This is a genomic window from Komagataeibacter swingsii, from assembly GCF_003207895.1.
Taxonomy (GTDB): Bacteria; Pseudomonadota; Alphaproteobacteria; order Acetobacterales; family Acetobacteraceae; genus Komagataeibacter; species Komagataeibacter swingsii.
This window is the reverse complement of the sequence record NZ_NKUB01000004.1, coordinates 1-55761: the sequence shown is the minus strand read 5'-3', so window position 1 is coordinate 55761 and position 55761 is coordinate 1. Positions and strand designations below refer to the sequence as shown.

The 55761-nt window shown below is 63.7% G+C and carries 56 protein-coding genes, 3 tRNA genes, 1 pseudogene and 2 riboswitches (1 of these 62 only partly in view); of the genes and pseudogenes, 39 read left to right on the top strand and 21 right to left on the bottom strand.

The window, feature by feature from the left end:
- Positions 1 to 132, top strand: partial view of an MATE family efflux transporter gene (locus CFR76_RS04960; RefSeq protein ID WP_110556132.1) — the 3' portion only. It extends 1305 nt beyond the left edge of the window; 132 of the gene's 1437 nt are visible here — the last part of the coding sequence; the start codon falls outside the window, past its left edge; it ends in the stop codon at positions 130 to 132.
- A gap of 220 nt (positions 133 to 352) precedes the next feature.
- Here the strand turns inward: CFR76_RS04960 and CFR76_RS04955 are convergent.
- Together CFR76_RS04955 and CFR76_RS04950 are read right to left on the bottom strand one after the other, a co-directional pair.
- Positions 353 to 428 (bottom strand) — tRNA-Ala (locus CFR76_RS04955).
- A 98-nt stretch (positions 429 to 526) separates the two neighbouring features.
- Positions 527 to 1171: a Maf family protein gene (locus tag CFR76_RS04950; protein ID WP_110556131.1), complete on the bottom strand. Its 645-nt coding sequence runs from the start codon at positions 1169 to 1171 to the stop codon at positions 527 to 529.
- 406 nt (positions 1172 to 1577) lie between these two features.
- Here CFR76_RS04950 and hemE point away from each other — a divergent pair, with 406 nt between their 5' ends.
- From hemE to hemJ, 3 genes are read left to right on the top strand one after another with little or no spacing between them, the layout of a single operon-like run.
- Positions 1578 to 2639, top strand: coding sequence for a uroporphyrinogen decarboxylase (gene hemE, locus CFR76_RS04945; RefSeq protein ID WP_110556251.1), 1062 nt, complete (start codon positions 1578 to 1580; stop codon positions 2637 to 2639).
- A gap of 3 nt (positions 2640 to 2642) precedes the next feature.
- Positions 2643 to 3356, top strand: coding sequence for an HAD family hydrolase (locus CFR76_RS04940; protein ID WP_110556250.1), 714 nt, complete (start codon positions 2643 to 2645; stop codon positions 3354 to 3356).
- Positions 3349 to 3798 (top strand): protoporphyrinogen oxidase HemJ, encoded by a 450-nt coding sequence (gene hemJ / locus CFR76_RS04935; protein WP_110556130.1) that lies wholly within the window; start codon positions 3349 to 3351, stop codon positions 3796 to 3798. Before CFR76_RS04940 ends, hemJ begins: the two co-directional genes overlap by 8 nt.
- 25 nt (positions 3799 to 3823) lie before the next feature.
- On the opposite strand, the gene CFR76_RS04930 is transcribed toward hemJ, so the two are convergent.
- A complete protein-coding gene (locus CFR76_RS04930) occupies positions 3824 to 4270 on the bottom strand; it encodes a YjjA family protein (protein ID WP_110556129.1) in 447 nt (148 codons plus the stop codon).
- A 103-nt stretch (positions 4271 to 4373) separates the two neighbouring features.
- Positions 4374 to 4694: a YggT family protein gene (locus tag CFR76_RS04925; RefSeq protein ID WP_038508391.1), complete on the bottom strand. Its 321-nt coding sequence runs from the start codon at positions 4692 to 4694 to the stop codon at positions 4374 to 4376.
- A 144-nt stretch (positions 4695 to 4838) separates the two neighbouring features.
- Here CFR76_RS04925 and CFR76_RS04920 point away from each other — a divergent pair.
- Positions 4839 to 4914 (top strand) — tRNA-Ala (locus tag CFR76_RS04920).
- A gap of 67 nt (positions 4915 to 4981) precedes the next feature.
- Here CFR76_RS04920 and CFR76_RS04915 read toward each other — a convergent pair.
- Positions 4982 to 5404 (bottom strand): RidA family protein, encoded by a 423-nt coding sequence (locus CFR76_RS04915; protein WP_110556249.1) that lies wholly within the window; start codon positions 5402 to 5404, stop codon positions 4982 to 4984.
- 37 nt (positions 5405 to 5441) lie between these two features.
- Between CFR76_RS04915 and CFR76_RS04910 the strand changes: the two genes are divergently transcribed.
- From CFR76_RS04910 to CFR76_RS04835, 16 genes are all read left to right on the top strand, one after another.
- Positions 5442 to 5885, top strand: coding sequence for an HPr kinase/phosphorylase (locus CFR76_RS04910; RefSeq protein ID WP_110556128.1), 444 nt, complete (start codon positions 5442 to 5444; stop codon positions 5883 to 5885).
- A 135-nt stretch (positions 5886 to 6020) separates the two neighbouring features.
- Positions 6021 to 6992, top strand: coding sequence for an RNase adapter RapZ (gene rapZ / locus CFR76_RS04905; RefSeq protein ID WP_110556127.1), 972 nt, complete (start codon positions 6021 to 6023; stop codon positions 6990 to 6992).
- Positions 6989 to 7447, top strand: a complete 459-nt coding sequence (locus CFR76_RS04900) for a PTS sugar transporter subunit IIA (RefSeq protein WP_110556126.1) — start codon at positions 6989 to 6991, stop codon at positions 7445 to 7447. Before rapZ ends, CFR76_RS04900 begins: the two co-directional genes overlap by 4 nt.
- 28 nt (positions 7448 to 7475) lie before the next feature.
- On the top strand, positions 7476 to 7736 hold the full coding sequence (locus tag CFR76_RS04895) for an HPr family phosphocarrier protein (protein ID WP_408884353.1): 261 nt from the start codon (positions 7476 to 7478) through the stop codon (positions 7734 to 7736).
- A complete protein-coding gene (gene ptsP / locus CFR76_RS04890; RefSeq protein WP_110556124.1) occupies positions 7723 to 9561 on the top strand; it encodes a phosphoenolpyruvate--protein phosphotransferase in 1839 nt (612 codons plus the stop codon). The genes CFR76_RS04895 and ptsP overlap by 14 nt, the downstream gene beginning before the upstream one ends.
- Positions 9554 to 10918 (top strand): anthranilate synthase component I family protein, encoded by a 1365-nt coding sequence (locus CFR76_RS04885; protein WP_110556248.1) that lies wholly within the window; start codon positions 9554 to 9556, stop codon positions 10916 to 10918. Before ptsP ends, CFR76_RS04885 begins: the two co-directional genes overlap by 8 nt.
- 127 nt (positions 10919 to 11045) lie before the next feature.
- Positions 11046 to 11858, top strand: a complete 813-nt coding sequence (locus CFR76_RS04880; RefSeq protein WP_110556123.1) for an aminotransferase class IV — start codon at positions 11046 to 11048, stop codon at positions 11856 to 11858.
- A gap of 113 nt (positions 11859 to 11971) precedes the next feature.
- Positions 11972 to 13552 carry a bifunctional phosphoribosylaminoimidazolecarboxamide formyltransferase/IMP cyclohydrolase gene (gene purH, locus CFR76_RS04875; RefSeq protein ID WP_110556122.1) on the top strand — a complete coding sequence of 527 codons (1581 nt, stop codon included), beginning with the start codon at positions 11972 to 11974 and terminating at the stop codon, positions 13550 to 13552.
- Between the two features lie 98 nt (positions 13553 to 13650).
- Positions 13651 to 14436 (top strand): hypothetical protein, encoded by a 786-nt coding sequence (locus CFR76_RS04870; protein ID WP_110556121.1) that lies wholly within the window; start codon positions 13651 to 13653, stop codon positions 14434 to 14436.
- Between the two features lie 124 nt (positions 14437 to 14560).
- Positions 14561 to 14902: an AtpZ/AtpI family protein gene (locus tag CFR76_RS04865; protein WP_025439891.1), complete on the top strand. Its 342-nt coding sequence runs from the start codon at positions 14561 to 14563 to the stop codon at positions 14900 to 14902.
- A gap of 12 nt (positions 14903 to 14914) precedes the next feature.
- Positions 14915 to 15664 carry a F0F1 ATP synthase subunit A gene (locus CFR76_RS04860; protein ID WP_019090713.1) on the top strand — a complete coding sequence of 250 codons (750 nt, stop codon included), beginning with the start codon at positions 14915 to 14917 and terminating at the stop codon, positions 15662 to 15664.
- Between the two features lie 62 nt (positions 15665 to 15726).
- Positions 15727 to 15951, top strand: coding sequence for an ATP synthase subunit C family protein (locus tag CFR76_RS04855; protein WP_003616715.1), 225 nt, complete (start codon positions 15727 to 15729; stop codon positions 15949 to 15951).
- 16 nt (positions 15952 to 15967) lie between these two features.
- Positions 15968 to 16582, top strand: a complete 615-nt coding sequence (locus CFR76_RS04850; RefSeq protein ID WP_110556120.1) for a F0F1 ATP synthase subunit B family protein — start codon at positions 15968 to 15970, stop codon at positions 16580 to 16582.
- 30 nt (positions 16583 to 16612) lie between these two features.
- Complete coding sequence (locus CFR76_RS04845; RefSeq protein WP_025439893.1) at positions 16613 to 17107, top strand: F0F1 ATP synthase subunit B family protein; 495 nt, start codon at positions 16613 to 16615, stop codon at positions 17105 to 17107.
- 21 nt (positions 17108 to 17128) lie between these two features.
- Positions 17129 to 17878, top strand: coding sequence for a glycosyltransferase family 2 protein (locus tag CFR76_RS04840; RefSeq protein ID WP_110556119.1), 750 nt, complete (start codon positions 17129 to 17131; stop codon positions 17876 to 17878).
- 13 nt (positions 17879 to 17891) lie between these two features.
- Positions 17892 to 19559, top strand: a complete 1668-nt coding sequence (locus CFR76_RS04835; protein WP_110556118.1) for an ArnT family glycosyltransferase — start codon at positions 17892 to 17894, stop codon at positions 19557 to 19559.
- Between the two features lie 64 nt (positions 19560 to 19623).
- On the opposite strand, the gene CFR76_RS04830 is transcribed toward CFR76_RS04835, so the two are convergent.
- On the bottom strand, positions 19624 to 19851 hold the full coding sequence (locus tag CFR76_RS04830) for a hypothetical protein (RefSeq protein ID WP_110556117.1): 228 nt from the start codon (positions 19849 to 19851) through the stop codon (positions 19624 to 19626).
- 450 nt (positions 19852 to 20301) lie between these two features.
- Between CFR76_RS04830 and CFR76_RS04820 the strand changes: the two genes are divergently transcribed.
- Positions 20302 to 21102: a class I SAM-dependent methyltransferase gene (locus CFR76_RS04820; RefSeq protein WP_110556115.1), complete on the top strand. Its 801-nt coding sequence runs from the start codon at positions 20302 to 20304 to the stop codon at positions 21100 to 21102.
- Positions 21103 to 21279: 177 nt separating this feature from the next.
- Here CFR76_RS04820 and pyk read toward each other — a convergent pair whose 3' ends face one another.
- The 4 genes from pyk to CFR76_RS04800 are packed head-to-tail and all read right to left on the bottom strand — an operon-like array spanning position 21280 to position 24946.
- Positions 21280 to 22719: a pyruvate kinase gene (gene pyk, locus CFR76_RS04815; protein ID WP_110556114.1), complete on the bottom strand. Its 1440-nt coding sequence runs from the start codon at positions 22717 to 22719 to the stop codon at positions 21280 to 21282.
- 29 nt (positions 22720 to 22748) lie between these two features.
- Positions 22749 to 23723 carry an SH3 domain-containing protein gene (locus tag CFR76_RS04810; protein ID WP_110556113.1) on the bottom strand — a complete coding sequence of 325 codons (975 nt, stop codon included), beginning with the start codon at positions 23721 to 23723 and terminating at the stop codon, positions 22749 to 22751.
- Positions 23724 to 23738: 15 nt separating this feature from the next.
- The gene (locus tag CFR76_RS04805; RefSeq protein WP_110556112.1) at positions 23739 to 24125 is read right to left on the bottom strand and encodes a DsrE/DsrF/DrsH-like family protein; all 387 of its coding nucleotides are present in this window, start codon (positions 24123 to 24125) and stop codon (positions 23739 to 23741) included.
- Positions 24122 to 24946, bottom strand: coding sequence for a HesA/MoeB/ThiF family protein (locus CFR76_RS04800; RefSeq protein WP_110556247.1), 825 nt, complete (start codon positions 24944 to 24946; stop codon positions 24122 to 24124). Before CFR76_RS04800 ends, CFR76_RS04805 begins: the two co-directional genes overlap by 4 nt.
- 197 nt (positions 24947 to 25143) lie before the next feature.
- On the opposite strand from CFR76_RS04800, the gene CFR76_RS04795 reads away from it, so the two are divergent.
- Positions 25144 to 25767, top strand: coding sequence for a DUF2939 domain-containing protein (locus tag CFR76_RS04795; RefSeq protein WP_110556111.1), 624 nt, complete (start codon positions 25144 to 25146; stop codon positions 25765 to 25767).
- A gap of 54 nt (positions 25768 to 25821) precedes the next feature.
- Here CFR76_RS04795 and CFR76_RS04790 read toward each other — a convergent pair whose 3' ends face one another.
- Positions 25822 to 26049 (bottom strand): DUF3126 family protein, encoded by a 228-nt coding sequence (locus CFR76_RS04790; protein ID WP_025439919.1) that lies wholly within the window; start codon positions 26047 to 26049, stop codon positions 25822 to 25824.
- A 292-nt stretch (positions 26050 to 26341) separates the two neighbouring features.
- Between CFR76_RS04790 and CFR76_RS04785 the strand changes: the two genes are divergently transcribed.
- Complete coding sequence (locus CFR76_RS04785) at positions 26342 to 26875, top strand: hypothetical protein (RefSeq protein ID WP_110556110.1); 534 nt, start codon at positions 26342 to 26344, stop codon at positions 26873 to 26875.
- Here CFR76_RS04785 and CFR76_RS04780 read toward each other — a convergent pair.
- Positions 26847 to 28640: a hypothetical protein gene (locus CFR76_RS04780; protein ID WP_110556109.1), complete on the bottom strand. Its 1794-nt coding sequence runs from the start codon at positions 28638 to 28640 to the stop codon at positions 26847 to 26849. The genes CFR76_RS04785 and CFR76_RS04780 overlap by 29 nt on opposite strands.
- A gap of 344 nt (positions 28641 to 28984) precedes the next feature.
- On the opposite strand from CFR76_RS04780, the gene CFR76_RS04775 reads away from it, so the two are divergent.
- From CFR76_RS04775 to CFR76_RS04745, 7 genes are all read left to right on the top strand, one after another.
- Entirely contained in the window at positions 28985 to 29875 is an 891-nt protein-coding gene (locus tag CFR76_RS04775; protein WP_110556108.1) for an MIP/aquaporin family protein, read from the top strand.
- A 107-nt stretch (positions 29876 to 29982) separates the two neighbouring features.
- Positions 29983 to 30145: riboswitch (FMN riboswitch) on the top strand.
- 129 nt (positions 30146 to 30274) lie between these two features.
- Positions 30275 to 31279 (top strand): bifunctional diaminohydroxyphosphoribosylaminopyrimidine deaminase/5-amino-6-(5-phosphoribosylamino)uracil reductase RibD, encoded by a 1005-nt coding sequence (gene ribD, locus CFR76_RS04770; protein WP_110556107.1) that lies wholly within the window; start codon positions 30275 to 30277, stop codon positions 31277 to 31279.
- 2 nt (positions 31280 to 31281) lie between these two features.
- A complete protein-coding gene (locus CFR76_RS04765) occupies positions 31282 to 31899 on the top strand; it encodes a riboflavin synthase (RefSeq protein ID WP_110556106.1) in 618 nt (205 codons plus the stop codon).
- Positions 31899 to 33149 carry a 3,4-dihydroxy-2-butanone-4-phosphate synthase gene (gene ribB, locus CFR76_RS04760; RefSeq protein WP_110556105.1) on the top strand — a complete coding sequence of 417 codons (1251 nt, stop codon included), beginning with the start codon at positions 31899 to 31901 and terminating at the stop codon, positions 33147 to 33149. Before CFR76_RS04765 ends, ribB begins: the two co-directional genes overlap by 1 nt.
- 145 nt (positions 33150 to 33294) lie before the next feature.
- A complete protein-coding gene (ribH, locus tag CFR76_RS04755) occupies positions 33295 to 33780 on the top strand; it encodes a 6,7-dimethyl-8-ribityllumazine synthase (protein ID WP_110556104.1) in 486 nt (161 codons plus the stop codon).
- Positions 33781 to 33859: 79 nt separating this feature from the next.
- A complete protein-coding gene (locus CFR76_RS04750) occupies positions 33860 to 34870 on the top strand; it encodes a lysylphosphatidylglycerol synthase domain-containing protein (RefSeq protein WP_110556103.1) in 1011 nt (336 codons plus the stop codon).
- A gap of 142 nt (positions 34871 to 35012) precedes the next feature.
- Positions 35013 to 37607 carry an MMPL family transporter gene (locus tag CFR76_RS04745; RefSeq protein WP_110556102.1) on the top strand — a complete coding sequence of 865 codons (2595 nt, stop codon included), beginning with the start codon at positions 35013 to 35015 and terminating at the stop codon, positions 37605 to 37607.
- A gap of 225 nt (positions 37608 to 37832) precedes the next feature.
- On the opposite strand, the gene CFR76_RS04740 is transcribed toward CFR76_RS04745, so the two are convergent.
- The 7 genes from CFR76_RS04740 to gmk all read right to left on the bottom strand — a co-directional run bounded on the left by CFR76_RS04740 (position 37833) and on the right by gmk (position 44073).
- Positions 37833 to 38069, bottom strand: a complete 237-nt coding sequence (locus tag CFR76_RS04740; RefSeq protein ID WP_010513701.1) for a DUF3297 family protein — start codon at positions 38067 to 38069, stop codon at positions 37833 to 37835.
- A 59-nt stretch (positions 38070 to 38128) separates the two neighbouring features.
- Complete coding sequence (locus CFR76_RS04735) at positions 38129 to 38755, bottom strand: IMPACT family protein (protein ID WP_110556101.1); 627 nt, start codon at positions 38753 to 38755, stop codon at positions 38129 to 38131.
- Positions 38752 to 40158 carry a DNA repair protein RadA gene (gene radA, locus CFR76_RS04730; RefSeq protein WP_110556100.1) on the bottom strand — a complete coding sequence of 469 codons (1407 nt, stop codon included), beginning with the start codon at positions 40156 to 40158 and terminating at the stop codon, positions 38752 to 38754. Before radA ends, CFR76_RS04735 begins: the two co-directional genes overlap by 4 nt.
- 167 nt (positions 40159 to 40325) lie before the next feature.
- Complete coding sequence (locus CFR76_RS04725; RefSeq protein WP_110556099.1) at positions 40326 to 41120, bottom strand: ABC transporter ATP-binding protein; 795 nt, start codon at positions 41118 to 41120, stop codon at positions 40326 to 40328.
- Positions 41117 to 41902 (bottom strand): MlaE family ABC transporter permease, encoded by a 786-nt coding sequence (locus CFR76_RS04720; RefSeq protein WP_110556098.1) that lies wholly within the window; start codon positions 41900 to 41902, stop codon positions 41117 to 41119. Before CFR76_RS04720 ends, CFR76_RS04725 begins: the two co-directional genes overlap by 4 nt.
- Before the next feature lie 130 nt (positions 41903 to 42032).
- Positions 42033 to 43271, bottom strand: a complete 1239-nt coding sequence (locus tag CFR76_RS04715) for a multidrug effflux MFS transporter (protein ID WP_110556097.1) — start codon at positions 43269 to 43271, stop codon at positions 42033 to 42035.
- A gap of 139 nt (positions 43272 to 43410) precedes the next feature.
- On the bottom strand, positions 43411 to 44073 hold the full coding sequence (gene gmk / locus CFR76_RS04710; protein WP_110556096.1) for a guanylate kinase: 663 nt from the start codon (positions 44071 to 44073) through the stop codon (positions 43411 to 43413).
- An 87-nt stretch (positions 44074 to 44160) separates the two neighbouring features.
- Here gmk and CFR76_RS04705 point away from each other — a divergent pair, with 87 nt between their 5' ends.
- The 5 genes from CFR76_RS04705 (at position 44161) to CFR76_RS04685 (ending at position 51079) form a co-directional block, all read left to right on the top strand.
- On the top strand, positions 44161 to 45003 hold the full coding sequence (locus CFR76_RS04705) for an SDR family NAD(P)-dependent oxidoreductase (protein ID WP_208623936.1): 843 nt from the start codon (positions 44161 to 44163) through the stop codon (positions 45001 to 45003).
- Positions 45004 to 45030: 27 nt separating this feature from the next.
- Positions 45031 to 48324, top strand: a complete 3294-nt coding sequence (locus tag CFR76_RS04700) for an efflux RND transporter permease subunit (protein ID WP_110556094.1) — start codon at positions 45031 to 45033, stop codon at positions 48322 to 48324.
- A 70-nt stretch (positions 48325 to 48394) separates the two neighbouring features.
- A tRNA-Arg gene (locus CFR76_RS04695) sits at positions 48395 to 48471 on the top strand.
- A 205-nt stretch (positions 48472 to 48676) separates the two neighbouring features.
- The gene (locus tag CFR76_RS04690) at positions 48677 to 49891 is read left to right on the top strand and encodes a cytochrome b (RefSeq protein WP_110556093.1); all 1215 of its coding nucleotides are present in this window, start codon (positions 48677 to 48679) and stop codon (positions 49889 to 49891) included.
- A 62-nt stretch (positions 49892 to 49953) separates the two neighbouring features.
- Positions 49954 to 50050, top strand: a riboswitch (TPP riboswitch).
- Between the two features lie 63 nt (positions 50051 to 50113).
- On the top strand, positions 50114 to 51079 hold the full coding sequence (locus CFR76_RS04685; protein ID WP_110556092.1) for an ABC transporter substrate-binding protein: 966 nt from the start codon (positions 50114 to 50116) through the stop codon (positions 51077 to 51079).
- An 8-nt stretch (positions 51080 to 51087) separates the two neighbouring features.
- Here CFR76_RS04685 and CFR76_RS04680 read toward each other — a convergent pair whose 3' ends face one another.
- The gene (locus CFR76_RS04680; RefSeq protein WP_110556091.1) at positions 51088 to 51603 is read right to left on the bottom strand and encodes a DUF2721 domain-containing protein; all 516 of its coding nucleotides are present in this window, start codon (positions 51601 to 51603) and stop codon (positions 51088 to 51090) included.
- 92 nt (positions 51604 to 51695) lie between these two features.
- Between CFR76_RS04680 and CFR76_RS04675 the strand changes: the two genes are divergently transcribed.
- The 3 genes from CFR76_RS04675 (at position 51696) to CFR76_RS04665 (ending at position 55465) form a co-directional block, all read left to right on the top strand.
- Entirely contained in the window at positions 51696 to 51941 is a 246-nt protein-coding gene (locus CFR76_RS04675) for a hypothetical protein (protein WP_110556090.1), read from the top strand.
- A gap of 471 nt (positions 51942 to 52412) precedes the next feature.
- Positions 52413 to 54185 carry a porin family protein gene (locus tag CFR76_RS04670; protein ID WP_208623935.1) on the top strand — a complete coding sequence of 591 codons (1773 nt, stop codon included), beginning with the start codon at positions 52413 to 52415 and terminating at the stop codon, positions 54183 to 54185.
- Between the two features lie 194 nt (positions 54186 to 54379).
- Positions 54380 to 55465: an oxidoreductase gene (locus CFR76_RS04665; RefSeq protein WP_110556089.1), complete on the top strand. Its 1086-nt coding sequence runs from the start codon at positions 54380 to 54382 to the stop codon at positions 55463 to 55465.
- A gap of 77 nt (positions 55466 to 55542) precedes the next feature.
- Here the strand turns inward: CFR76_RS04665 and CFR76_RS04660 are convergent.
- Positions 55543 to 55761 (bottom strand): annotated as a pseudogene (locus CFR76_RS04660) (IS5/IS1182 family transposase); the annotation flags it as partial.

The window sequence follows — 55761 nt, the reverse complement described above, 5'->3', positions numbered from 1 at the left end:
ACCGCCTTTGGCGTGGTCCGCAGGCTACATCCGGGCGACAGGGCAACGGAACAGGCCATGCCGGTTATCCCGCCCGCCCAGACGGGCGAAGCCGGCATGATCGAACTTGACGAACTCGATCATTCCACCTGACATACCAACCGGCGTAGCGCGGGTGGATCGTGTTCCAATGCACGAAATACCTCGGCAGCACGGGTCCTGACAGGAAACAAACGTTCATGGCCGCCTTTTTTCAGAAAGGCGGCGGTTCCTGAAGCTTTTTGAAAGAAGCTTCACCAAAAACCTGTTCAGTTCCTGTCGGCGCGAGATATCGCGCTTGATATTTTTTGGGGGGTACCAGATTTGAAGGATCTGGTGGAGCCAAGGGGAGTCGAACCCCTGACCTCCTGAATGCCATTCAGGCGCTCTCCCAACTGAGCTATGGCCCCACTGTCCTGACTGGCTGGCCGTTTCATATGGCCCGCCGTGGTCCGGTTCGCGGGGTATAACCGTAAGCCCCGGGCAATGCAACCCCCCGCAAACCAAATTATTGCATGATGATATGCCGTGCCCGCAACGCCTGCAGCAGCGCGAGCAAAGGCAGGCCCACGATGGCGGCGTGTTCCCCTTTTATATGGGAAAACAGGTGGATGCCCGCGCCTTCCAGCCGGTAACACCCGACACAGGACAGAATCGCATCGCCTTCCAGCGTCAGGTAACGTTCCAGAAAGGAATCGCTGAAGGCGCGCATGTGCAGCACGGGGCAGGCGACGTGGCGCCAGACCTCGTCCCCGTCGCGCAGCATCACCACAGCCGTATGCAGCCTATGCGGCCTGCCGCGCAGCGCGCGCAACTGCCGGCGGGCGGCGTCCATGCTGTCCGGCTTGTCAAACCATGCCCCATTGCATGACAGCATCTGGTCCGCGCCGATCACGACCGCGCCCTTGTCCACGCTGATAGTGCGCGCCTTGGCCCGGGCCAGTTCAAGGGCTGTCTGGCCTGCTTCCATCCCGCGGGCGCGGGCACGGTCGCGCAGGGCATGTTCATCCACATCCGCCGCCCGGTACTCCGCCCGTATCCCTGCCGATTCCAGCAGACTCCGCCGCGCGGCCGAGCGGCTGGCCAGTACTATCGGCGGCGACTCCGCCTGTAATGGCGGCGGCTTTAGTACTAAATTCGAGTCGTCTGGCATCACCCTCTCCGTACTGCCGAAGTGAAACACGAAATTCGGCGCGTTCGAGTACTGGGGTACATGGGGACAGTACTCCAAACAATTCTGTGCCGTACCGAGTACCGTGGACAACGGGTACACCTCCGTTCGCGGTGGGTTGTACACAGGCTTATGTCGGTACATTCTGGATAACCGCCCACGGGCACGGGAATCCTTGGAGTCGGAAACTGTACACCCTGTGGGAAAAGTGGGGTACATTTTCGGAAACGTGGGTACCCCGTCATCCACAGCACTTAAAGCACATCAAAAAATTTCTTTCTCTTTTCTTTTATTGTTTTGAAAGGCGCGCGCACGTTCCACCTGCCCGCTATCCGTCACGGCGAAAGTACGAGATAGTCCGGCCACAATGAAACAGAACGACGGATCGATGACTGAAACACGCAAACCCCTGCTCGCCACCCTGTTGGGAGAGGCGACATGGCCCCCTCCGGTATGGCTGATGCGGCAGGCGGGCCGGTTCCTGCCAGAATTCCGGGCGTTGCGTGAAAAGGCGGATTTCATAACCCGTTGCATGACCCCGGACATGGCGGTGGATATCACGCTGCAGCCCATCCGTCGTTTTGGCATGGATGGCGCGATCCTGTTTTCCGATATCCTCATCCTGCCATGGGCGATGGGGCAGTCGCTGGAATTCGTGCCGGGTCGCGGCCCCGTTCTCGGGGCGGTCCGTTCGATGGCCGACCTGGAACGCCTGGACCCCACGCGGGTGAAACAGGCGACGCAGCCGATCATGGAAACACTGGGACGACTGCGCAAGGCTGTTGACGGGCCGGAGGCGATCGGCCCCGCGAAACCGGGACAGGTCACGCTGATCGGCTTTGCCGGCGCGCCGTTCACGGTGGCGTGCTACATGGTGGAGGGCCATGGATCGCGTGAGTTCGAGGAAACGCGCAGGCTGGCCTATACCGATCCCGCATTCTTCGACCGGCTGATCGACCTGCTGACCACCGCTACGGCGGACATGCTGTGCGACCAGATCACGGCCGGGGCGGAAGCGGTCATGCTGTTCGACAGTTGGTCGGGACTTCTGCCGCCATCGCAGTTCCGCAGGCATGTCATCGAACCCACCCGCCGGATTACCGAAATCATCAATGCCCGCCATCCCGGTGTGCCGGTGATCGGTTTCCCGCGCCTGGGCGGGCTTATGGCGATTGAATACGGGCACAGGACGGGCGTGAACGCGATGGCGCTCGATACCGGGGCCGACATGAAGGCCGTGGCGGAAAAGGTGCCGGACACGCTGGTGCTGCAGGGCAACCTTGACCCGGTCCGCGTGCTGGCGGGGGGCGAGGGCATGCGCACCGAAGCCCACGCCATCCGTGATGCGATGAAGGGCCGCCCCCATGTGTTCAACCTTGGCCACGGGGTCATTCCGACCACGCCCCCCGAACATGTGGGCGACCTGATCAAGACCATACGGGATGTATGAATGATGCTGCCTGCCGCCCTGCGTCCCGATGGCGCGCTCAAGCTGGTCATTTTTGATTGTGATGGCGTCCTGATCGACAGCGAGGGACCGTCATGCCGCATGATCGCCCGCAACCTGCGCGAATATGGTCTGGCCATAAGCGATGAGGACGCGGTGCACCGTTTTGCGGGCCATGCCCTGACGGCGCTGAAGCATGAGATCGAGCAGGCGGAGGGCATCACCCTGCCCGATGACTGGCCCGCGCAGATGCAGCATAACCTTGTCACCCTCATGCGCAGCGAGGCGGAGACCATAGACGGCGCTCCCGCCATGCTGCGTGGGGTGGCGGCCCTCGGGCTGCCCTACCGTATCGGTTCCAATTCCTCGGTCATGGAGATGGAGGCGAAATTCGGCCGTACCGGGCTTGATGCCCTGATCGCGCCCGCGCATATCCATTCCGCGCGCGACATGGGCCAGCCCAAGCCGGACCCGGCCGTCTACCTGGCGGCGGCGAAGGCGCAGGGTGTGCCGCCTGAAAACTGCATCGTGCTGGAGGATACCGATACTGGCGCGCGCGCGGCGCAGGCGGCGGGCATGGGATGCGTGCTGCTCAGGCCCGTGGGCCTGCCCGCGCCATCATGGCCGGGGCTGCTGCGGATCGCGCATCTTGATGAATTCGTGCCGCTGCTGCGGCGCATCCTGGACAGCCAGAAACACCACGGGGCCGCGCATGATTGATGCGCTGGCGTCCATCATGCTGTGGCTGAAGGCGTTCCACATCATGTCATTCATCGCATGGATGGCGGGACTGTTCTATCTGCCGCGCCTGTTTGTCTATCACTGCCAGGTGGCGGTGGGCACGGCTGAATCCGAACGCTTCAAGGTGATGGAATACAAGCTGCTGCGTTTCATCATGATGCCGGCCATGGTCAGCACGTTCCTGTTCGGTGGCCTGCTGTCGGCCATTCCGGGTCTGGTCGACTGGCATTCCGGCTGGTGGATCACCAAGCTTGCCTGTGTGCTGGCGATGGCGGGATTCAACGGCGCATGCGGGCGCTGGCGGCGGGATTTCGCCAATGACCGCAATACCCGGCCCGAACGGTTCTACCGCATGGCGAACGAGGTGCCGACCGTTCTCATGATGATCATCGTGATCATGGTGGTTGTCCGCCCGTTCTGAACCGGGCGGACATCCGTTTGCCGGATCAGAGCAGGGACTTGCCCTGCTTCAGCACGGCGTTGCAGACCTTGGTTGTGACCTTCTGCTTCAGGTTGCCGCTCAGCGACGACAGCGAGAACGTATTGCCATTGCCGGTATCAAGAATGCCGTTCTGGCCGTTGGAATACTGGCTGCCGGAGGTATCGAGGCCCGCCTTCTGCTTCAGCGACGACAGCAGGGTGGTGGGGCTGTTGCCCTGCAGGTAGTTGTTCTGCACGCAGTAGCTCAGCAGGCCCGTGACGTTGGAAGGGGCCAGCGACGAGACGGACGGCACGTTCAGGCCACTGCCCGAAAGCAGGCTGCCTGCCTTGCCCAGTCCACCCGACCCCCCGGTCAGGTCACCGAAGCCCTGTGCATGCGCGGGCGCGCCGGATAGGGCGGCAGCCAGTGGCAGGGCCGCGGCGAGAGCCAGGAAACGGTTCATTTTCTTCATGTGATGATAAACTCCTGAAATCCGGGCCGAAGGAAAGCCAAGGCCTGTATGTCCTGTTATATGCGCCTCCGTCGCGGGGGGGATAGCCCGCAACCAAGGAATTTTATGCAATCCCGACCATAAGCATGCCGTAGATCTTGCCCATGACCGGCATCACCACGTACTGCAGCAGCAGCAGCAGGACGAGCGGGCTGAGGTCGATATTGCCAATGTTGGGCAGGATGTTCCGGATCGGGCGCAGGACCGGTTCGGTCATGCGGAACAGGAAGTTCGAGATGTTCCAGACAATCTGGTTACGCGGGTCGAGGATGCCGAAGCCCAGCAGGAAGCTGAACAGACAGGCCAGCATCACCACATAGTAATAAAGCTGTACGAGTTCAGCCAGCAGGTTAAAGATAATGGTGATCAACGGGCCAACCTTCATGGATGATGGGAAACAGAATTTAGTGTCCGTCACGCCCGCATACAACTGCTATGAACACGATGGGCGGGGCAGAAAAGCGATTGCCGCCCCCAAAATGGGTCTTGACTTGTAGCCCCGGCGGGGTATGTATCGCGCGAGGATTGTGGGGCTGTAGCTCAGATGGGAGAGCGCCTCGTTCGCAATGAGGAGGTCAGGGGTTCGATTCCCCTCAGCTCCACCACTTTCCTTTCCCCCGCATGACCGTATCCGACTGATTGGCCCATGGGGCCGGCACTATGGGACTGTTTTCAGACAGTGTCCGGGAACGGCGTGTCATCAGCCTGTGCAGGCAGGGCCACCAGTTCGATTTCCGCCAGTTGCCCGTCCCGGTCGAACTGCTTGACCAGCCGCAGCGTCGTGGCGGGGCAGGTACGGCCGAACAGGTCGTTCAGAAGGGGAAAGCAGGCGCTAAATCCATCAGTTTCGCGCAGGGTGAAGGTGACGCGGGTCACGTTTTCCGCCGTCATGCCCTGTTGGCCCAGCCGGGCAATGCCCGTGGCCAGCGCCTGCCTGATCTGGGGAAACAGCTCGGTCGGGAACTGCCCGGTCGTGGTATCGACGCCGGTCAGGTGCCGGATATGTACTTCCGGCGAAGGGCGGAACGGCATGTTTTCTTCCATTGGGGCCAGAATCACAAAATGGTCATGTTTTGTCCATAAAAATTTTTCCATCCCCGAAATGACGCCTTTGGGATAAGCCCCATGTCCCATGAATGATCCGGTCCAGATCCATGCATCCTGTGCCGCGCGGGGGGCGCAGGGCATCATGCTGTGCGGCCCGTCGGGTTCGGGCAAGTCCGACCTGCTGCTGCGCCTGATTGACGCGGGCTATGACCTGGTGGCCGATGACCGGGTCTGCCTGCGCGCAGGCTGGGCCAGTGCGCCCGCGGCCCTTGCCGGGCTGCTGGAAGTGCGCGGCATCGGGATCATACGCATGGGCTACCGTGCGCGCGTGCGTGTTGCCGCCGTTGCAAGGCTGGTTTCCCCGCCGGACTATCCGCCACGGCTCCCCCCGCCGCCACACCGTGATAAGATCGCGGGGCAGCCGGTGTTCTTCCTTGATCCGGCGCAGCCTTCCGCCGTTGCCCGGATCGGGCTGGTGCTGGACTGCATCGCCGGTCGCAGGCAACTGCTTGATGAAAGGCAGATGTGATATCGTCGCCACTTTCCATTGTCGCCCATTCAGGGAACAATGGGGGTAAGAAAAGGTTTTCGATCCCGCCATGATACAGCGCTCTGTCATTGGGCATGTGGCTGACAGAAGTCAGGGTTTTGCGTGACTGACACCATGCATGAAGACACACCTCTTCCCCGTCGTATCCTGCTTGTCACCGGGCTGTCCGGGGCGGGCAAGTCCTCGATTCTGCGCATTCTGGAGGATCTGGGGCACGAGGTGATCGACAATCCGCCGCTGGGCATGCTGGATGAAATCGTGGCCCGGGCCGAACGCCCCGTGGCGATCGGGGTCGATTCCCGCACGCGCGGGTTCGATGCCTCCGCCGTGCTGGCGGCGCTGGCGCGGCTGCGGGTCAACCCGGGCCTGAATGCGGAACTGATATACGCAACGGCCGAGGAAAGCGTCCTGCTGCGTCGCTACACCGCCACCCGCAGGCGGCACCCGCAGGCCGTCCATGGCACTGTCAAGGAAGGGATCGAGGCCGAGATCCGCCTGACATCTCCCCTGCGCGAAGCGGCGGATGTGGTGATCGATACCTCCGACCTGCCGCCACCGGAACTGCGGCAACTGGTCGAGGCGCGTTTCGGGGAATGGACGGCGGGGGGACTCGATGGCCTGACGGTCGCCCTCATGTCATTCGCCTTTCCGGCGGGCCTTCCGCGTGAAGCGGACATGGTGTTCGATGCCCGTTTCCTGACCAATCCCTATTATGAACCTGCCCTGTCCGCCATGACCGGGCTGGATGCGGATGTGGCGGATTATGTCGCCTGTGACCCCGATTACCAGGAATTCCTTGACCGTATCGTGGGATTGCTGGAACTGGTACTGCCGCGTTTCGTGCGCGAGGGAAAGAAATACGCCACCATCGCCATAGGCTGTTCGGGCGGCCGGCACCGTTCCGTCACACTGGTCGAGGCCCTTGCGCTAAGGCTTGCACAATGTGCTGGCAATACCCATCCACATGATGCATGGCCGGTGGTTATCATGCATCGTGAACTGGCCCGTCAGGGCCGCAGCAGCTGGCGATGGGCCAACCGGCCACGTGGGCTGCCTGAAACAACGGAGCAGACAGGCCCGCAATGATCGGTCTCGTGTTCGTGATGCATGGTGTCCTTGGCGAGACCCTGAAGGGGGAACTCGAACATGTGGTCGGCCCGCAGGCGCAGACGGCGGTGTTCAACGTCACCGCCACCGCCCTGCCCGGTACATGCCGCGATGCGCTGCAACAGGCCATCGACTCGGTCGATAGCGGGCAGGGCGTCATCCTGCTGACCGACATGTTCGGCAGCACGCCATCGAATGTCGCGGTTTCCGTGCTGGAAACCGACCGGGTGGAAGTGCTGGCGGGGGTGAACATGCCCATGCTGGTCAAGCTGGCGCAGATGCGCGTCCATGCGGATATGCGCGAATGCCTCAACGGCGCGGAAGCGGCGGGCAGGCGTTACATATCCGTGGCGTCCCACCTGCCCGCGGCCTGCCTGTCGGGTGTGGGGGAATGCGTGGGCGAGGCGGACGGCGTGGCAGGCCACGGTGGCTGAAACGGCGACACGGCCCGTGCCGCACCGGATGGATGTGGGGATCGTGAACCAGCGCGGGCTGCATGCGCGCGCCGCCGCGAAATTCGTGACGGTTGCCGAAAAATTCGATGCGGGCGTCGATGTCACCCATGCGGGCATGACGGTTTCGGGCCATTCCATCATGGGTCTTATGATGCTGGGCGCGGGCAGGGGCGAGACGATCACCATCACCACCACCGGCCCCCAGGGGCCACAGGCGCTTGCGGCCCTGGCGCGGCTGGTCGGGGCCGGGTTTGATGAAGGCGACTGAACGCCGCCCGAAGCAGCGCCCCCGCGTGGGTGAAGTCCGGCTGGAAGGCCAGCCTGTCTCCCCCGGTGTCGCGATCGGTTACGCCGCTGTCGCGCATGAACCGGCCCCGCCGCCGGTGGACATGGCGCGTCGGGACTGCAATCCGGGCCATGAACGCACCCGCCTGCACGACGCCATAAGCCGTTCCGTGGCCCAGCTTGGCCGCCTGCATGACCGTCTGGCCCTGCTGCCGGAAGACGGGCAGGTGGAAATCGGTTCCCTGCTGGAAGTCTATCGCCGCATGCTGGGGCCTTCGCGCCTGCGGCGCGGGATCGAGGCGCGGCTGGAACACGGCATGCTGGCCGAAGCCGCCGTCATGCAGGAAACCGAGGCACTGGCCGCCCACATGCTGGCCCCGCCCGGTCGCCCCGCGCCGCAGGGCGAGGACGCGGTGGCGGCCCGCAGGCGGGCGGGCGAATTCCGTGAAATCGGGCGCAGGCTGGTCCGTAACCTCAGTGGTACGCCCTACCGTTCCTTTTCCGCCCTGCCGGACGGGGCCATTCTGGTCGCCGAGCAGTTGCGCCCCGCCGATGCCGCCCTGATCGATCCCTCCCGCATCGCCGCCGTGGTGACGGAAGAAGGTGGCAGCACGGGTCATACCGCCATCCTGCTGCGCGCGCTGGGCATTCCCGCCGTTCTGGCCGCCCACGGGCTGCTGGCGCAGGTGCGGCGGCGCACGCGCCTGGTGGTGGATGGGGCGACGGGGCAGGTCATCATCCGTCCCTCCAGCCGCACGGCGGCGGCGGCGCGGGTGGATGTCGCGGCCTATGCGCGTGAACGCCAGATGCTGGGCCGCCTGCGCCGCCTGCCTGCCCGCCTGTCCAGCGGGGAGGTGCTGACGCTTCAGGCCAACCTGGAAATCCCGGCCGAACTGCCCATGGTGGCGCAGTCGGGGGCGGCGGGCATCGGGCTGCTGCGCAGTGAATTCCTGTTCATGAATACCGATACCCTGCCGGATGAAGACCGGCAGGAAGCCATTTACCTGCCCCTGATCGAAGCCATGGCGGGCGACCCGGTCACGATCCGCGTGGTGGACTGGGGCAGTGAAAAGAACAGCGATGCCCTGTCGCGCGTGGGGATTGGCAACGGGGGCGATGTCAATCCGGCGCTGGGCGTGCGGGGCATCCGGCTGCTGCTGCAGCACCATGCCCTGCTGGAAACGCAGTTCGCCGCCATCCTGCGCGTGGCCCATGCGGGGCCGGTGCGGGTGTTGCTGCCCATGGTGTCCGGCGTGGGGGAAGTGCGGGCGGCGCGCGACATTTATGCCCGCATCGGGCGCAGGCTGCGGCGCAAGGGGGTGGAAATTCCCGACCCGCTGCCGCCGCTTGGCATCATGATTGAAACGCCTGCCGCCGCCCTCATGGCCGACGTGCTGGCGCAGGAGGCCGAATTCCTGGCCATCGGCACCAATGACCTGACCATGTACGCCCTTGCCGCCGACCGGGCGGCGGCGGATGTGACGGCCCTGTATGACCCGCTGCATCCGGCGGTGCTGCGTCTTGTGCGCATGACGGCGGATGCGGGGCTGCGCCAGCGCAGGCCGGTTTCCGTCTGCGGGGAACTGGCGTCCGACCCGCTGGCGGTGCCGCTGCTGGTAGGGCTGGGGGTACGGTCCTTCTCCATGCATGCGTCCGCCGTGCCACGGGTCAAGCGGGCGATCCGCGCGGCCGCCATGGATGACTGCCGCCGCATGGCCTGCCGTGCGCTGGAGGCGACGGATGGGGAGGAAGTCCGCGCCATGCTGGCGGCCTATGCCCATGACCTGCGGCACCCCGGGGATGGATAGGGACGGCATGAGCCTGCCCCTGCCATGGCGGGATGTGGACGCCGTCCTTGCGGCGTGGGGGCACCTGCCGTGGCTTGCCTGCCTGGATAGCGGGGGCGAGGTGGGCGACCGGGCGCGCTGGGCCATCATCTGCCGTGACCCGGTGCATGTGGTGACCCAGCATGCAGGCCAGTGCACGCTGGATGGCGTGGCGGTGGAACACGACCTTCTGACGGTGCTGCGGGACTGCCTGCCCGTGGGCGGCTGTCCCGTCGATGTGCCCTTTGCCGGGGGCGTGGTCGGGTTTGCCGGTTATGGCGCGGGGCTGCGCATGGCGGGCATCGTGACCCGGCACGGGGAGGACCCGGCCCAGCCGGAGGCGGCGTTCGGCATTTACGACCACGCCATTGTCCTTGACCGCCTGCATGGCCGGGCATGGCTGGCGGCCCACGACGCCATGGCCCTGCCTGCGGATCGTATCGCCCGCCTGGTGGCGCGGTGGGAGGCGGTTGGTCCGGCAGGGCCAATCCCCGCGTTGCCCGCCCTGCCTTTCGTGCCGGATCATGATGGCGTGGCCTATCGCGCCGGTGTGGCGCAGGCGGTGGAGCGGATCGCGGCGGGCGAGGTGTTTCAGGTCAACATGACCGGGCGCATGTATGCCGCCCGGCCTGCCGGTCTGGCGCCGGTGGACGCCTATCGGGCATTGCGCGCCGGATCGCCCGCGCCGTTCGGGGCCTTCCTGTCATGTGACGGGGCCTTCGCCCTGCTCAGCGCCTCGCCCGAGCGGTTCATCGCCCTTGCCCCCGATGGCACGGTGCGCACCCGGCCCATAAAGGGCACCGCCCCGCGTGGCCGGTCGGCGGCGGAAGACGCGCGACTGGCCCATCGCCTGAAGCATGATGCAAAGGAACGGGCCGAAAACCTGATGATCGTGGACCTCATGCGCAATGACATCGGCCGCGTGGCGACGATCGGCAGCATCAGCGTGCCCGAACTGTTCGGGGTGGAACGGTTCACCCATGTTCATCATCTGGTGTCCGAGGTCACGGGACGGCTGCGCGCGGGATGTGATGCCTTCGACCTGCTGGCCGCCACCCTGCCGCCGGGTTCGGTTACGGGTGCCCCCAAGCACCGCGCCATGCAGATCATTGACGGACTGGAAGCCTCCAGCCGGGGGGCCTATTGCGGCGCGGTGACATGGATCGGGTGCGACGGGGCCATGGACAGTTCCGTCATCATCCGCGCGCTGTCCATGACACCGGAGCGCATCATCGCGGCGGCGGGCGGGGGCATTACCTTCGATTCAGACCCGATGCGCGAATACCGTGAAATGCAGCTGAAAATCGCGGCCCTGCTGGATATTTTCCATTGGCCATAAAGAACGGAAATTGCCGGGCGCCGTCTTTTTCCAATAAAGGCGGCGTTTCCTGGAGCTTTCTGCAAAAAGCGTCACCAGAAACCTCTTTTGGGTTTCTGGTTCTGGCAAGGCCGCAAGGAAATCCCTCATGACCGCACCCGTTTCCCTGCCCATATGGCTCAATGGCCGGATACTGCCCGCGGGCGGCGCATATGTGGACACGGCGGACCGGGGTTTCCTGCTGGGGGACGGCGTGTTCGAGACCATGCGCGTGGCGGGCGGGCAGATCCGGTATCTCGACCGCCACATGAACCGCCTGGCGCAGGGGGCGGCGGCCATCATGCTGCCGCCGCCCGACCCGGCGGCCATTATGGCGGGCATTGCCGCCCTGCTGGACGCCTGCGGGATGGAAACCGGGTCGCTGCGCCTGACCTGCACCCGCGGGGTGGGGCCGCGCGGCCTGCTGCCGCCCGCGCAGGTCACGCCGACAGTGCTGCTGACGGCCGCATCCGGCCTGCCGCCCGCGACCCCGGTGCGGCTGGTCACCGCATCCCACAGGCGCGATGCGGGCAGCATCCTGTCGCGGATAAAAAGCCTGAATTACCTGCCCTCCATCCTGGCGCGGATGGAGGCGGCCGAACAGGGCGCGGATGACGCCGTGCTGCTCAACCACGCGGGTTTCGTGGCCGAGACCAGCGCCAGCACGCTGGTCGCCTGCCTTGGCGGGCAGCTTGTCACCCCGCCGGTCAGCGATGGCGCCTTGCCCGGAACGGCGCGCGGGGTGGTGATGGATGCAGGGATCGTGCGGGAAGGCCGTATTGCGCCCGCTCAGTTGCGCATGGCGACGGCGGCGTTCACCCTAAACAGCCTGTCCGTGCGTGAAGTCATGGCGTGGGACGGGATTGCATTGCCCCGTCGCCCCGACCTGCTGGCCACCTTGCGGGCGGCCTGTCAGGGCTGATTTCCGCCCCGGACGGGGCAGTTATGGCATTTCGCTTATTGCCCCGCATCACACGGTTGGACTAATCCACCCGGATTGGCCCATTTCCAGCTTGCGTGAAAGGTCACCTGCTGATGACCCCCCCGAAGACCGTGCCGGTTCGGCGTGCCCTGATTTCCGTTTCCGACAAGAAGGGCCTGCTTGACCTTGCCCGCGCCCTTGTCGCCCATGGCGCGGAGGTCCTCTCGACGGGTGGTTCCGCCCGCGCCCTGCGTGAAGCCGGCATCCCTGTGCGTGACGTGTCGGAACATACCGGTTTCCCGGAAATCCTTGATGGCCGCGTCAAGACACTGGTGCCGCAGGTGCATGGCGGCATCCTTGGCCGGCGCGACCTGCCCGCGCATGTCAGCCAGATGGAAGAACACAAGATCGCCCCGATCGACCTCGTGGCCGTCAACCTGTACCCGTTCGAGGCCACGGTGGCGTCCGGCGCGGGAGCGGAGGACTGCATCGAGAACATCGACATCGGCGGCCCGGCCCTGATCCGTGCTGCGGCCAAGAACCATGCCCATGTCGCGATCGTGACCGATCCGGCGCAGTATGGCGAAATCATCACCGCGCTGGAAAACGGTGGCACCACGCTGGCGCAGCGCAAGGTGCTGGCCGGTGCGGCCTATGCCCGCACCGCCGCCTATGACGCCGCGATTGCCGCATGGTTCGCAAAACAGGAAGGCGAGGTGCTGCCGCCGCGCATGATCGTGGCGGGCGAGAAGCGTGAAAGCCTGCGCTATGGCGAAAACCCGCACCAGAAGGCGGCTTTCTACACCGATGGCACCACCCGCCCCGGCGTGGCCACGGCAACGCAGGTGCAGGGCAAGTCCCTGTCCTACAACAACATCAACGACACCGATGCGGCGTTCGAGGCCGTGGCCGAATTCGACGCCCCGGCCGTGGTGATCGTCAAGCACGCCAACCCCTGTGGCGTGGCCGTGGCGGCGACGCAGGCCGAAGCGTGGGACAGGGCGCTGCGCTGTGACCCGGTTTCGGCCTTTGGCGGGATCGTGGCACTCAACCGCACGCTGGAAGCCGAGGCGGCATCACGCATCGCCACGATCTTTACGGAGGTGATCGTCGCCCCCGACGCGACCGCCGAAGCGCGTGAGATCCTGGCCCGCAAGAAGAACCTGCGCCTGCTGCTGACGGGCGCGCTGCCCGACCCCGCGGCCGGTGGCGTGGTGGTGCGTTCGGTGGCCGGCGGCTTCCTGGCGCAGACGCGCGATAACGGCCGTATTACGCCCGACGCGCTGAAGGTGGTGACGAAACGCGCGCCGACTCCGGCGGAAATGGCGGACCTGATCTTTGCCTTCCGCGTGGCCAAGCACGTGAAGTCGAACGCCATCGTCTATGTCAAGGACCTGAGTACCGTGGGGATTGGCGCGGGACAGATGAGCCGTGTTGATTCCGCGCGCATCGCCGCCACCAAAAGCGCCGATGCCGCGAAGGCAGCCGGTCTCGATCACCCGCTGACCCAGGGCAGCGTCGTGGCGTCGGATGCGTTCTTCCCCTTCGCGGACGGCCTGGAAGCCGCCATCGCCGCAGGGGCGACCGCCGTGATCCAGCCCGGTGGCTCCATCCGTGATGACGAGGTGATCGCCGCCGCCGATAAGGCCGGCATCGCGATGGTCTTCACAGGTATGCGCCATTTCCGGCACTGATCCCACAGCAAGCCCCCTTGCCTGCGCGCCGGGTATGGCATGAGATGACATGCCCGGTGGATGGCCGGGGTTGAGACAGACGAAAGACGGGTACCCGCATGGACATTCATCGACGTTCCTCCTGCCGCCTGCTTGCGGGCGTGCTTGTGGCTGGCAGTCTGGCGGCGGGCTGTGCCCATGCCGCCAGCAGGGGGGGCGCACAGCCCGCGCCAGCCGCCCCGGCCACGGCACAGGTCGCGCCGGTGTTCGACATGGCCCCGCTGCCTGTCACCACGGGGCCGCTTGCGCAGTATATCCTGACCCCGGCGGGGCAGGTGTCCGGCATGCTGCTGGGGGACGGGACGCAGGTTTTCTTTTCCCACGATCTGGGCGAGGAACTGCCCGCCATCGCCCGGCCGGGTGAACAGGTCAGCGTCAGTGGCCTGAAGGGCATCAGCCAGCCGATCGTGCGCGCGTACGCCGTCAGCGGCCCGCACGGGCGCCGTATCGCCGACGTGCACCCGCCCGCATCCGCCACGGCCCCGGTGGCTTCCCCCAGCATCGGTCCCGACGTGCCGGTGGACGGGACCATCCTTGCCCCCCTGTATGACATGCAGGGCAAGGTGCAGGGCGTGATCATGCGTGACCATAGCGTCGTGTACGTGGGCGAAAAGAACGCGACCCGCCTTGTCGCGTGGCTGAAGCCGGGGGCGACGCTGCATGCCATCGGCACCGGCGTGACAGGGGAGCATGGAACCGCCATCAACGCGCGTGAGATCGGGCCGGACGTCAACCAGGCCATCCATGTCGAACCCGCCGACGCCCCGCCGCCCGGCGCGTTTCCCGGCAGCGCCGGCTATGACGTCATTCCCGGCGGTTCTTCCGGTGGTTCTTCCGGCGAATAAGGGCAGGCCGGACCCCGCAACGGGGAAAAAAGATGCAGGGATGGCACGTTTGTTTGCCACCCCTTGCTTGACAGGTTATTGCAGCATCGTTAGCTAGCGCCTGCACCCTTGGGAGGTGCGAGAAGTGGATAAGGATAACGACCCGTCCGACGAGTCCTTCGACCGGCGACTGGAAGCAGCCCGCGAGCGCATGAACCCGCCCGCACCCGCTGCCCGCGACACCGGTGGGACGCTGTCCGATCTGGGCCTGGTCATCAGGTCGGGAACGGAACTGGTATCGGCGCTTGTGGTCGGGGTTGCGATTGGCTGGGGGCTTGACCACTGGCTGCATACGAAGCCCTGGTTCCTGATCGTCTTTTCGCTTCTGGGTGGTGTGGCAGGTGTGCTTAATGTCTGGCGTCTTGTCAGGCCCGATGCCATAAACACTGAGGCAGACGGGCCGGATGACGGCTCTGGACGGATATAGGGAAGAACGAAGTTGGCGGCCGGATCATCCATCGACGCGCTCGGTCAGTTCGAGCTCCATCCAGTTTTGGGTGCACTTGGCGAATCCCTGCGGTTCAGCCAGTCCCCCATGATGATGATTGTTGCCGCCATTGTGGTTCTGGCATTCCTGTACGTGGGCATGCGCCCCGCGGCGGTGGTGCCGGGCCGGCTGCAGTCGGCGGCCGAAATGTGCTACGACTTCATCCACAACATGGCGGTTGACACGATTGGCCCGGAAGGTCGGGCCTTCTTCCCGTTCGTGTTCACGCTGTTCTTCTTCATCCTGGCCGGCAACTACCTTGGCCTGCTGCCTTTTTCCTTCGCCTTCACCAGCCATATCGCCGTGACGCTGGCGCTGGCGCTGATGGTGTTCTGCCTCTCGATCATCGTGTCGCTCAAGGTGCAGGGGGCAAAGTTCTTCGCCCATTTCATGCCCGCCGGCGCCCCCAAGGCCCTGGCCCCGCTGCTGATCCCGATCGAGATCCTTTCCTTTCTTTCGCGTCCCGTGAGCCTGTCGATCCGTCTGTTTGCCAACATGGTCGCCGGTCACGTGATGTTCGACATGTTTGCCGCCTTCACGATCATGCTGGCCGGTCTGGGCTTCTTCGGTGACATCATCGCCGTTGGTCCCGTGGTCATCAACATCGCGCTGATGGCACTCGAATTGCTGGTCGGTGCCTTGCAGGCCTATGTGTTTGCGATCCTGACCTGCATCTATCTGAGGGAGGCGGTGGCCCACTAACAGGCCCCAACCCCGCTTCCATCTATTTCAATCCAGAACGTCTGAAACAAGGAAAACAAGACATGGATATCGCAGCAGCCCGTGAAATTGGTGCCGGTATCGCCGTTATCGCCCTCGCTGGCGTTGGCATTGGCCTGGGTAACATCTTCTCCACGCTGGTCAGCAGCATCGCGCGCAACCCGTCCGCACGTCCGCACGTGTTCGGTCTCGGCATGCTGGGCTTCGCCCTGACGGAAGCCGTTGCCCTGTATGCGCTTCTGATCGCGTTCCTGATCCTGTTCGTCTGATACGCTGGAGGCGAACATGGCGCGCGCCGTGATGTATGACAACATCCGAAGGGCGGGGACTTTTCTGGCCTCGTCCGCGCTGGCTCTGCCGCTGATGGCCATGGTTGCCCCTGGCGCGCGCGCCGAGGGCATGCCCCAGCTTGATTTCGGTAATCCCTATGTCATCGGACAGGTGGTGTGGGGCGCTGGCATTTTCCTGGTACTTTACCTTCTGCTGAGCCGTTCGGCCCTGCCGAAGGTGGAAAAGGTCCTGTCGCTGCGTCGCCAGACGATCGAGACGGATCTCGGGATTGCGCACAAGGCCAAGACCCGCGCTGATGAAGCAGTGGCCGACCTGCATGAAGCCCGCCGCAAGGCGCTGGCTGATGCACAGGCCAATGTGGACAAGGTGGTCGAGGAGGCGCGTCTTGCCGCCGCCCGGCAGACCGAGGAAATGAACGCGCGTCTGGCCACGGAAATCCAGGATGCCGAAACCCGCATTGCCCAGGCACGCGGACAGGCGCTGGCATCCGTGCGTGAGATTTCGACAACGACGGCGGAAACGCTGATCCATCAGTTATCCGGCATTGCCGCCCCGGCCGATTTCGTGACGGCAAAGGTCGGTTCTGCTGCGGCGGCCCGTGGTCTCTGACCCGCTGCCCAAGACAGACAGGTCATAATCATGTTTCATGATCCCCGTTTCTGGTCGGCTGTTGCCTTTGTCCTGTTTTTTGTCCTGTTCGGGCGTTCACTGTGGAAACCCCTGGTGAGCGCGCTGGATGGACGGGCGGAGCGTATCCGTGCAGAGCTTGATGAAGCAGCGCGCCTGCGCCGTGAAGCCGAGCAGATGCTTGAGGACGCGACACGTGACCGCGAAGCGGCACTGGCCGAAGCCAAGGAACTGGTCGAACATTCCCTGCGTGAAGCTGCCAATATCGCCCTGAAGGCCCGCAAGGACGCCGAGGAAATCGCCGCACGGCGTGAACAGATGGCGAAGGACCGCATTGCTTCGGCAGAACGTTCCGCCCTGCGCGAAGTGCGCGAGACGGCTGTTGATATCGCCATTCAGGCCACGCGTGAAACGCTGGCCGCAAGCCTGCCCGCGGATGCGGATGGCAAGATCATTGACAAGTCCATCGGCGATCTTCCGGCGGCCCTGTCCCAGCGCGCTGCCTGATCATCATTGGTGACAACCGGCATGTCAGGTAATGGGGCGGATGCTCGTCCCATTGTCTCCATCATTTCGGCAGTACTGAACGAGGGACCGAACATCCGGCCCCTGTGTCAGGAAATTTCCGCTGTCCTTGGCCGTTTGCCCAGGGCTGAAGTCATTTTTGTTGATGATGGCAGCACGGATGATACCGTGGCGGAGCTTGAAGCCGTTAGGCGCGATGGCATCCTGCCTGACCTGCGTATCCTTGGTCATGATACGGTTTACGGGAAATCCGCCGGCCTGCGTACCGGTGTTGAAGCCGCCCGGGGTGAGTGGGTGATCCTGCTGGATGGTGACGGGCAGGATAATCCCGTTGATTTCATTCCCATGCTGGAAATGTGCCGCACGGCGGAAGGACGTCCCCCCCTGGTCGTGGGGGTGCGCACCAAGCGCCGTGATACCCTGTCGCGCAAGCTGGCTTCGCGTTTTGCAAATGCCCTGCGCCGCCGCCTGCTTGATGACGGCTGTCCCGATACCGGTGCGTCGCTGAAGGCGTTCCGGCGCGAGGATTTCCTTGGCCTGCCCCAGTTCGAGGGGCTGCACCGCTTCCTGCCCGCCCTTATGGGCAGGCGGGGGGTGCCGCTGGCCTGTGTTTCGGTCCATCATCGCAACCGGCTGCATGGGTCTTCCAAATATACCAATCTCAACCGGGCCATTGTCGGCATCCGGGACATATTGGGTGTGATGTGGCTTAACAACCGCGCCAGGCTACCGAAACGCGTTACTGAACGCTGAAGGGACCGTGCCCATGACGCGTCTGACAGTGCGTCACTATATCCTTGTGGCGCTGTCCGTATTTGTCCTGTTCCTGCCGGGGCGTGCGTCGCTTCCACCGCTGGATCGTGATGAACCGCGTTATATGGAAGCGACGGCGCAGATGCTGCACAGCGGCAATTATGTCGATGTCCGGTTTCTCGATCAGCCCCGCTATCTCCAGCCTGCCGGCATATACTGGCTTGAAGCCGCTGCGGTCCGCCTGACCGGCATGCAGGACGCGCACGCGGCCTGGCCCTATCGTATTCCATCCCTTCTGGCAGTGACCGGTTCCGCAGTGCTGACCGCGTGGATTGGCGCGGCCCTGTTCGGTCCCATGTGCGGCCTGCTGGCGGCAGGGCTGCTGGCGGTATCGGTGCTGATGACGGCCGAAGGCCGGATGGCCACCATTGATACGACCCTGCTGCTGTTCGTGCTGCTGGCGCAATGCGGGCTGCTGCGCGCGTATCTGGACCGCGAGCGAGACCTCGCCACCCCGCTTGCCGCCGCCCTGCTGTACTGGACCGCGCTGGGCTGCGGGCTGATGCTCAAGGGGCCGGTCATCCTGATCCCGGGGTTTGGCACGCCCCTTGCGCTGGCACTGGTGGAACGGCGCATTGACTGGTGGAAACGGCTGCGACCGGCATGGGGCTGGCTGCTTATGCTGGCCATCGTGCTGCCGTGGTGCATCGCCATCGGGGTCATAAGCCACGGTGATTTCTTTTCACGGGCGGTCGGGCGCAATTTTCTGGGCAAGGTCGCCAGCGGGCAGGAAACGCATGGCCTGCCGCCGGGCTATCATCTGGCGGTATTCGCCATTGCCTTCTGGCCGGGGTCGGTTTTCGCGGCCATGAGCCTGCCTTTCGTATGGGAACGCCGGTTTCAGCCGCATGTCCGTTATCTGCTGTGCTGGATCGTGCCGCACTGGCTGGTGTTCGAGGCCATTGCAACAAAGCTGCCGCATTACGTGCTGCCAACCTATCCGGCCATTGCCATCCTGACGGCGGCGGCGATCGTGTCCTTTCCCACGGACTGGGAATGGCCACGGGCGATATGGGCGCGCAGCCTGCTTACAGCCTACGGGCTGGTCTGGTTCACGGTCGGGTCGGTGCTTGCGTTTGCGGGGCCGGTGCTGCTGTGGCGCATGGAAGGCATGGTTTCCCCTGCCGCCATGCTGGTGCCCGCAGGCGCGCTGCCGCTTCTGGGTCTGTCGGGCTGGCTGATCCTGAACCGTGATGCGCTGCATGCGGCGATGGCGGCGGTGGCTGCGGCCGTCATTATCCATGTCGGGCTGTTTACGACCGTCATACCCCGGTTGCAGACCATCTGGCTCAGTCCCCGCCTTGCGGCGATGGTGGAGGCACACCGTCCCTGCGCGCGGACCATCGTGGCTTCGACATCAGATTCGGAACCAAGCCTTGTCTTTCTGCTGGGACAGGATACGCGCCTGATCAACGCCACGGCCGCGGCGGACTTCCTGCAGCAGAATCCCAGATGCGGCATGGCCCTGGTGGGAACGCAGGATCTGGCGTCTTTTGGTGCCCGCATCATGGAAAACGGCCTGGATGTGCATGAACTGGGGCAGCAAGCGGGACTGAATTATTCAACGGGTAAACATCTGGAAATCGGACTGTATGCCGTCGTTCCCCCGGCCGCGCCGTAAGAAAGAAAAATGATGAAAGTTTTTGAGTATCGCTTTTTTCCAGGGCCTGTTGAGGACTAAACATCTAAATGGACGGATTGCCCGCCACGCTGACGCTGTTCGCGCCGACCGTGGCATTCGTCAGGGAGGAGCTGTCCGCCGTTCCGGCCGACGTGTCTGCCTTCTTGCCCAGCCATGAGGCCACGGTCGGAGAGGAGACAATATCGGACATCCAACCGGGTGCGCTCTGGGCGTATGCCTGTATAGAGATGAGGGACAGCGTGGCGGTCGTCGTGAGCATGAAGAGGCGCATCAGTCGATGTCTCCATCAAAATCATTGATCATGTTGATGTCGGTCTGGGCAAATTGAGCAATGATATGTGCTGGCTTGAGGGTTATTTCTGGGACTGCCAGGAATTTCGTGTTTGGGATATGGTTGTATGGCCTGATTACTGGGTGCGTGTTCGAAGCGTTCCCCGAAGAGAATGGCGATGCTAGAGCTAACAGATCACTGATGTAATGTTGCTGGCCCTTCATATGGCTATCTGCCGGCGAAATTATAAAGATGGTGTACGGATCTGGTATTACTTAATAAAGTAAAAAAATATATTCAGAAATATCATTTTTATGGCCATCATCCCCTTCCGAAAGGGGTAATTGCCCACAGTGTTTAACAATTCAAGGATCGCTTGGGCGACTTGCGCTTGGTAATTTTTTTGATTACAATAAAATTTATTTATGGGGATTTTAGGAAAATAATCGCATGTTCCATATTTTCACGGATATTATAGATTTTATACAATCTCGATATGTCTCTAAAAATCGCAAGTTTCGTAGTTTCGCGGATCTTGTAGCTTTTATGCAATCTCGATATGTCCCTGAAAAAGGAGGGTATCGACGTGATGATGGCAGCATTGACATATGTCATACCGAACTAGAGTTGCTCCAAATGTGGAACTTCTTTATAAAATGCGTTAAGCCAAAAACTATTGTTGAGACTGGAGTATACTACGGTTTATCAACCTGTTTTTTGGCTGATGCTCTCCAATATAATGGCATAGCTGATTCAAGAATTTATTGTGTAGATCCTTGGAAATTAGAACATTATTGGAATGGGTTGGATATTGAGAAATATATAAAATATATACCTAAAACGTCACAAGAAGCACAGGATGAAATCAAGAGTCTTGAGATAGACATTCTTTTCATTGATTCAATCCACACATATGATCAATCAAGTTGGGAATTGACAACATTTGAACCTTATCTTCGGGAAGGTGGATATGTTGTAATGCATGATAGCTTGTTCTTTGATGGTGTGGGAAGAACGGCCAAGCATCTGTACGATAGCCCCCGCTTTGAAGTCCTGACAATTGACACCCCACGTAAATATGAAACGGATAATATTCATTATCCTGTATCGCAGGGATGTACAATTGCTCGGAAGATACGAAATGGCTCGCCTATTCTGCGTGATGCAGAATGGATACCACTGCCTGAAGGTCACCCCAGAGGGCCAGATCCCCTGTTGCGTATGTGGGCGAAAGAGCGTTCTGACGCATAAATTATACTCTTTCCTCTTCTGACCGTGTGTTCCTCAGGGCGCTGGATGTACCCATTTCGCAACCAAAAATGTGAAAGCATCTTCCAGGCTCTTGAGGGCATAAGTATTTTTCTTTGTTTAATTTACATTTCATGAGAACAGAACTATTCTTAAAATTGGGATTCATTTAATCCCGACTCAGGTAATCGTGGCGATCCGCAGCGTGTTGGTGCTGCCCGCCACCCCGAACGGCAGGCCAGCGACGATCACTACCGCATCCCCAACCGCGCCATAGCCATCACCCTTCGTTACCGCCAGCGCCTGATCCACCACGCTTTCGATATTATGGACCGGCGTTTCCTGCCCCACGGACACCGCCTGCACCCCCCATGCCACCGCCAGCCTGCGGGCAATGTCATCGGTCGGGGTCAGGCCAAGGATGATGCAGGTGGGCCGTTCGCGCGCAATGCGCAGCGCGGTGCGGCCCGACAGGGTGAAGGCCACGACGGCCGCGGCATCAAGGGTGGCTGAAATCTGGCGCGCGGCGGCGGCAATGGCGCCGGGCACGTCATGTTCCGGTTCCGGGCTGGAGGTCTCCATCTGGCGGCGCCAGACCTCGTCTTCCTCCACCCGGCGCACGATCCGGTCCATGATGGCGACCGCTTCACGCGGGTATGACCCCACCGCCGTTTCAGCCGACAGCATGACGGCGTCCGCCCCGTCAAACACCGCCGTCGCCACGTCCGATGCCTCTGCCCGGGTTGGCGTCGGGGCATGGACCATGCTTTCCAGCATCTGGGTCGCCACCACCACCGGGCGGCCAAGCTGCCGGGCCACGCGGATGATGCGCTTCTGCGCCAGCGGCACGCGTTCGGGCGGCAGTTCCACCCCCAGGTCGCCACGCGCCACCATCACCGCATCCGACAGGGCGACGATTTCGTGCAGGTTGTCCATCGCCTGCGGCTTTTCCAGCTTGGTCATGATCCATGCCCGGCCAGCCGCCAGCGTCCGGGCCTCGCGCACGTCCTCGGGGCGCTGCACGAAGGACAGGCCGACATATTCAATGCCAAGATCCAGCGCGAAGGCCATGTCCGCCCGGTCCTTGTCCGTCAGCGCGGGAATGGGCAGGACCACATCGGGCACATTGACCCCCTTGTGATCCGATAGCGGGCCGCCAAGCACCACCTCGGTGACAAGGAAGTCATCGCCGCGTTCACATACCCGCAGGGCCAGCCTGCCATCATCAAGCAAAAGGGTGCTGCCCACGGCGGCGGCGGCAATGATTTCGGGATGCGGCAGGCTGACCCGTGTCTCGTTCCCCGGCGTGGGGTCAAGATCCAGCCGGAACCGCGCGCCCGCGCTCAGTTGCACCTTTCCATTGGAAAAATTGCCCACGCGCAGCTTTGGCCCCTGCACATCGGCCAGAACGCCAATGGGGCGCCCCAGCTCAGCCTCCACATTGCGGATCACGGCATGGCGGGCGGCATGGTCGGCATGGGTGCCATGGGAAAAATTGAGCCGGAACACATCCACCCCCGCCACCGCCAGCGCACGAATGGTCGCGTGGTCTGTCGTGGCCGGCCCCAGTGTCGAGACAATCTTGGTCCGGCGCATGGCCCGGTATGGTGTATCCGGCATCTTCTTCTCCAGCCTGTTTGTATCAGTCGTCAGGAGGGGGATATGACTTCCTGCGGCAACAGCCCCCACATGGCGCTGCGTTCCAGCCAGCCGCTGTACTGCTTGACCGATACCTTGCACCATGCCGTACCCGCCGGGCACTGCCGCAGCGTGCCCACCACGCCGGGACGCAGCACGGCCACGACGGGCGATGTCGTGCTGGCATCCGAACGTAGCATGACACCCCCCCTGATATCCGCCGCGTCAGCCGCATCGGCCACATGGCCGACAATACGGGTATCCGCCCGGCCGATCACGTCGGTTTCCCTGGCGGTCGGCTGCCCCGCCTGCTGGGCATCGCCCTGTGAGGGCAGCCCCGGAATGACAAACGTGCGCGTTCCCACCAGGGTTGCCTGATGGACCCAGCCCTTCTGGCCATCCGAATCCTCCACCAGGCGCCAGACATCGAATTCGCGCTCGATCTTCACCGGCAGGCCACGGCGGTGGTACACCCAGTCGATGGGATAACGCTGGCCCGGCCCGGTGCGCAGGTTGACCTCATCCGCGCGGAAGGCGGCAAAGCGCGGCAGCGGCAGGCCGGTCACGCTGCCCTTCGTATTGTCCACCGGGGCCAGTGTGGCGGGCGCATCCGGCGACGGCGCAGGCGCATGCGCGGCGGGCGGCGGGGCGCTACCGGCAACGGCGGCGGTCCCCCCGACCGCCGCGGCGGCACCGGCTGCCGCTGCGGCATGGTGGTGGTGATGCGCCCCTGCCGCGTGGGCTTTCTTCTCCTTGCCCGCATGGGCGGATTTGCCCTGGGACGCCGCACCCGCCGCCGCCTTGGCATGGTGGGCGTGATGGTGCGCCGTGGCCTGCGCGGCTGCGCGGCCCATATGCCCCCCACCCATGAACAGCACCGCCGTACAGGCTGCCAGATACCCCCACCGCACTGGGGTGCGGGACGGGGCGCGGGACGGCGCATGGGCCGGTCGCGCAAGGAATTCATGCCGCACGCACTGCGCCATCGTGTTCTCTTGTCCTTACAGGGTTATGATCTGCCGCCCCCGGGCGGCTTCAAGAAAAGTGGGCACGCCCGCCACCTGCACGCCGGGCAGCAGGCGATCCACCGGAAGATCGCACAGTTTCAGCGCGGCTTCACAGGCCATAAGTCTCGCATCCAGTTCCACCGCCGCATCGCGCAGCATATCCATGCCCGCAACCCCTTTCGCGCGCACCAATGCATCGTCACCCGCATCATGCAGCCCGCTCCAGTCACGCGCCAGCGCGTGCACACCACGCCCCGTCGCAAACAGGATGACGGGACGGCCTATGGCCAGCGCGCCCGCCGCCAGCACGAAGGCATAATGCGCGCGGGCATAGGCCCCGTCATATAACAGGATGGCCAGCGCGCCGTCGTCCCCCATCATGGCACTGCCCCTTCGGATACTCCGCAGGCCACAGGGACCGCGTCCCGGTGGGCGGACAGGTCGTGGATGGCGGGATGCGCGCCACATAGCGCGCAGGCGGGATCAGCCGGCAGGGTAATGGTATGGAAGCGCATGGCCAGCGCGTCCCATACCAGCAGCCGCCCGGCAAGGCTTTCGCCGATACCGAGGATTTCCTTCAGCGCCTCGGTCGCCTGCAACGTGCCCATGACCCCCGTCACCGCGCCAAACACGCCCGCTTCGGCGCAGGACGGCACCGTGCCTGCCGGTGGCGCTTCGGGGTACAGGCAGCGATAGCACGGGCCACCGGGGCGGAAGGTGGACAACTGCCCCTCGAATCGCAGCACGGCGGCGGAAATCAGGGTCCGTCCCTCCAGCGCGCAGGCATCGGCCACCAGGTAACGGGTGGCGAAATTGTCGCAGCCATCACAGACAAGGTCATAATCCCGCACCAGGGCGCGCGCGTTGCCGGCGGTCAGGCGGACGTTATGACAATCGACCCGCGTTCCTGGATTGATCGCATGCATGGCGCGGGCCGCCGATTCGACTTTGGGCTGACCGATCCGGTCGGTCACATGCGCGACCTGGCGCTGCAGGTTGGACAGTTCGACCACATCGTCATCAACCAGCCCGATCCGCCCGACCCCGGCAGCGGCAAGGTAGAGGGCGACGGGCGACCCCAGCCCGCCCGCGCCAATGATCAGGACACTGGCCTTTTTCAAGGCGTCCTGCCCCGTTCCGCCAACTTCGGGCAGCAGGATGTGGCGCGCGTAGCGCTGGATCTCGTCCTCGGAAAAATTCATCCCTGCCTCCTGCCCCGGCCTGCCGCACATCCATGGCGGATACACCGCGCCGGTTGCGTGATGCAGCCGGAAGCGATGGACATGCAATCACGATTACGTGATAATTTCTTCAGCCAATCATGAAACCAATGCATGCCGGATATGTTTCCAGTATAGTCTAGAAGAGCCGTGAAACCATCTGGGGGGAGTATAAATCAATGTCTTACCTTTCCCGCATGGAAATTCCCGACAGCATCCCCAGCCTGCGCCGCCAGCAGGCGCGGTGGGTGTGCGCGGGCACGCTGGCGGCGGCGACCTCGCTCTACGCCGCATCGCCGTTTTTCACGCTGTGGTCCATCACATCGGCCATCCGCACGCATGACATGGGCAGCCTGAATTCCTGCCTGAAATGGGAATCGGTGCGCGACGGGCTGAAGACGCAGGCCGTCGATGCCCTGCTTGGCCCCCCGCACGCGGATGACGAACTGCCGGAATTCGGCGCGTCCTTCGCGTCATCGGCCGTGTCGAACGCCATCGACGAGGAAGTGCGCCCCGACAAGCTGGGCGTGCTGGTGGACCACCTTATGCCGCCCGAACAGCCCGGCACGCCACAGACGCTGCTTGGCCTGATACGGCACGTGCATATGCATTTCACCCATCCGGGCGTGTTCGAGGCCAGCGTCATCATGCCGGGGCATGAAAATGAAACGCCGCTGCGCCTGCAGATGCGCATCCATGCTTTCCAGTGGAAGATCCATCACATAGACCTGCCTGCCCCCCGGCACGCACCACTGGTCGAGGCCTCGGCCGGCCCCGTGCCCCAGCCGCTTACCCAGCCCTGACGCGGCTGTAACGGGCGGATGTAACCGCCCGCCGCCATGTGGCCGGTCGATGGATTACTTCGGGGCGGGCAGGTCTTCTTCCAGCACGGTCATGTGGACGGCATAGGAGACTTCGCCTTCGTCCTCGTCACGGTGGATGGTACCCACCACTTCACCATTCACCGCCAGTTCAACGGACAGGCCGGCACGGGGCGGTGCATTGACCGTCAGCCCCGGTGAACCCAGCAGACGACGCAGGCAGACCTGAAGACGCGAAATTTCGGAAGAGGACATGGCAGCCATGAAACGTATGTTCTCCAAAATGGCAGGACCCGCCAGAAACAGGATCGGGGCCGGATATGGCCCGGTGGTCAACGCGCGTGGCGGGTCCGGTCAGGATCGCGCGGCTGCCCCGTGACATGTGCGGGCATCGCCGCAGGCTATAGGCACATGTGTCCGCCGCTGCAACCGCATGCCCATGATTTTCCCCGGCATCGCCGCGCCACCGCCACGATTCCCCTGTTCCCTGACCATAGCGCAACACCAGTAAGAAGGGAGAACAAAGACCATGCGCCTACGATCTTTTCCCCGGCTGATGCTGCTTGTGGCCCTGCTTGCTCCCCCCATCGGGCTGACAGCGCTTGCAGCCAGCCTGCCGCAGTCAGGCCCCTCTCCGATCGAAACCGGCATGGACCTGAACGCGCGCACCCTGTCCCGCCAGATCCATGAAGATGGCGCGGAAGCCACGGTCAGGACACTGGACACACACCGGGCATGGCCCCGCCTGCGCCGGGCCGTGGCGGCGGGGTGGGATGGATGGATTGAACTGGTGCCCGACCTGATCACCCATACGGATGACGCGACAGCGCGCCAGCTGCGCACGGCGCTGCGCCAGGCGCTGCCACGCAATCCGCATGCCGTCCTGTCGGTGCTGGACCCTGGCAACGGGCCGCTGCTGGGGGCGGGGGCGGTGTGCACGCCCCATGGCATGCCCGCACGCTGGGCACATGACAGCGTGCGCGCCATCAGCGCCGAACACGACATTCACCTGACCCATCAGGTCAATGACTGCCTTGCCGCGCTGTCAGCCAGTACGGTGGCTACTGGAAGGGCAAATAGCGGAACGTGACGTAAATGGTGTTGCCTCCGGTAGTGGGGGATGCACCGTCCCCCCCCTTGTAGGCCAGCTTGCGCAGGTAGGTGTACTGCACGCCGCTCATCACCGCGCCATAGCCGCCCTGCAGCACATGCCACCAGCCGCCCACCGTCAGGTCGGCCAGGGTATGGGTCTGCGCGTCACAGCTGCCGCCACTGATCTGCTCCACATTGCAACTGCTGAGCGCGAGGTCATTCACCCCGTAGCCATACTGGTAGCCATCCGCGTTATAGGTACGCCGCCCGGCGCTTTCCACGCCACCATACAGATAGACCAGCAGGTTGGGGGTCGGATGGCCGATCAGCCCCATGCTGCCGATGATTTCGGGAATCGGCGCGGGCGTGCCATTGGCCTTGAACGTGGCGTCGGGCAGCATGCCGGGACCGTAGCGGCCGATCCCCTCGCCTGCCAGCACGTTGCCGGTAAACTGCAGGTAGCGGGGGATGACATGCACCGTCACGTCGCCGCCGACGCCACCGGCAAAGGAAACCCGTTCGCGGATCGGGCCATTAGGGGCCTGCGCCATGGCCTTGAACCAGCGGGCAAGGCCATAGATTTCGTAATGGGCGGGCTTGGTGTCCAGCGCGCCCTTCAGCACGATGTCGGGCGCGACATCCATGCTGTATTTGGCGTTGGGGTTGAGCATGCCGGAGCCAGCGTTGCTGTACAGCAGGGTCGTATCGGATGATGCGATCGTATCATCGCTTGCCCCCGTCAGCATGGCGTGGCTGCCGCCGTTGGCGGCATAGGCCACCTGCGGCGCCTCCAGCGACAGCCCCAGCCACCATTTGCGCCCGAAATCCTTGATGAAGCGGATCTGTGGCACGCGGGTGAACACGATACCGGGGATCTGGTTGTTATCGACCACCGGCGGCAGCTGTTCATGGCGCGACAGCAGGCCCTGCGTATAGCCGGTCGTCAGGCTCCATGCCTGTCCCGCCAGGATATGAAACCCCCATTTCGTGTTGCTGTAGGTCATATACGCCTGCCGGATGCGCGGCGTGTAGCTGTTGGTCTGGTAGCTGTTGGCCGTGCCCGCGGCGCCGCCAAAATCGGTTTCGATATAGCCCGACAGGGTCTCGTCCTTGGTGGGGGACCCCTGCAGCAGCACGCTCAGGCGCGTCAGCTGCGCGGAGGGACGGTATTCCCCCGTATGCGCATTGGGACTGTTGGCATAGGGAAAGCTGCCCCAGCTTGTGGCGGGACCACTGGTCAGGTTCTTGCTGCGGTAGATATTCGAGAAATCAATGAAGCCCCCCAGCCGCACCGACACCCCGCCAATGCGGAAGATGGGCGGCAGGCTGTCCACGCCCGTCTGGGTAATGGCCAGCGGGCTGGAGGAATCAAGGTCAAGCCTGGGCTGCGAGGGAACGATGGATTCCGTCATGGTGTTTTCAGCCGCAGCCTGCGCCTGCGCGTCATCCGACAGGGTGGGGCCGCCAATGGTCAGGCGCGACAGGTCGGGCATGGCCGTGATCTGCCCCATCGTGCCGCCGCCCGATGCCCCGCCGCCCGACGGGTGGCCGCCAGAGCGCAGCGTGCGTCCGGCCAGCACATGCGGGCTGCCATGCGTCATGCCATGACGGGATTCCAGCTGTTCGACCTTGGCTTCCAGCCGCCGCATTTCGGCATGCAGGGCGCGGATTTCCGCCATGTCATCCGCGCGCGCGCCACTGGGGGCGACCATGCCGCCCAGCATGACCGCCAGCCCGCCCAGCAGCAGGCCAGGCCGCCGCATTCCGTCAGGATGACAGGAAAAACGGTCCACTTTCCAACAGTAATCCATCAGTCTGGCGCGTCTGCCCCTGAACATGCGGTTAATAAAAACCTCCTGCGCGCACCCGCTGCATGTACTGATGATGAATACAGTAACAAACGGACACGGCAGATAAAAACCGATCCCTTCCTTATCCGCCACCTGCCGGATGGAATAGAGGAACGGCTCGACACCCTATATAGAAAAAACGTTCAACTGCTATGCATTAACTATTCTCATGCACGGCATATATTCGCATGATTTCGTTTATTCCACACCATTTCTTCCCTTAACTCAAGGCCTTCACATGCCTGAATGAAGGAGTAATGGTCATGACCGCCACCCGGCTGCCCGGTTCCCACCCCATTGAGGACCGGCCACTCGCCGGGGCGCCGCACCCCGATCATCCCTTCCACTGGAAACTGTATGGCTGCGAACTGGTGGCGACAGTGGCGCTGATGATCTGCGGGATCGTGTCCGTCACGGTCCTGACCACACCCTATACCGCCATTGGCCGGGTGCTTGCCCCCCACCCGATCGTGCAGACGGCGCTGTGCGGGCTGTTTTTCGGGCTGTCGGGCACGGTGGCGGCGTTCACCCCGTTCGGGCGGGTCAGCGGGGCGCATGTCAGTCCCTCCGTCTCGCTGGCGTTCAGCCTTGCGGGGCGGCTGGGGGTGGTGGACCTGTGCGGGTACGTGGCGGCGCAGATGACGGGGGCATGGATCGCGGCCCTGCTCCTTGCGGCGCTGGGGCATGTGCTGCCCGTATGGGGGCGGATGGCGCAGGCATCCGCCTATGCCGCCACCGTGCCCTTCTCGGGGGTGGCCATCATATGGCCGCTGGTGACCGAAATGGTGCTGACGGCGCTGCTGGTGCTGATGCTGTGCTACCTTGCGGGCCATCCCGTGCTGAAATGGGTGACGCCGTGGGCGGGCGGGCTGTTCTTCCTTGTCTGCAACCCGGTTTCCGCATGGCTTTCGGGCAACAGTTCCAACCTTGCGCGCAGCTTTGGGCCGGCCATGGTCGCGGGGCAGTGGGAGTCGTTCTGGATCTACGCGCTGGGGCCGTTCATGGGGGCTGCGCTGGCGATATGGCTGATCCGCTCCCGCCTGCTGGGCCGGATCGAGGTGGAGGAGGCACGGCTGGTCAATTTCGGCCACCATGGCCGCATTCCCCCGCTGCTGCACCCCGGGCGCCGGGCCGGGGAGAAAGACTGAAATCACGATAAATTATAGTGGTTAACCAACGTGGCACTTGCAATTCGTTAAAATCATTCCCAAGATCATTCCACTGAATGGCGAATCGGGCAGCCAGCCCGGTTCGCAGGCGTTCTCAGGGCGGGGCGAAATTCCCCACCGGCGGTGTTTGTTCCCTGCAAGGGGCACATAAGTCCGCGAGCGCCCGCCCGCAGGACATGCGGGCGGGGTCAAGCAGATCCGGTGCAATTCCGGAACCGACGGTTACAGTCCGGATGAGAGAGAACGGAAACTATGGCCCTGCCTTCCATCCGTGAAGGCAGGCAGATGGTTTTACGCGCCCTGGGTCCGTCCGGATGGATGGAGTACTGTGTTTTGGACGCGTTGCCACAGGGTTTCACACCCCACCCAGCCCCAGACATGCCAGCCGCCATCGCGCACGCCTTCCGTGCGGCGGTGGATGAAGCCGCGCGCCATGTGGGCGCGACCGCCCCCAACCCGCCGGTGGGCTGCGCCCTGCTGGATGATGCGGGCACGATCCTGGCCGTTGGCGGCCATCATCGCGCGGGCACCCCCCATGCCGAAATACAGGCCATAAACCAGTGCCGCGAACGCGGACTGCTGGATCGCGCCCGTAAGGCGGTCGTGACACTGGAACCCTGCAACCATACCGGGCGAACCGGCCCGTGTTCCCAGGCGCTGCTGGCGACGCCGGTGCGTGATGTCTGGATCGGCGTGCGCGACCCCAACCCGCATGTCGAAGGCGGCGGGGCGGACCATTTGCGCCAGCATGGCTGCGGCGTGCATGTCCTCCGCCCTATTGGCCCGCAGGCTGAAATCCAGTCCATGTGCCGCAGCCTTCTGGCCCCGTTCGCCCATTTCATGCGCACGGGGCAGCCGTGGATCACGGTCAAGCAGGCGCTGGACGCCACGGGGTCCATGCTGCCGCCGGCAGGGCGCACCACCTTTACCGCCGCCGCGTCGCTTGACCTGGCCCACCGCCTGCGCCGTGCGACGGATGCGGTGATTACCGCAGGCGGCACCATCCGCGCCGACAGGCCGGGCCTGAACGTGCGCCGGGTGGCCGACCATCCCGGTCGCGCGCCGCGGGTCCTGGCCATCTGCACCCGGACGGGGGAAGTGGACGCGGCATATCTGCAGGCCGCGCGCGCGCGCGGCTTCGCGGTGCAGGTGTGCACCGATATCGCCGCCCTGCCCGACATGCTGGGCATGGCGGGCGTGACATGGGCGATGGTGGAAGCCGGCCCCCGGCTGCTGGCCGAAATCGAGGCCCGTGGCCTGTGGCACGACTGGCTGGCCATTACCGCCCGCCCCGATGGCGCGGACCAGTACAGCATACGCGTGCGGGAGGGGGACGTGACGCCGCTGCGCCTGTTCCCCGAACTGGCCGCCGTGAAGGAGTAAGCATGTTTTCCGGCATTATCGAACATCAGGGCCGCATCACCGCCGCACGCCGGCAGGAGCGGGACCTGGACATAACCGTGGCCACCGGCATTCCCGACCTGGCATTGGGCGAAAGCATTGCCGTCAATGGCGTGTGCCTGACGGTCACGTCGTTTGACGCGGCGGGCACGGCCACGTTCTTCATCAGTTCCGAAACGCTGGACCGCACGGCGCTGGGGCGGATCGCGGCGGGGCATACCGTCAACCTTGAACGCGCGGTCACCCCCACCACCCGCCTGTCGGGCCATATCGTGCAGGGGCATGTGGACGGGACGGGACGGCTTGCGGCGGTGAGACAGGCAGGCGAGGCCCGGCACATCACCTTTGCCGTGCCCGCCCGCCTGCGCCGTTACCTGGTGGAAAAGGGGTCGATCACGATCGACGGCATCAGCCTGACGCTGAACGAAGTCGGCGCGCCGGGGGAAGATGGCTGTAGCGCGGATGAATTCCGCATCGCCCTGATGATCATCCCGCACACCTGGGACCACACCACCCTTGGCACGCTGAAGGCCGGGGACCCCGTGAATATCGAAGTCGATGTCATCGCAAAATATGTGGAGAGCGTATGTCAGTATCGTTGATGCCCCCGGCACTGGCACAGGCCGTTGCCACCATCCGCCGGGGCGGGATGATCATCCTTGTGGATGACGAGGACCGCGAGAACGAAGGCGACCTGGTGATGGCCGCCGAACTCATGACGCCCGCCGCCATGAACTTCATGGTCACCCATGCGCGCGGGCTGGTGTGCATGCCCATGTCGCCCGAACGCATCGCGCAGCTCAACCTGCCGATGATGACACAGGTGAACACCTGCCCGCGCGGCACGGCGTTTACCGTGTCCATCGAAGCGCGTGAGGGCGTCACCACCGGCATTTCGGCCGCCGACCGCGCCGAAACCGTGCTGGTGGCGGCAGCCCCCGACGCGAAGCCCGGGGACCTAGTCTCCCCCGGCCATATCTTCCCGCTGCGCGCGGTGCCCGGCGGCACGGTCGCACGTCCCGGCCACACGGAGGCCTCGGTCGACCTGGCCCGCATGGCGGGGCTGATCCCGGCCGCCGTGATCTGCGAGATCATGAACGAGGACGGGACCATGGCCCGCATGGACGACCTGCGTCCGTACGCCAGACGCCACGGGCTGCAGATCCTGTCCATCGCCGAACTGGCGAAATGGCTGGAAGCCAACCCGATCGACGCCACGCCGGAGGCGAAACCCGCCATCGAGCAGGTCGCCCGCGCCCACCTGCCCAGCCGCTTTGGCGGGCCGGACATGATGATCCATGCCTTTCGTGCGCCCGATGGCACCGAACATGTCGCGATGGTCAAGGGCCAGCCCGACCGCGCGGGCGCCGTGCCACTGGTGCGCCTGCATTCGGAATGCGTGACGGGCGATGCGCTGGGGTCGCTGCGCTGCGACTGCGGCGCGCAGCTTCAGGGCGCGCTGGAACGGATCGGGCGCGCGGAATCCGGCGTGCTGGTCTATGTGCGCGGGCATGAAGGACGCGGCATTGGCCTGGCCAACAAGATCCGCGCCTATGCCCTGCAGGATGAAGGGCTGGATACGGTGGACGCCAACCACCGGCTGGGATTCCAGACCGATGCGCGTGACTGGCAGGCGGCATCCGCCATCCTGCGCGCGCTGGGGGTGAACCGGCTCGACCTGCTGACCAACAACCCCGACAAGGTACGCGCGCTGGAACGCCATGGCTTTGACGTACGTGAACGCATTCCCCTTGCGGTGGAACCCAATCCCTTCAACCGGGCCTATCTGGAAGCCAAGCGCACCCGGATGGGGCATGCCCTGTGCGAACCCGCGACAGCGGACGCCCACTGACAAAAGTTTTTGGCGAAGCTTTTTCCAAAAAGCCTCGAAGAATGCCGCCTTTCTGAAAAAAGGCGGCATTCAGAAACTTTTATTGTTTTTTATCAATACGTTATTTTTAGACACACTCTGCACCTAAAAACGGAAAACGCCGGATATGAGCACCAACATCCCCTCCACCCCCGCCACGCTTGAATTCGCCCACCCGCCGCGCGTCGCCATCGTGGTCAGCCGCTTCAATGAAAACGTGACCCATGGCCTGCGTGATGGCGCGCTGGCGTGGCTGGGGGAACATGGCATTTCCATACGCGCGGATGATGTCATGTATGCGCCGGGTGCGTACGAACTGCCGCTACTGGCGCAGGCGCTGGCGCGTACCGGCCGCTATGACGGCGTGGTCTGCCTTGGCTGCGTGATCAAGGGCGATACCGCGCATTTCGAATTCATAAGCCTTGGCGCCGCCGTGGGGCTACAGCAGGCGGCGCTGAACACCGAAGTGCCGATCGCATTTGGCGTACTGACCACCTACACCGACGAACAGGCGGTGGTCCGTTCGCGCGATGATGTGCACAACAAGGGCCGCGAGGCCGTAGCCGCCTGTGTTGAAAGTATCGCATTGCTTCAGAAAATCAGAGGCTGCTAGGATAGGGCCGCAGTCCATTAAATGGCTGAAAACAGACTTTTAATGGTCCTGTTTGAGGGAATGTGGACAGGGATGGCGAATGCGGCAGCTTACCTTCATTGCCGGGGCATTCGGTATCGGTCTGACGATATGGATGCTTGGGCGTTTTGGCCTGCATGACATCCTCCGGCTGATCGCGGCCGGGGGGTGGAGCATTCCTGCCATCATCGTTTTCCATGCAAGCCAGGTCTGTGTTTCGGCGCAGGCATGGCGCCTGCTGGCCCAGTGTGGCCTCCCCCGGCTGTCCTTTGCCGATTTTTTCGCCCTGCGCTGCGCGCGTGAAGGGATCAACAACCTGCTGCCCGTGGCCCAGGTCGGGGGCGAGGTCATTACCACGCGCCTCATGGCCCGGCGTGAAAACCTCGGCATCCGGCGCGCCGCCGCCGCCACGATCTGTGACCTGACCATTGAACTGCTCAGCCAGGTCATCTTCACGCTGGCCGGGCTTGCGGTGCTGTTCTGCCTGGTCAACCGTTCGCACGTGACGGACGAACTTATGGAAAGTGCCGGGGCCGCCGTGGCACTGGGCGCGGTGTTCCTTGGCAGCCAGTACCTGGGCGCCATTTCCCTTGTGGAAAAGCTGCTGGTGCGCATCGCCGCCCATCTGGGATGGGACGGGGTGGACGACATCCGTGGCCTGCACGGCGAAATCATCGCCCTGTACCGCACGCATGGAAATTCGCTGCGCGCGGGTGGGCTGCAACTGCTTGGCTGGTCGCTTGGCACGTTCGAGGTTTTCCTTGTCCTTGCCGCCATGGGGCATCCGCTTTCGCTTGCTGACAGTTTTGTGATCGAAAGCGTGGGGCAGGCGGCAAAGTCGGCGGGCTTTGCCGTGCCCGGCGCGCTGGGCGTGTCGGAGGGGGGATATATCATAATCGTCGGCCTGTTCGGGCTGTCGCCGCAGGTGGGCATCGCGCTGTCGCTCATCAAGCGCCTGCGGGAAATCGCGTGGGGCCTGCCCTCGCTCATGGCATGGCAGGTGATGGAAATACGCTGGATCCGCCATGCCCCGACCACTGCTCCGGAAATGCACCTGCCCGGCCAGTCATGATGTCCGGGGCTGCGCGGCAGTACATCGTGTGACAAAGAACCACCTTGCATCGGGACCGCATCATGGGCCAAACCGGGCCTCTTCACCGACTGCCGCGCTTCATGCGGCACGACGTAGGTTTCTGAAGGGCTGAATACTCGTCATGCTATCGGTACCGCTTGGGCGCCTTGTCGCTTTCTGTTCCCGTCGTGCCATTGCGGTGGTACTGGCCTTCGCCTGCCTGATCGCGGGGGCGACCTATGCCAGCTATGCGCTGCTGGGCGTGACCACGGATACGGGGACGATGTTCTCGGCCTCGCTGGACTGGAAGAAGCGTTCGGACGAGATGGGGCGGCTGTTCCCGCAGAAACAGGACCAGCTTGTCGCCGTGATCGACGCCGCCCTGCCGGAAGAGGCACAGCAGACCGCGCTGGCGCTGGCGGCCAGGCTGCGCGACGACCATACCCATTTCAATTACGTCACCACGCCGCAGACCGACCCCTACCTGGTGCGCAACGGCCTCATGTTCCTTGACCCCAAGGCGCTGGAGCGGGTGCTCAACACCACCATCACCGCGCAGCCGTTCCTGAGCGAACTGGCCGCCGACCCGTCGGGGCGCGGGCTGTTCAACGCGCTGAACCTGATCGCGCTGGGCATAAGCCAGGGGCAGGCCGACCTTGGCCCCTTCCATGCGGCGCTGGACGGGTTCGCCACGACATTGCAGCATTCGGTATCGGGCACGCCCGAACCCCTGTCATGGGAACGCCTGCTGGCGGGGGACCTGGCCGACCTTGGCGGCAAGTACCAGTTTGTCGTAACCCAGCCCAAGCTGGATTATGATTCCTTCCAGCCCGGCGGCGCCGCGTCGGACGCCATCCGTGCCGCGGCGGGCAGCCTGCCGTTTGTCCAGAGCGGCCGGGCGCATGTCCACATTACCGGCGACACCCAGATCGCGGATGAGGAATTCGCAACCGTGGCCGAAGGCATGGTGGCCGGCCTGCTGGGGTCGCTGGTGCTGGTCACGCTGTGGCTGATCCTGGCGGTGCATACGTGGCGCATCATCATTCCCATCATCACCACGCTGGTGTCCGGGCTGCTGCTGACCACGGGTTTCGCCGCCATCGTGGTGGGCAAGCTGAACCTGATTTCGGTCGCCTTCGCCATCCTGTTCGTTGGTATCGCGGTGGATTTCGCCATCCAGTTCTCGGTCCGGTTCCGCGCGCAGGCGCTGCCGGACGGGTCCTCGCCGGGGCTGCTGGACGCGCTTGAGCAGACCGGCAATGAAACCGGCCACCAGATCCTTGTCGCCGCCATGGCGACATCGGCCGGGTTCCTTGCCTTTACCCCCACCGCCTTTGTCGGCGTGGCCCAGCTTGGGCTGATTGCCGGTTTCGGCATGCTGTTCGCCTTCATCTGCACGCTGACGCTGCTGCCCGCCCTGCTGCGGCTGTTCCGCCCGACCTCCGGCCATGGCAAGATCGGGTTTGCCTTCGCCCGCCCGATTGACGTGGCGATCCGCCATCACCGCAAGCCGATCCTGGGCGCCTTCGTGGTGATCGCGCTGGTGGGCGTGGCCCTTGTGCCCCGCCTGACATTCGACGCCGACCCGCTGCATACCAAGAACCCCAGGTCGGAAGGCATGGTCACGCTGGGCATGCTGATGTCGGAGCCGCAGTATTCACCCTATACGGTGGATGTGCTGATGCCCGATCTGGACCAGGCCGCCGCCATGTCCGACAGGCTGTCGGACCTGCCGATGGTGCATGACGCGCTATGGCTCGGGTCGCTCGTGCCCACGGACCAGAAGACCAAGCTGCCCCTGATCCAGGATGCCGCGAACATCATGCTGCCGACCCTGCTGGTGCCCAACCCCAAACCCGCGCCAGACGCCGACGACCTGCGCACGGCGGCGGCCAAGACGGCGGCGGCACTGGGCGGGGTGATGGACAGGCTGGCCGCCGATGACCCGCTGCGCCGCATCCAGTCGGCGCTGGCCCACCTGTCGCAGGCGGATGACCAGCGCGTGCTGGCCACCAACGAGGCGCTGGTGCGCTTCCTGCCCATGCAGCTGAACATGCTGCGCGACATGCTGCAGGTGAAGCCGGTTGCGATTGCCGACGTGCCCGCGCAGCTGGCGCATGACTACCTGCTGCCCGACGGCCGGGCGCTGGTCGAGGTCCACCCGACCAGGGAGATGAAGGGCAACCGGGCGCTGCACACCTATGTGGACGAAATCCAGAAGGTCGCCCCGATGGCGGCGGGTTCCGCAATCGACATCGTGCAGAGTGCCGCGACCATGGTGCATGCCTTTGTCACGGCGGCGGCTGCCGCCATCGTGATGATTGCCATCATCCTTGCCGTCGCCCTGCGCAGGCTGCTGGATACGGCGCTGGTGCTCGCACCGCTGCTGCTGTCGGCGCTTATGACGGTCATCCTGATCATCGTGGTGCCCGAACAGCTGAACTTCGCCAACATCATCGCACTCCCCCTGCTGCTGGGGGTTGGCGTGTCGTTCAACATCTATTTCGTCATGAACTGGCGGGCGGGAATCAGGCTGCCCCTGTCCAGCCCGACGGCGCGCGCGGTGCTGTTTTCCGCGCTGACGACGGGCACGGCCTTCGGCTCGCTTGCGGCATCCCACCACCCGGGCACGGCCAGCATGGGCCGGCTGCTGCTGCTGTCGCTGGCATGCACGCTGGTGGCGACGCTGGTCTTCGTGCCGGCCCTGCTGCCCAAGCGCCCGATCGACGAGGAATGACCCGGCGGGGAAACACGAAAGGCCGCACCCGGAAGGATGCGGCCTTTTTTAATACTGTCCCGTATCCGGGCTGGTTTGGAGACTGTTTGAAAAGTCAGATCATGATAGCGCTTTAAAATTAAAGGAGGTTTTTGGTGAAGCTTTTTGCAAAAGCTTCGAAAGAACGCCGCCTTTTTGAAAAAAGGCAGCACCCAAAAATTTTTATTGTTTTTTATCAAACAGGGTTCAGGACTTGAACCAGACCTCGACCGGCCCCTTGACCTTCATGGCCATCGGGTTGCCGAAACGGTCGGTGCCCCGGCCCACGGCCAGGCGCACCCAGCCTTCGCTTATGCAGTATTCCTCGACATTGTTTTTCTCGATGCCCTTGAAACGCACGCCAATGCCGCGATCAAGCAGGGCCTCGTTGTAGAAGGGGCTGGCAGGATTGACGGACAGACGGTCCGGTGGGGTATCGGTCATATCTGGTCTTTTTTCCGTATGGTGAACGTGAAACGCTGTCTGACATAGCGGCAATGCCGCTAGTCTCCAACACCCGGTATCGCGTCTTCCTCCACCACGCGGATCAACGCCTGCCCGCGGGTGATGTCGGTGATGCGGGTACGGACCTCCGCCTCGCGTGTCGCGGGCAGGGTGATCTGCATGCCGACACCGTCCGCGCCGAATTCCTCTGTCACGATCTGGCAGTCCATGCTTTCCAGTCGCGCGCGCAGCAGGGCGTGTTCGGAAAACCCGCAGCCAAACGTCAGGGACACCATCTCCACGATCGGGACGCGGTCCGCCGTGCGCAGGCATTCCGCCGCCGTCCCGCCATAGGCCCGCACCAGGCCGCCCGCACCCAGCTTGGTGCCCCCAAACCACCGCGTCACCACGACCACGGTACGGTCGAAACCCTGTCCCTCGATCACCTGCAGGATGGGGCGTCCCGCCGTGCCACCGGGTTCGCCCGCGTCATCGCTGCGATAGGTCTGGCCGATCAGGTAGGCCCAGCAGTTATGGGTGGCGTCGGGATCGCTGACGGATGCAATGAATTCCATGGCCTCCGCCGGGGTGGAAACGGGGGCGGCCTGCGCCAGGAAAATGCTTTTCTTTATCTCCCGCTCCAGCATCGCGGGTTCACGCAGCATGAAGCGTTCGGGCGCACTCACGCCCCTGCCTCCTCCATGGCTCCCGTAAACAGGCTGACCAGATCGCCCAGATGGCCGATTTCCTGTATGCCCAGCCCGTCAGGGGCCGTGGGCTTGCGGTTGCCGCGCGCGATGCGGCGCGGCAGGAAGGCCTGCTCGAAACCCAGCTTGTGCGCTTCCTTCAGCCTTGTGTCGGGCTGCGAGACCTGACGGATCTCGCCCGACAGCCCGACCTCGCCAAAATAGACCGAACCGGCACTGGTGGGCTGGCCGGTGGCGGCGGAGACAAGGGCGGCCGCCACCGCCATGTCGGCCGCAGGTTCCCCGACGCGCAGGCCGCCCGCGATATTGAGATGGACATCCATGGCGTTGAGCTTGATGCCGCACCGCGCTTCCAGCACCGCCAGCAGCATGTTCAGCCGCCCCGTATCCCAGCCTACGACCGCGCGCCGTGCGCCGCCATCACCCGCCTTGGGCGACAGCAGGGCCTGTACCTCCAGCAGCACGGGGCGCGTGCCCTCCATGCCCGCGAACACGGCGGAGCCTGCGATATGCCCGCGCCGTTCCGCCAGGAACAGGGCGGAGGGATTGGGCACTTCCTCCAGCCCCTGATCGGTCATGGCGAACACGCCGATTTCGTCGGTCGCGCCAAAGCGGTTCTTGGCCGCGCGCAGGATGCGGAACTGATGCCCGCGATCGCCTTCGAAATACATGACCGCATCGACCATGTGTTCCAGCACGCGGGGGCCGGCCAGCGCCCCTTCCTTGGTCACATGCCCCACCAGGATCAGGCTGAAGCCGCGCTGCTTGGCCAGGCGGATCAGTTCGAACGCGCAGGCGCGCACCTGGCTTACGGTGCCGGGCGCGCTTTCCACTGTTTCCATCCACATGGTCTGGATCGAGTCGATCACGACCAGCGCCAGATCCTTTTCCGCCTCCAGCGTGGCGACGATATCGGCCACGTTGATGGCGGCGGCCAGTTCCAGCGTGGGGGCTTCCAGCCCCAGCCTGCGCGCGCGCAGGCGGATCTGGTCCACCGCTTCCTCGCCCGAAATGTACATGACCTTGCGCCCGGCGCGGGCCAGCGCGCAGGCGCCCTGAAGCAGCAGCGTCGATTTGCCGATACCCGGATCACCGCCAACCAGCACGACGGATGCCGGGACCAGCCCGCCGCCCAGCACGCGGTCCAGTTCACCGATACGGGTTTCAATACGCGGTGGGGGGGGCGTATCACCCGCAAGGCCGACAAGGTTGATGCGGGCGCCCGTGCGCCTGCGGGCAGTGGTACCGCCGGTGGCGGTGGGTTCGACCGTTTCCTCGACAATGCTGTTCCACGCGCCACAGGCGTCGCACCGGCCCGACCATTTGGGAAAGACCGCCCCGCAGGACTGGCAGACAAAACGGTTAGCGGGCCGACGCGCCATGATGGCTCCTTGGACAAGAACAGATCGTGTATATCATATATGGAACGACCGGCCGCCTGGCCAAACGGGGAAAAGTTTTTGGTGAAGCTTTTTTCAAAAAGCTTCAAAAGAACACCGCCTTTTTGAAAAAAGGCGGCATCCGGAAAACTTTTATCTTTATTTATCAGTCAGGTGCGGACATCCACCTTGATCGGCCCCTCACGGCGGCCATGGGTGAACTGGTCCACCACCGGGTTGCCGCTGTCGAACAGGGTGGAGGGCGGTCCCTGCCAGATCATCCGGCCTTCATACAGCATGCCGACCCGGTCCCCGATCCGCTGGGCGGAGGCCATGTCATGCGTAATCGCGATGGCGGTCGATCCCAGCTTGCGCACGCAGTCGGCAATCAGCCCGTCAATCACCGCGCCCATGATGGGATCAAGCCCGGTTGTCGGTTCGTCAAAGAACAGGATTTCAGGACGGGCGGCGATCGCGCGCGCCAGCCCCACGCGCTTTTGCATGCCGCCCGACAGTTCGGATGGCGACAGCGCGCCCACGGCGGGGTCCATGCCCACCTGTTCCAGCAGCGTCCCCGCCTGCGCGCGCGCCTGCGCACGGGTAATGCGCGGGCCATGGCCCGCACGTGCGGCGGCGACAAGGCCGAAGGTCACGTTTTCCCATACGCTCAGGCTGTCAAACAGCGCGCCGTTCTGGAACAGCATGCCAATCCGCGCCATGTAGGGTTCGCGCTGGCGGGGCGAAAGCGTCGTGACATCGACGCCATCAATCTCGATGGACCCGGCATCGGGCGTGATCAGGCCCAGTATGCAGCGCAGCAGCACCGACTTGCCCGTGCCCGAGCCGCCAATGACCACGAACGACGTGCCGCCCATCACATCAAGGTCCACCCCGTCCAGCACCACCTTGGGGCCGAACGCCTTTTTCAGGCCGCGAATGCGGATCTTGGGGGTTGTGTCTGTCATTGGGAAAAGAACACGTCTGTCAGGAGGTAGTCGAACGTCAGCAGCAGGATCGAGGCGGCGACCACGGCCGCCGTGGTCGCAGCCCCCACGCCTTCGGCCCCGCCACGGCTGTTATAGCCATGGTAGCAGCCCATGAGCGCGATCAGGAACCCGAATATGGCCGCCTTCACCAGCCCCACCGTCACGTCCATCACCTTGAGCGAGGCGATGGTGGCCGTGATATAGGCGGATGCCGAGAAATCCAGCTTCATCACGCACACGGTAAACCCGCCCAGCACACCCAGTATGTCGGCCACCAGCACAAGGAACGGCAGCGCCAGCGTGCCCGCCACCAGCCGTGGCGTGACCAGGTACTTGATGGGGTTGGTGGACAGGGTGGTCAGCGCATCGATCTGGTCGGTCACCCGCATGGTCCCGATTTCGGCCGACATGGCGGCCCCGACCCGGCCCGCCACCATCAGCCCCGCCAGTACCGGCCCCAGTTCACGCGTCACCGCAAGGATGACAATCCCGGCAATGGCGTTCTGGGCATGGTACTGGGCAAAACCGGTATAGGACTGGAGAGCGATCACGCCGCCCGAAAACAGCGCCGTCAACGCCACGACCGGCAGGGAGAAATAGCCGATTTCCACCAGCGTGCCCCACAGCGTGCGCCAGTAGAAGGGGGGGCGGACCACATGCGACAGGGCGACGGCTGCAAACAGCGCCACCCGCCCCGCCATGCGGACGATATCCAGAACGGCCCTGCCAAGCCCGGCAATGAAATCGAGAATGCCGTTCACAACGCCTCCCGCGCATGTGGGTGATCGCCATGCCGGACAACAGGTTCAGCAGACATGTCCCTGCCGTAGCGCGGCATGTCCCCCACGTCAAAGCGAAAGCGCGTACCCCTTCCCCATGTCCTCCACGCAATCAGGGCGCGTGGGATGCATCCGCCCGCCGGTTGCAGGCATGGCGCCACAGGTTGCACGCCACCATGCAGCCCACGCCCCCCATGACCACCACCGCCAGCGGCACGGGGGAATGGAAGGGCACATGCCCGAGGATGAAACCACTACCCGCCGCAAGGGAAAACTGGATGGTGCCCATCAATGCCGACGCACTGCCCGCCTGGTGGCCGTGGTGGGTAAAGGCCAGCACCGTGGCGTTTGGTCCCACAAACCCCAGGCAGCCGGTAATGCAACTGATCAGCACGCACGCCAGGACAGGATGCGCGGGGCCGGCGACCCCCGCGAGCGACAGCACCAGGCACGCCACCGCCGCCACCACGCTGCACGCGACCCCGCCATCGAGCAGCCGCGACAGGTCGATCCGGTGGACCAGGCCGCCATTCAGCTGCGCGCATGCAATGAAGATCCCCGCATTCATGCCGAAAAACACCCCGAACTGGGTGGGCGTGAACCCGAGCAGGTGTTCAAACACCATGGGTGCAGAGGTGATGTAGGCGAACATGACGAACGAGGAAAAACTGTTGATCAGCGCACTGGACATGAACACCGGCTCCCGCACCAGCCCGGCGTAACGGGCGATCGTGCCGGGCAGGGAAAAGGCGATGCGTTTTTCCACCGGCATGGTGTCGGGCATGGTCGCCAGCACCGTCAGCAGCCCCAGCACGCCATAGATGACCGCGATCGTGAAAATCCACCGCCAGTGCCCCAGCATCAGCACAAGGCTGCCCAGCGATGGCGCAAGGATCGGCATGACGCCGAACACCAGCATGAGCTGCGACATGATGCGCGCGCCCGCAGCCCCCGTCGCCACGTCGCGCACGATGGCGCGCGGCAGGACAACACATGCCGCCCCGCCCAGTGCCGAGACAAAACGGCACAGGCAGAACAGGTCGAAGCCGGTGGCCATGGCGCACCCGGCCGACCCGGCGGTAAACAGCACCAGCCCGCCCAGCAGCGGCAGCCTGCGGCCCAGCCGGTCGGAAATGGGGCCAAGGCTGAACTGCCCCACCGCCAGCCCCGCGAACCATGCCGCCAGCGTGACCTGGCTGGCGCCCGCCCGCCCGCCGGCCAGTTCCGCGTCCATGCTGGGAAAGGCGGGCAGGTACATGTCGGTCGCCAGCGGGCCGATGGCCGTAAGCAGCCCCAGCAGGGCAATCATCCAGAACGGCATGACGGGGGCGGGAACACTACGCGAGGGCATGGGAAATCCGGGCGGTCAGGAAAAAATGGCGCGACGGATGCCGCGCCAGTCCGCAATATCAATTCCCGGCGGCTTGTCCATCATCCATGGCGCATGAAACACATGCGCCCCCGGTGGGGACGCATGGCGGTGGCCCGGATCAGACCCCGAAGCTGGCCACCAGGTCCGCCAGCCCCACCTGGCGGTGGCGTTCCAGCCGTGCCGCCACCAGCACGGCACGGGCCTCGGCTATGGCCTGGTCAAGGTCGGAATTGATGACGACGTGATCGAATTCGTTCCAGTGCGAGATCTCGTCGCGCGCGGCCTGCATGCGGCGTGCGATCTCATCCGCCTCATCGGATGCGCGGCCATGCAGCCTGCGTTCGAGTTCCGCGATCGAAGGCGGCAGGACGAACAGGCTGACCACATCCCCCGGCAGGGCGGCACGGATCTGGCGGTGCCCCTGCCAGTCGATATCGAACACCATGTCGCGCCCTTCCGCCAGGGCCTGCTCCACCGGCGCGCGCGGGGTGCCGTACCCCCGGCCGAACACGGTGGCCCATTCCAGCATCTCACCCGCTTCCGCCATGCGGGTAAACGCCTCCATGCTGCGGAAATGATAATGGATTCCATCGCTTTCGCCCGGCCGGGGCTGGCGGGTGGTGACGGATACAGAATGCAGCAGCTGTGGCTCCGATGCACGTAACGCATTCGCAATGGTTGACTTGCCCGCCCCGGATGGCGCTGAAATGACCAGACACACACCACGCCGCCGGACCGGGGCGAGTGGGGGCGTGCGGGTGGGGATGGTTGTCTGGGTCATGCGGTTCTCCCTGGTGATGGCGTAAATGCGCGCCGGATGCGTAAACGGGGTAGCGCTGTTCTAACAGGGTGTATGTATTCTGCGAATATGAAACAGGATTCGATACTGATTACAGGTGCCTCGTCCGGGATTGGGCGCGGGCTTGCCCTTGCCCTTGCCCGACCGGGGCGTACGCTGCACCTGGGCGGGCGCAATGCCGACAGCCTGCGCGCCGTGGCGACAGGCTGCATCGCACGTGGCGCGGAGGCCCGCATACGGGTGCAGGACGTGCGGGAACAGACAGGCATGGAAGGATGGATCACGGGCGCCGGCCCGCTGGACCTGGTCTTTGCCTGCGCGGGGATTACCGCATCGACCAGGGGCGGGGACGAAGCCCCGGCCGAGCCGGATGCGCAGGTCCGCCGCATGTTCGCGACCAACATGGATGGCGTGCTGAACACGGTGCTGCCCGCCATCCATGTCATGCGCGCGCAGCCCCGCGCGCGGGACGGGATGCGGGGACGCATCTGCGCCATGTCATCGGTGGCGGGGCTGGTTTCCTTTCCCGGCACGCCGTCCTATTGCGCGTCAAAGGCGGCGGTGGACCGCTTCATGGTGGCGACAGGGGCCAACATGAAGCGCGCGGGCATTGCCATGACCAGCGTGTGCTGCGGCTTTGTCGCCACCCCTATGACCACGCAGAACACTTTCCCCATGCCGGGCCTGACCCAGACGGGGGACGCCGTGCGCGCCATCCTGTCGGGGGTTGCGGCGGGCCGGCGACGCATCTCGTTCCCGTGGTGGCTGGCTGCGGGGTCACGGTTCATGGACCTGCTGCCACCGCGGGTCGCGGAATATTATTATTATCGCCAGCCTGCGGGACAGGCGGACACCATGGCGGAAACAGGGCGGGAAACAGCCATCCCCACCGCCTGCGCACATCAGGAATAGCATGCGTCCAGCACCCGGAAACAGGTCATGAACCTGTGCCGTATTTTCATCCTGCGCCCGGTCGCGACCACCCTGCTGGCGGCGGCCATCGTCCTTTCGGGGCTTTTTGCCTACCGGATCCTGCCGGTGGGCGACCTGCCGGATATCGCGGTGCCCGTCATTTACGTCGTGGCCAGCCAGCCGGGGGCATCGCCACAGCAGATGGCCAGTTCCGTCACCACCCCGCTGGAACGCAGGCTGGGACAGATCGCGGGCATAAGCGAGATTGAATCCGATTCCAGCCAGGACAGCGCCTTCATCCTGCTGACCTTCAATGACTCGACCAATATAGATTCCGCCGCCAATGACGTGGAGGCCGCCCTGCGCGCGGCCCGCGCCGACATGCCCGCGACACTGGAATCACAGCCGGAATACTGGAAGGCCAACCCCTCCGAAAACCCGATCATGATCCTTGCCCTGACATCGGACACGCAGCCGATGTCGGAGCTGTATGATATCGCCAAGACACGCCTGCAACCCCTGCTGTCGCAGGTGCAGGGCGTGGGGTGGGTCGAACTCATGGGCAGTTCCGCGCCTGCGGTCAGGGTGGAAATCAATCCGTGGCCGCTGTTCAAATACGGGCTGGGGTTCGAGGACATCCGCTCCGCCCTGGCGTCGGCCAACGCCAATACCCCCAAGGGCGTGATCGAGAACGATACCACGCGCTACACCCTTGCCACCAATGACCAGGCACGCAGTGCGGCGCAGTACCGTGACCTTGTCATCGGTTACCGCGACAGCCGTCCCGTGCGGCTGCAGGACGTGGCCTACGTGCATAACGGGGTTGAAAACGAACGCAAGGTCGGCTTCCTGAACGGGCGCAGGGCCGCCATGGCCATCATCCTGCCGCGTGCGGGCGCCAATGTCATTCGCGTCACCGATGAGATCAAGGCCCGCCTTCCCGCCCTGCGCGCCGCCCTGCCGGCGGGGGTGATGCTGACGCCGGCCATGGACCGTTCCATCACCATCCGCGCGTCGCTGGCCGATACGCAGTGGACGCTGCTGGCCTCGGTACTGCTGGTGGTGGCTGTCGTGCTGGTGTTCCTGCGCACGCCGCGTTCCACGCTGATCCCGGCCATTACGGTGCCCATTTCGCTGGCGGGAACGCTGGCGATCATGTCGCTGTTCCATTTCTCGCTCGATATCCTGTCCCTCATGGCGCTGACCATCGCGACCGGCTTCGTGGTGGATGACGCCATCGTGGTGCTGGAAAATATCGCCCGCCACATGGAAGCGGGCATGGGGCGGATGGAGGCGTCGCTCACGGGATCGCGTGAAATCGGGTTCACCGTCATGTCGATCACCATCTCGCTGGTGGCGGTGTTCCTGCCGCTGCTGCTGCTGGGGGGGACGCCGGGGAAGGTCTTTTTCGAATTTTCCATGACGCTGGCCATTACCGTCACCGTCTCGCTGGTTCTTGCCCTCAGCCTGACGCCGATGATGTGCAGCCTGTTGCTGGAAGTCAGCCATGACACGCCCCTGCCCCCCGGCGCGCCGTGGTGGCGGCGCGGGCCACGGGCCGTGGGCGACTGGCTGGAAGCGGGGTACCGGCACCTGCTGCGGTTTTACGAACGCACGCTGGATGTGGCGCTGCGCCACCACGTGCTGACCGCCGTGACCCTGCCGCTGAGCCTTGCGATCATGATCGGGGTGATCGTGCTCATGCCCAAGGGGATCCTGCCCAAGGAAGACGTGGCCATGGTCATGAGCTTCTTCCGCGCGGACCAGACCACGTCGTTTCCCGCCATGACGGAAAAGATCCGCGCCATAAGCAACGCGCTGACCGCCGACAGGGATGCGCAGGAAGTCATCGCCTTTTCCGGCGACACCAATATCGAGGGGCAGGCCTTCGCCCAGATGGTGGACCGCACGAAGCGCGATGACGGCCCCGATGAGATGATCGAACGCATCCACAAGCGGCTGGCCAATATCCCGGGGCTGGACGTGTCCCTGTTTTCGGCAGGCGACATAAGCGGCGGCGGCGGCCGGCAGAAGGAAGGGGCGTACCGCTACCTGCTGACCAGCGATGACGCGGACGCCCTTTACACCTGGGTACCCACGCTGACATCGGCGCTGCGCGCGGCGCCCGCCCTGCGTGACGTCACGACGGATGTAATGAACAACGGGGCGGCCATCCATGCCGACATCATACGCGACCTTGCGGCGCGGTACCTGATCACGCCGCAACTGGTCAGCAACACGCTGTATGACGCGTTTGGCCAGCGCATCGCATCCAACATCTCCACATCGCTTGCGACCTACCATGTGGTGATGGAAGTCGCGGACCAGTACCGCACGTCCCCCGACATCCTGCAGTCGTTCCGCATTTCCACCGCCGGGGGCAACCCCGGCGGCGGCACGGTGTCCAATACGGTCCGCGCCCGCATGGCGACCACCACGCAGGCCAGCACCAGCACGCAATTGAGCCAGCAGTCCTTCCGCAACGAAATCGCCAACAGGCTGGCGGGGGGCACGGGTGCCTCAAACGGGTCCGCCGTGTCATCCAGCACCGAAACCATGCTGCCCCTTTCCAACGTGGCGCGGCTTGAACCCCATCCCACCGCCATTACCGTGTCGCACAAGGGCGGGTTCGTATCGGCGGCCATTTCCTTCAACCTTGCCCCCGGCATGGCGCTGAGCGACGCGGCGGCCACCATTGCCGACACCATGGTGCGGCTGCATGTGCCGCAGTCCATCCATGGCGGCTTTACCGGGCAGGCGGCGCAGTTCCAGTCCGCCATCATCAACGAGGTGCTGATCTTCATCGCGGCCCTTGTCACGATCTATGTGACGCTGGGCATCCTGTATGAAAGCTACATCCACCCGCTGACCATCATGTCCACCCTGCCTTCGGCCGGGGTGGGGGCGGTGCTGGCGCTGTGGGCGCTGGGGCAGGAGTTTTCGCTGATCACCATGATCGGGATGATCCTGCTGGTGGGGATCGTGAAGAAAAACGCCATCCTGATCGTGGATTTCGCGCTGCATGCCGAACGCGACCACGGACTGGACGCCCGCCATGCCATCCGCGAGGCATGCATCCAGCGCTTCCGCCCCATCCTCATGACCACGCTGGCGGCGGCCCTTGGGGCGGTGCCACTGATCACCAACAGTGGCTACGGCGTGGAAATGCGCCGCCCGCTGGGTATTACGGTGGTGGGGGGCCTTATGATGAGCCAGCTGCTCACGCTTTACACCACGCCGGTCATCTACCTCTACATGGAACATATCCGCATCTGGACCCGGCGCATCGCGGGCAGGCTGCTGTCGCGCGGGAAAGGATAAAAAAATTTTCGATAACTGAAAATAAGGGGTTGCGGGGTCAGGCGGGGTCAGTTAAAAGCCGCCTCACAGCGCACCCGTAGCTCAACTGGATAGAGCACCAGACTACGAATCTGGGGGTTAGAGGTTCGAGTCCTTTCGGGTGCGCCACTTTCCTTGAAATTGCAATTACCGTTGCGGACCAGTCGTTTGGCCCCTGTGCCTGGTCGCATGTCCGGGCGTGTGGGCGGCTGCCGCCATCGCGTTACACCGCGGCATGAAATCGTTCCTGATCCAAAAAGATGAGGTGCCTGCCGCCCCTGTGGCTGCTACACCGTTACCTGATCTTTCTTTCGTCTGAATTCAGGAAACAAGAATGAGCGGGCCCAGTCTTCCCGAAAACATTCCCCCCCATGCGCACTCCGGACGCTCTGGCGGCGTCCTGTCCTGGATTGACCGCAGGCTTCCGATCGTAAGCGGCTTCCGGCAGGAATATATCGACTTCCGCATGCCCCGGAACCTGAATGCGCTGTGGAATTTCGGGGCCATCCTGACGGCGGTGCTGGTGCTGATGCTGGCCACGGGCATTTTCCTGGCCATGAACTATACCCCGACCTCCGCCGGGGCGTTCATGTCGGTGGAAATGATCGAACGCCAGCTTCCCGGCGGCTGGATGCTGCGCGCGATGCACATGACCGGGGCCAGCCTGTTCATGGCCGCCCTGTACATCCACCTGTTCCGGGGGCTGTATTACGGGTCGTACAAGCAGCCGCGCGAAATCCTGTGGCTGACCGGGCTGGCGCTGCTGCTGATGGTCATGGTCACGGCATTCGCGGGCTATGTGCTGCCGTGGGGGCAGATGTCGTACTGGGGGGCCGATGTCGCGGGCAAGGCGGTGGGCGCCGTGCCGGTCATTGGCGGGATACTTGAGCACATCATGGAAGGCAGCGACCAGTTGGGGGATATCTTCATCCACCGCTTTTTCGTGCTGCACTTCCTCATGGCGTTCGCCATCGTGGCCGTCGTGGCCTTCCATGTGGCGGCGCTGCATGTCAGCGGGCCGAACAACCCCGACGGCAGGCCGCTGCCCGAACGCCAGACCGTGCCCTTCCATCCCTATTACACCACCAAGGACCTGACGGGCCTCGTGCTGTTCGCGCTGGTGTTCGTGGCCCTTGCGTTCCTGTGGCCCGACCTTCTGTCCGAGCCGGAAAACTACCGCCCCGCCAACCCCATGCACACGCCCGCCGATATCGAGCCGGAATGGTATTTCCTGCCCTTTTACGGCCTGCTGCAGTCCGTGCCGTCCAAGTTTGGCGGCCTGCTGGCGGCAGCGGGGTCGATCCTGATCCTGTTCGCGGTGCCGTGGCTGGACCGTTCGCCCATCCGTTCGGCACGTTTCCGCCCGTCCTGCCGGATCGGCATGATGGGGCTGGTCATGGCGTTCGTGCTGATGGGGCTGGTGGGCCGCCACCATGCCGAAGGCGGCTGGATGATCGCGGGCCGCATCGCGGCACTGTATTATTTCGGTTATTTCCTTGTGCTGCTGCCGCTCTGCGCACGGCGTGAACGCCAGCAGCCCGGCGCCTGATACGGGATCGGGCATGGTCGTTGATCCGTGACTTGACGGATGCGGGCCATGCCCACACTCTTCCCGCCTGACCGGGGTGCCCACGATCCGTGGGCTGAGATCATACCCGTTGAACCTGATCTGGGTCATGCCAGCGAAGGGAGGCTGTCCCGACGGGACATACGCACCCATTGCCTGCCTGCCGTGGATCACGGATGTCAGGGAAAGGGAGCCTTATCATCCATGCGAACCCTCACGCGCGCCCTTGGGGCGGCAGGCGTCCTGGCCTGCACGGTGCTGGCCCTGCCCGCCCATGCCGCCAGCCAGCAGGTCACGGTCGTTCTGGACTGGTTCCTCAACGCCGACCACGCCGCCCTTCTGGCCGCCCAGTACAGCGGCGCGTTCGCCCGCCACGGGCTGGATGTGAAGCTGGTCGCCCCGGCGGACCCCGGATCGCCCGCGCGCCTGGTCGCGGCGGGGCAGGCGGACCTTGCCGTATCCTACCAGACGCAGCTTGGCATGCTGGCGGACCAGGATATCCCGCTGGTACGGGTGGGCACACTGATTGACACCCCGCTGAATGTCCTGATTACGGGCGAGAATGTCCACACCATCGCCGACCTGAAGGGCAGGGCCATTGGCGTATCCATGCCGGGGGTGGATGACGCGGCGCTGGACACCATGCTGCATTCGGCCGGGCTTGCCATGGGCGACGTGCGTCAGGTCAATGTCAATTTCCAGCTGGAACAGGCCATCATAAGCCATGCCGTGGATGGCGTGATCGGGGCGGTGCGGACATATGAACTGATCGACCTGGAGCAGAAGGGGATAAAGGTCTCCGCGTTTTTCCCCGAGGAACATGGCGTGCCGATGTCAGACGAACTGATCTTCCTGGCCGGTCGCGACCATGCACATGATGCGTGGATACGCCAGTTCATGGACGCGCTGGCGGAGGGGGCGAATACCCTGATCAACCACCCCGACGCCATGCTGGCGCAGACGATCCATGACCACCCGGAATTCGACACGCCGCTGAACCGGGCGGCGTGGCAGGCCACCCTGCCGCGCATATGCAAGCAGCCAGCCCTGCTGAACGTGCCCCGCTACACGGCCTTTGCCACGTTCCTGCATGCCCATGGCATGATGACACATGACATCCCGCTGGGGCAGTACGCGATTGACCCGTTCAGTCAGGTCGTGACACCCTGACTGGCGCGTCAGTCGATAATGTTGTGCAGCATGTCCTGCCTGTGCGGCAGGAAGGTCGTGACCCGCAGGCCATGCCACGCCACCAGGCTGTCGCCCAGGAACATGGCCAGCGCGATGACGGTGCAGACCAGTGCATTGCCGAACATGAGCACCAGCCACCACGCAATGGACGCATCGCGCACGCTGCCCATGAACAGCGCAAAGGCCGAGCCACAGGCCGATGCCCCACCCACGCCCGCGAACAGGATGGACGCATCCAGCAGCAGGGTGCGGTAATGCAGATGCGTCAGCCGGCGTAGCAGCTGCGCGGATTCCGCGCTGCTTTTGTCATCGGCGTTTTCCAGCTTGTCGCGTACCGTCTCGATATGGTCACTGACACGGGCCAGCCGTGTATTAAACATGTTCAGCAACGTGCCGATACCCGACAGCATGAAAACCGGTGTCAGCGCGGTCTGGATCAGGTGGGCGACACCATCAACGGATGCATCGGGAACAAGGCCGGGGAAGGCAGACACGGAAGGCAAATCCTTGGCTACGGGCAAAGCCTGCGTTTTTTGGGCTTATCACCGCCCGCGTCAAGGACAGAGTCGATAATGCGCAGACGTAAGGAGATTCCATGTCACATAATTACGCAACACCGCTGACACCCGAAAAGCGGCTGGCGCGCGTGCTGGCGCGCATCCCGGCGGACTGGACGCTTGGCCTTGACCGCCAGCCCTCGGCCACCGGCACGGGGCAGTGGCGCGCGCGCCTGGGCAGGCCCGGACAGGACGCCCCTGAATGGACCATGCCCCACGATACGATGGTCGATGCGCTGGAAGCCGCATGGCGGCAGGCCCGCACGGCCCTGAATGCGGGATAGGGCATATAGGATACTGTCAATAATTAACCAATAGAATACAAACACGGCTTTGTGATGATGTATTCTGTATTCCTGAATGCACATAACGTAATTGTGTTGTTTTTTACTGACTTCTGGACAGAAAAACATGCGCACACGATTGTTTGATGCATCCTTCGGAATGTTACGATTCCGGTTCCTTACCCGTCCGGCTGCCCCTGTCGTACTGTGATATCGTACGCTTATGGTCGGAAAACGCACATGTGTTCCCTGCTGACCATATTTTGAACATTGTATAAAAAAGAAGGAAGATTTGCCAACGAATCCATCTAGATATGGGCATGTATGCCCTGCCTGCGCCCCGCACGGGGGGAAGAATCCCTCCGTCATTACATCCATGTCATGTTGCTGGACGGCATCTGTCGCACCCGATGGGGGCCATTGACCCGCGCGGTTTTATACAACAGGAATGCAGGCAGGGAGTTTAATACTATGTCAGCAGGAAAATTGGCGCGTATTGGCGCGGTGGTTGTCATGGCAAGCGGGGGCGCGTCCCTTGCCTGCCCCGAAGAGGCGCGGGCTGACGATTATAGTGAACTTCTCGACATCCTGAAGGCAAAGGGCAGCCTGACGCAGGGTGAGTACAGGGGGCTTCTGGCCCATCACATGCAGCATGTGCGCGAAGCGGCCTCCGCCTCCAGCCGTGCAACGCAGTACATGCCCGCACAGCGCCATATGGCCGTCCCCACGTCCGCCCATGCCCAGATGCGCACAGCCATGGGCCAGCCGGTCCAGCCCCCCGGCCAGATCGACATTGGCGGTGGTGGCATGGACCCCGATTACGTACTGGCGCAGGCCCAGCAGGCAGCGGCCAACGCGCAGGCCAGTGCTGCATCGGCTGAATCCACCTGGCTGGCCACCCAGCACTCCATGGGCCTTGGCGGCGGCGACTCGTTTGTGCGCATGGCGAAATATGAGCCTGGCAAGGGCCTGACCTTCAAGGCGGGTCCGATCAACATCAACCTGTCGGGCTTCATCAACGGGTTCTATACCTATAACAGCCCGGCGGGCGGCATGCCGGTGGCCGGTGGCGTCTCGACCGGGTCAAGCGGGTTCGATTCCTCGGCGCTGCGTAACGGCCTGCTGCCTGCGGGCCTGATCCTCAAGCTCTCGACCACGCAGAACGGCATCGACCTTGCCGCCGTCATGGGCATGTATCCCGGCATCGACAACGCCAAGAACGGCGCCTTCAACGCCAATACCGGCGGCAGCCCGGTGGGCCTTGGCACCGCCGGCATCGATTTTCGTCAGGTTTACGTGACGGCGGGCAACAAGAAATGGGGCACGTTCAAGATCGGTCGTGACCTTGGCATCTTTGGCGGCGACGCCATCCTGGATGACGCGACCCTGCTGAGTGTCGGTTCCACCGGCAGCAACTCGGCCCCGGGCAATACCTCGCTGGGCCGTATCGGCGTGGGTTACGTGTATGCCGACTGGATCCCGCAGATTTCGTACCAGTCGCCCACCATCAAGGGCTTCCAGGGCACGATCGGCATCCTGCAGCCGCTGGATGAGTTCGATTTCTCAGGCGATGATCCCAATGGCACCGCCTATTCGGCCGGATCGACCCAGCACAGTTCGCCCATGATCCAGGGCAAGGTGACCTATGACTTCAAGATTGGTGGCCTGAGCGCGCGTATCTGGGCCAGTTTCCTGACACAGCACCAGCAGGACCTGATGGTCAGCCGGACAACGACCGTGCATACGGCCCTGCTTGAAGCCAATGGTGGCATTTATAACATGACCACCAGCAACACCGCGGATGTCTCCGTCATTCCGGGCGAAAAACATGGCGTCACGGCGGAAGCAGGCGAAATCGGCACGAAGCTGACCTATGGCGCGGCGCAGTTCGTGGGTTACTACTATCGTGGCAGTGGCCTGGGCACGACCGGCCTGTTCTTTGATGGTGTCGCCAGCAACGGGCGCAAGCGCGCATCGGAAGGCTACTATGTCCAGATGATGTATAACTTCACCAAGAAGTTCAAACTGGTCGGAAGCTATGGCGTCAGTAACCTCTACCTTGCCCCCGGCGAGAGCGATCCCGACCTTGTCCGCCGCAATGAATCGGAAGTGGGCGCGGCCTACTACAAGATGACCGACTGGCTGAACCTTGTGGCCGAATACGCCCATACCAGTTCCGCCGCCCATGGCCCGTACAAGGAAAGCGACAACAGTGCATCGGGCGGTATGATCCTGCTGTTCTGATGCCCGATTGCCCTTAAAACATCTGGCTGATTTTAAAGGATTTTTTGGTGAAGCTTTTTTCAAAAAGCTTCAGGGGAGACCGCCTTTTTGAAAAAAGGCGGCACCCGGGAACTTTTATCGGCAGGCTGTTTTGATACTCTGCCCTTCATGTGCCGGTTTCCACCATCATGGGAAACCACAGGGAAGGGAGATACATGTCCGCACCACCACGCTGGCCATTACGGGTCGGCCTTGTCGGCTATGGCTTTGCCGGGCGTACCTTTCACGCCCCCCTGATCAATGCAACGCCGGGGCTTGAACTGGCCGCCGTCTGTTCGCGGCAACGCGACGCGGTTTTGCATGACTGGCCCCAGGTGACGGTTACCCCCACCCCCGATTCCCTGTTCGCCCTGCCTGATCTGGACATGGTGGTGATCGCCACCCCGAACACGACCCATGCCGATCTTGCCATTGCAGCATTACGCGCCGGGTTGCATGTGGTGGTGGACAAGCCATTCACCACCACGCTGGAACAGGCGCGCACGGTGGCACGGGTCGCCCGTAAGCAGGGGCGGTTCCTGTCCGTTTTCCAGAACCGGCGATGGGACAGCGATTTCCTTGGCATCCGCAACCTGATTGCGACAGGGCAGGTCGGGCGGGTAACCGAACTGGAATCGCGCATGGACCGCTTCCGCCCACTGGTGCGTGAACGCTGGCGTGAAACGGATGCGGCGGGCAGTGGCCTGTGGTTCGACCTGGGGCCGCATCTGGCCGATCAGGCCCTGCACCTGTTTGGCCTGCCGGATCTTGTGCAGGCCAGCCTGGCGTCCTTGCGCGACAATGCCCGTGGCGATGACTGGGCGCAGGTCCTGCTGATATATGGGGAAAGGCGGGTCAGCCTGCATTGCAGCCTGCTTGCGGCATGGGCCGGTCCGCGCTTTGTCGTGCAGGGAACACGCGGCACGATCGTGAAACGTCAGGCCGACCAGCAGGAAAACCAGCTTCGTGCCGGAATGCGCCCCGGTGACCCTGGCTGGGGTGCTGACCCGGACGACATGCTTGTATTCGACGGCGCCGATACGCCGCGCGCGCTGCCTGCCCCGCCCGGCGACCAGCGTATCTATTATGCCATGCTCCGCGACGCGATCATGGGCCGGGGCCATAACCCCGTGCCCCCCATACAGGCCGTGGCACTGATGGCGGTCATGGAAACCTGTTTGGAATCCAGCCAGCGCCAGATGGCGCTTCCCCTGCCCCTGACGGAACGGGAAAGGCAGGACTGGTTACAGGGAACGCCGTAAAGTAAAAGAGCATTCACAAAACAACTGAAAAACGTAAGAAAGTTTTTTGGTGAAGCTTTTTTGGGGCCTGTTGGGGATTAGCGTGAATTGATGACTGCGGCTACGAGATAGATCATGGCCGAGAATGACCTGTCTGTCTTGTCGCTGCGCATGGCGATGCGCTTGAACTCCTTGAGTTTGCAGAAGAAGTTCTCGACAAGATGGCGCGCTTTGAACAGGGCTTTATCGAACGGGCGTCTGTCGAGGCGGTTTTTGCGCTGGGGAATGACCACACAGGCGCCTTGCGCGCGTATGCT

What these genes read in the sequence shown, in the direction of transcription:
- CFR76_RS04895 (WP_408884353.1), top strand. Translation starts at nt 7,476, where the DNA reads ATGGATGTGGGGATCGTGAACCAGCGCGGGCTGCATGCGCGCGCCGCC.
- pyk (WP_110556114.1), bottom strand. Translation starts at nt 22,719, where the DNA reads ATGCCGGATACACCATACCGGGCCATGCGCCGGACCAAGATTGTCTCG.
- CFR76_RS04675 (WP_110556090.1), top strand. Translation starts at nt 51,696, where the DNA reads ATGTCACATAATTACGCAACACCGCTGACACCCGAAAAGCGGCTGGCG.
- CFR76_RS04950 (WP_110556131.1), bottom strand. Translation starts at nt 1,171, where the DNA reads ATGCCAGACGACTCGAATTTAGTACTAAAGCCGCCGCCATTACAGGCG.
- CFR76_RS04745 (WP_110556102.1), top strand. Translation starts at nt 35,013, where the DNA reads ATGCTATCGGTACCGCTTGGGCGCCTTGTCGCTTTCTGTTCCCGTCGT.
- ptsP (WP_110556124.1), top strand. Translation starts at nt 7,723, where the DNA reads ATGAAGGCGACTGAACGCCGCCCGAAGCAGCGCCCCCGCGTGGGTGAA.
- CFR76_RS04705 (WP_208623936.1), top strand. Translation starts at nt 44,161, where the DNA reads ATGAAACAGGATTCGATACTGATTACAGGTGCCTCGTCCGGGATTGGG.
- ribH (WP_110556104.1), top strand. Translation starts at nt 33,295, where the DNA reads ATGAGCACCAACATCCCCTCCACCCCCGCCACGCTTGAATTCGCCCAC.
- hemJ (WP_110556130.1), top strand. Translation starts at nt 3,349, where the DNA reads ATGATTGATGCGCTGGCGTCCATCATGCTGTGGCTGAAGGCGTTCCAC.
- rapZ (WP_110556127.1), top strand. Translation starts at nt 6,021, where the DNA reads ATGCATGAAGACACACCTCTTCCCCGTCGTATCCTGCTTGTCACCGGG.
- CFR76_RS04765 (WP_110556106.1), top strand. Translation starts at nt 31,282, where the DNA reads ATGTTTTCCGGCATTATCGAACATCAGGGCCGCATCACCGCCGCACGC.
- CFR76_RS04910 (WP_110556128.1), top strand. Translation starts at nt 5,442, where the DNA reads ATGAATGATCCGGTCCAGATCCATGCATCCTGTGCCGCGCGGGGGGCG.
- CFR76_RS04835 (WP_110556118.1), top strand. Translation starts at nt 17,892, where the DNA reads ATGACGCGTCTGACAGTGCGTCACTATATCCTTGTGGCGCTGTCCGTA.
- CFR76_RS04925 (WP_038508391.1), bottom strand. Translation starts at nt 4,694, where the DNA reads ATGAAGGTTGGCCCGTTGATCACCATTATCTTTAACCTGCTGGCTGAA.
- CFR76_RS04670 (WP_208623935.1), top strand. Translation starts at nt 52,413, where the DNA reads ATGTCAGCAGGAAAATTGGCGCGTATTGGCGCGGTGGTTGTCATGGCA.
- CFR76_RS04900 (WP_110556126.1), top strand. Translation starts at nt 6,989, where the DNA reads ATGATCGGTCTCGTGTTCGTGATGCATGGTGTCCTTGGCGAGACCCTG.
- CFR76_RS04930 (WP_110556129.1), bottom strand. Translation starts at nt 4,270, where the DNA reads ATGAAGAAAATGAACCGTTTCCTGGCTCTCGCCGCGGCCCTGCCACTG.
- CFR76_RS04840 (WP_110556119.1), top strand. Translation starts at nt 17,129, where the DNA reads ATGTCAGGTAATGGGGCGGATGCTCGTCCCATTGTCTCCATCATTTCG.
- CFR76_RS04800 (WP_110556247.1), bottom strand. Translation starts at nt 24,946, where the DNA reads ATGAATTTTTCCGAGGACGAGATCCAGCGCTACGCGCGCCACATCCTG.
- CFR76_RS04870 (WP_110556121.1), top strand. Translation starts at nt 13,651, where the DNA reads ATGGACATTCATCGACGTTCCTCCTGCCGCCTGCTTGCGGGCGTGCTT.
- CFR76_RS04685 (WP_110556092.1), top strand. Translation starts at nt 50,114, where the DNA reads ATGCGAACCCTCACGCGCGCCCTTGGGGCGGCAGGCGTCCTGGCCTGC.
- CFR76_RS04880 (WP_110556123.1), top strand. Translation starts at nt 11,046, where the DNA reads ATGACCGCACCCGTTTCCCTGCCCATATGGCTCAATGGCCGGATACTG.
- CFR76_RS04700 (WP_110556094.1), top strand. Translation starts at nt 45,031, where the DNA reads ATGAACCTGTGCCGTATTTTCATCCTGCGCCCGGTCGCGACCACCCTG.
- CFR76_RS04665 (WP_110556089.1), top strand. Translation starts at nt 54,380, where the DNA reads ATGTCCGCACCACCACGCTGGCCATTACGGGTCGGCCTTGTCGGCTAT.
- CFR76_RS04820 (WP_110556115.1), top strand. Translation starts at nt 20,302, where the DNA reads ATGTTCCATATTTTCACGGATATTATAGATTTTATACAATCTCGATAT.
- CFR76_RS04775 (WP_110556108.1), top strand. Translation starts at nt 28,985, where the DNA reads ATGGTCATGACCGCCACCCGGCTGCCCGGTTCCCACCCCATTGAGGAC.
- CFR76_RS04940 (WP_110556250.1), top strand. Translation starts at nt 2,643, where the DNA reads ATGCTGCCTGCCGCCCTGCGTCCCGATGGCGCGCTCAAGCTGGTCATT.
- CFR76_RS04795 (WP_110556111.1), top strand. Translation starts at nt 25,144, where the DNA reads ATGTCTTACCTTTCCCGCATGGAAATTCCCGACAGCATCCCCAGCCTG.
- CFR76_RS04780 (WP_110556109.1), bottom strand. Translation starts at nt 28,640, where the DNA reads ATGCGGCGGCCTGGCCTGCTGCTGGGCGGGCTGGCGGTCATGCTGGGC.
- CFR76_RS04785 (WP_110556110.1), top strand. Translation starts at nt 26,342, where the DNA reads ATGCTGCTTGTGGCCCTGCTTGCTCCCCCCATCGGGCTGACAGCGCTT.
- CFR76_RS04690 (WP_110556093.1), top strand. Translation starts at nt 48,677, where the DNA reads ATGAGCGGGCCCAGTCTTCCCGAAAACATTCCCCCCCATGCGCACTCC.
- CFR76_RS04885 (WP_110556248.1), top strand. Translation starts at nt 9,554, where the DNA reads ATGGATAGGGACGGCATGAGCCTGCCCCTGCCATGGCGGGATGTGGAC.
- ribB (WP_110556105.1), top strand. Translation starts at nt 31,899, where the DNA reads ATGCCCCCGGCACTGGCACAGGCCGTTGCCACCATCCGCCGGGGCGGG.
- CFR76_RS04725 (WP_110556099.1), bottom strand. Translation starts at nt 41,120, where the DNA reads ATGACAGACACAACCCCCAAGATCCGCATTCGCGGCCTGAAAAAGGCG.
- CFR76_RS04805 (WP_110556112.1), bottom strand. Translation starts at nt 24,125, where the DNA reads ATGATGGGGGACGACGGCGCGCTGGCCATCCTGTTATATGACGGGGCC.
- CFR76_RS04750 (WP_110556103.1), top strand. Translation starts at nt 33,860, where the DNA reads ATGCGGCAGCTTACCTTCATTGCCGGGGCATTCGGTATCGGTCTGACG.
- CFR76_RS04845 (WP_025439893.1), top strand. Translation starts at nt 16,613, where the DNA reads ATGTTTCATGATCCCCGTTTCTGGTCGGCTGTTGCCTTTGTCCTGTTT.
- radA (WP_110556100.1), bottom strand. Translation starts at nt 40,158, where the DNA reads ATGGCGCGTCGGCCCGCTAACCGTTTTGTCTGCCAGTCCTGCGGGGCG.
- CFR76_RS04915 (WP_110556249.1), bottom strand. Translation starts at nt 5,404, where the DNA reads ATGGAAAAATTTTTATGGACAAAACATGACCATTTTGTGATTCTGGCC.
- CFR76_RS04850 (WP_110556120.1), top strand. Translation starts at nt 15,968, where the DNA reads ATGGCGCGCGCCGTGATGTATGACAACATCCGAAGGGCGGGGACTTTT.
- CFR76_RS04810 (WP_110556113.1), bottom strand. Translation starts at nt 23,723, where the DNA reads ATGGCGCAGTGCGTGCGGCATGAATTCCTTGCGCGACCGGCCCATGCG.
- CFR76_RS04830 (WP_110556117.1), bottom strand. Translation starts at nt 19,851, where the DNA reads ATGCGCCTCTTCATGCTCACGACGACCGCCACGCTGTCCCTCATCTCT.
- gmk (WP_110556096.1), bottom strand. Translation starts at nt 44,073, where the DNA reads ATGACCCAGACAACCATCCCCACCCGCACGCCCCCACTCGCCCCGGTC.
- CFR76_RS04740 (WP_010513701.1), bottom strand. Translation starts at nt 38,069, where the DNA reads ATGACCGATACCCCACCGGACCGTCTGTCCGTCAATCCTGCCAGCCCC.
- CFR76_RS04790 (WP_025439919.1), bottom strand. Translation starts at nt 26,049, where the DNA reads ATGGCTGCCATGTCCTCTTCCGAAATTTCGCGTCTTCAGGTCTGCCTG.
- ribD (WP_110556107.1), top strand. Translation starts at nt 30,275, where the DNA reads ATGCCAGCCGCCATCGCGCACGCCTTCCGTGCGGCGGTGGATGAAGCC.
- hemE (WP_110556251.1), top strand. Translation starts at nt 1,578, where the DNA reads ATGACTGAAACACGCAAACCCCTGCTCGCCACCCTGTTGGGAGAGGCG.
- CFR76_RS04855 (WP_003616715.1), top strand. Translation starts at nt 15,727, where the DNA reads ATGGATATCGCAGCAGCCCGTGAAATTGGTGCCGGTATCGCCGTTATC.
- purH (WP_110556122.1), top strand. Translation starts at nt 11,972, where the DNA reads ATGACCCCCCCGAAGACCGTGCCGGTTCGGCGTGCCCTGATTTCCGTT.
- CFR76_RS04715 (WP_110556097.1), bottom strand. Translation starts at nt 43,271, where the DNA reads ATGCCCTCGCGTAGTGTTCCCGCCCCCGTCATGCCGTTCTGGATGATT.